General features: G+C 72.3%; 59 protein-coding genes and 1 tRNA gene (1 of these 60 cut by a window edge). 36 read left to right on the top strand and 24 right to left on the bottom strand.

Annotated features, from left to right (window positions below; genetic code table 11):
* Positions 1-401, top strand: the 3' portion of a protein-coding gene (locus AB0D66_RS25365) for a helix-turn-helix domain-containing protein (RefSeq protein WP_362307767.1). It extends 169 nt beyond the left edge of the window; the window shows 401 of its 570 coding nt (coding positions 170-570); the start codon falls outside the window, past its left edge; it ends in the stop codon at positions 399-401.
* A gap of 142 nt (positions 402-543) precedes the next feature.
* On the top strand, positions 544-1416 hold the full coding sequence (locus tag AB0D66_RS25360; RefSeq protein ID WP_362307850.1) for a phosphatidylinositol-specific phospholipase C: 873 nt from the start codon (positions 544-546) through the stop codon (positions 1414-1416).
* Here the strand turns inward: AB0D66_RS25360 and AB0D66_RS25355 are convergent.
* From AB0D66_RS25355 to AB0D66_RS25335, 5 genes are all read right to left on the bottom strand, one after another.
* A complete protein-coding gene (locus AB0D66_RS25355; protein ID WP_362307764.1) occupies positions 1396-2832 on the bottom strand; it encodes a HAMP domain-containing sensor histidine kinase in 1437 nt (478 codons plus the stop codon). The genes AB0D66_RS25360 and AB0D66_RS25355 overlap by 21 nt on opposite strands.
* Positions 2829-3563 (bottom strand): response regulator transcription factor, encoded by a 735-nt coding sequence (locus AB0D66_RS25350; protein ID WP_362307760.1) that lies wholly within the window; start codon positions 3561-3563, stop codon positions 2829-2831. Before AB0D66_RS25350 ends, AB0D66_RS25355 begins: the two co-directional genes overlap by 4 nt.
* A gap of 60 nt (positions 3564-3623) precedes the next feature.
* On the bottom strand, positions 3624-4742 hold the full coding sequence (locus AB0D66_RS25345; protein ID WP_362307757.1) for a trypsin-like peptidase domain-containing protein: 1119 nt from the start codon (positions 4740-4742) through the stop codon (positions 3624-3626).
* 147 nt (positions 4743-4889) lie between these two features.
* Positions 4890-5912, bottom strand: a complete 1023-nt coding sequence (locus AB0D66_RS25340; protein WP_362307754.1) for a LacI family DNA-binding transcriptional regulator — start codon at positions 5910-5912, stop codon at positions 4890-4892.
* A 121-nt stretch (positions 5913-6033) separates the two neighbouring features.
* The gene (locus tag AB0D66_RS25335) at positions 6034-6822 is read right to left on the bottom strand and encodes a response regulator transcription factor (protein ID WP_362307751.1); all 789 of its coding nucleotides are present in this window, start codon (positions 6820-6822) and stop codon (positions 6034-6036) included.
* Between the two features lie 499 nt (positions 6823-7321).
* Here AB0D66_RS25335 and AB0D66_RS25330 point away from each other — a divergent pair, with 499 nt between their 5' ends.
* From AB0D66_RS25330 to AB0D66_RS25270, 13 genes are all read left to right on the top strand, one after another.
* Positions 7322-7576: a MoaD/ThiS family protein gene (locus AB0D66_RS25330; protein ID WP_069921255.1), complete on the top strand. Its 255-nt coding sequence runs from the start codon at positions 7322-7324 to the stop codon at positions 7574-7576.
* Between the two features lie 103 nt (positions 7577-7679).
* Positions 7680-9179 (top strand): hypothetical protein, encoded by a 1500-nt coding sequence (locus AB0D66_RS25325; protein ID WP_362307847.1) that lies wholly within the window; start codon positions 7680-7682, stop codon positions 9177-9179.
* A 63-nt stretch (positions 9180-9242) separates the two neighbouring features.
* A complete protein-coding gene (locus AB0D66_RS25320) occupies positions 9243-9959 on the top strand; it encodes a DUF2993 domain-containing protein (protein WP_362307748.1) in 717 nt (238 codons plus the stop codon).
* 155 nt (positions 9960-10114) lie between these two features.
* A complete protein-coding gene (locus tag AB0D66_RS25315; protein ID WP_350875872.1) occupies positions 10115-10204 on the top strand; it encodes an Ms5788A family Cys-rich leader peptide in 90 nt (29 codons plus the stop codon).
* A 231-nt stretch (positions 10205-10435) separates the two neighbouring features.
* Positions 10436-11281 (top strand): sulfurtransferase, encoded by an 846-nt coding sequence (locus AB0D66_RS25310; protein ID WP_362307744.1) that lies wholly within the window; start codon positions 10436-10438, stop codon positions 11279-11281.
* A 68-nt stretch (positions 11282-11349) separates the two neighbouring features.
* The gene (locus AB0D66_RS25305; RefSeq protein WP_361759364.1) at positions 11350-11640 is read left to right on the top strand and encodes a DUF1416 domain-containing protein; all 291 of its coding nucleotides are present in this window, start codon (positions 11350-11352) and stop codon (positions 11638-11640) included.
* Between the two features lie 111 nt (positions 11641-11751).
* Positions 11752-12015: a DUF3099 domain-containing protein gene (locus AB0D66_RS25300; RefSeq protein ID WP_362307740.1), complete on the top strand. Its 264-nt coding sequence runs from the start codon at positions 11752-11754 to the stop codon at positions 12013-12015.
* Between the two features lie 112 nt (positions 12016-12127).
* Complete coding sequence (locus AB0D66_RS25295; RefSeq protein WP_362307737.1) at positions 12128-12964, top strand: hypothetical protein; 837 nt, start codon at positions 12128-12130, stop codon at positions 12962-12964.
* Positions 12961-13800, top strand: coding sequence for a hypothetical protein (locus AB0D66_RS25290; RefSeq protein WP_362307734.1), 840 nt, complete (start codon positions 12961-12963; stop codon positions 13798-13800). The genes AB0D66_RS25295 and AB0D66_RS25290 overlap by 4 nt, the downstream gene beginning before the upstream one ends.
* Complete coding sequence (locus tag AB0D66_RS25285; protein ID WP_362307731.1) at positions 13797-14705, top strand: hypothetical protein; 909 nt, start codon at positions 13797-13799, stop codon at positions 14703-14705. The genes AB0D66_RS25290 and AB0D66_RS25285 overlap by 4 nt, the downstream gene beginning before the upstream one ends.
* Positions 14706-14987: 282 nt before the next feature.
* A complete protein-coding gene (locus tag AB0D66_RS25280) occupies positions 14988-15560 on the top strand; it encodes an FABP family protein (RefSeq protein ID WP_362307728.1) in 573 nt (190 codons plus the stop codon).
* Positions 15561-15642: 82 nt separating this feature from the next.
* Positions 15643-16113 (top strand): Fur family transcriptional regulator, encoded by a 471-nt coding sequence (locus tag AB0D66_RS25275; protein ID WP_362307725.1) that lies wholly within the window; start codon positions 15643-15645, stop codon positions 16111-16113.
* A 21-nt stretch (positions 16114-16134) separates the two neighbouring features.
* Positions 16135-17103, top strand: a complete 969-nt coding sequence (locus AB0D66_RS25270; RefSeq protein WP_362307722.1) for a folate-binding protein — start codon at positions 16135-16137, stop codon at positions 17101-17103.
* Between the two features lie 42 nt (positions 17104-17145).
* Here AB0D66_RS25270 and dtd read toward each other — a convergent pair whose 3' ends face one another.
* Positions 17146-17571 (bottom strand): D-aminoacyl-tRNA deacylase, encoded by a 426-nt coding sequence (gene dtd / locus AB0D66_RS25265; protein ID WP_362307719.1) that lies wholly within the window; start codon positions 17569-17571, stop codon positions 17146-17148.
* Between the two features lie 136 nt (positions 17572-17707).
* On the opposite strand from dtd, the gene AB0D66_RS25260 reads away from it, so the two are divergent.
* From AB0D66_RS25260 to AB0D66_RS25250, 3 genes are all read left to right on the top strand, one after another.
* Complete coding sequence (locus AB0D66_RS25260; protein WP_362307716.1) at positions 17708-18301, top strand: AmfC protein; 594 nt, start codon at positions 17708-17710, stop codon at positions 18299-18301.
* A gap of 70 nt (positions 18302-18371) precedes the next feature.
* Positions 18372-19619 (top strand): GNAT family N-acetyltransferase, encoded by a 1248-nt coding sequence (locus AB0D66_RS25255; protein ID WP_362307713.1) that lies wholly within the window; start codon positions 18372-18374, stop codon positions 19617-19619.
* A gap of 57 nt (positions 19620-19676) precedes the next feature.
* Positions 19677-20429, top strand: coding sequence for a putative protein N(5)-glutamine methyltransferase (locus tag AB0D66_RS25250; RefSeq protein WP_362307844.1), 753 nt, complete (start codon positions 19677-19679; stop codon positions 20427-20429).
* Between the two features lie 10 nt (positions 20430-20439).
* Here the strand turns inward: AB0D66_RS25250 and AB0D66_RS25245 are convergent, their stop codons facing one another.
* Both AB0D66_RS25245 and AB0D66_RS25240 read right to left on the bottom strand, forming a co-directional pair.
* Positions 20440-20856, bottom strand: coding sequence for a VOC family protein (locus tag AB0D66_RS25245; RefSeq protein ID WP_362307710.1), 417 nt, complete (start codon positions 20854-20856; stop codon positions 20440-20442).
* A 67-nt stretch (positions 20857-20923) separates the two neighbouring features.
* Positions 20924-21319 (bottom strand): helix-turn-helix transcriptional regulator, encoded by a 396-nt coding sequence (locus AB0D66_RS25240; RefSeq protein ID WP_362307707.1) that lies wholly within the window; start codon positions 21317-21319, stop codon positions 20924-20926.
* A gap of 94 nt (positions 21320-21413) precedes the next feature.
* Between AB0D66_RS25240 and AB0D66_RS25235 the strand changes: the two genes are divergently transcribed.
* From AB0D66_RS25235 to AB0D66_RS25225, 3 genes are all read left to right on the top strand, one after another.
* Positions 21414-21860: a helix-turn-helix transcriptional regulator gene (locus tag AB0D66_RS25235; protein ID WP_362307704.1), complete on the top strand. Its 447-nt coding sequence runs from the start codon at positions 21414-21416 to the stop codon at positions 21858-21860.
* Positions 21861-21883: 23 nt separating this feature from the next.
* Complete coding sequence (locus tag AB0D66_RS25230) at positions 21884-22453, top strand: hypothetical protein (RefSeq protein ID WP_362307701.1); 570 nt, start codon at positions 21884-21886, stop codon at positions 22451-22453.
* 154 nt (positions 22454-22607) lie between these two features.
* Positions 22608-22946, top strand: coding sequence for a DUF2516 family protein (locus tag AB0D66_RS25225; RefSeq protein ID WP_362307698.1), 339 nt, complete (start codon positions 22608-22610; stop codon positions 22944-22946).
* An 83-nt stretch (positions 22947-23029) separates the two neighbouring features.
* Here the strand turns inward: AB0D66_RS25225 and AB0D66_RS25220 are convergent, their stop codons facing one another.
* The 3 genes from AB0D66_RS25220 to AB0D66_RS25210 all read right to left on the bottom strand — a co-directional run bounded on the left by AB0D66_RS25220 (position 23030) and on the right by AB0D66_RS25210 (position 26876).
* Positions 23030-24370, bottom strand: a complete 1341-nt coding sequence (locus AB0D66_RS25220) for a fused response regulator/phosphatase (protein WP_362307695.1) — start codon at positions 24368-24370, stop codon at positions 23030-23032.
* Positions 24371-24739: 369 nt separating this feature from the next.
* A complete protein-coding gene (locus AB0D66_RS25215; protein ID WP_362307692.1) occupies positions 24740-25789 on the bottom strand; it encodes an NlpC/P60 family protein in 1050 nt (349 codons plus the stop codon).
* Between the two features lie 265 nt (positions 25790-26054).
* Positions 26055-26876 (bottom strand): class I SAM-dependent methyltransferase, encoded by an 822-nt coding sequence (locus tag AB0D66_RS25210; protein WP_362307689.1) that lies wholly within the window; start codon positions 26874-26876, stop codon positions 26055-26057.
* Between the two features lie 306 nt (positions 26877-27182).
* Between AB0D66_RS25210 and mshA the strand changes: the two genes are divergently transcribed.
* The gene (gene mshA, locus AB0D66_RS25205) at positions 27183-28481 is read left to right on the top strand and encodes a D-inositol-3-phosphate glycosyltransferase (RefSeq protein ID WP_362307841.1); all 1299 of its coding nucleotides are present in this window, start codon (positions 27183-27185) and stop codon (positions 28479-28481) included.
* The gene (locus AB0D66_RS25200) at positions 28474-28962 is read left to right on the top strand and encodes a YbjN domain-containing protein (protein ID WP_361759421.1); all 489 of its coding nucleotides are present in this window, start codon (positions 28474-28476) and stop codon (positions 28960-28962) included. The genes mshA and AB0D66_RS25200 overlap by 8 nt, the downstream gene beginning before the upstream one ends.
* On the opposite strand, the gene AB0D66_RS25195 is transcribed toward AB0D66_RS25200, so the two are convergent.
* Positions 28934-30226, bottom strand: a complete 1293-nt coding sequence (locus AB0D66_RS25195; protein WP_362307686.1) for an MFS transporter — start codon at positions 30224-30226, stop codon at positions 28934-28936. The genes AB0D66_RS25200 and AB0D66_RS25195 overlap by 29 nt on opposite strands.
* Before the next feature lie 151 nt (positions 30227-30377).
* Between AB0D66_RS25195 and AB0D66_RS25190 the strand changes: the two genes are divergently transcribed.
* Entirely contained in the window at positions 30378-31139 is a 762-nt protein-coding gene (locus AB0D66_RS25190; RefSeq protein WP_361759427.1) for a phosphoglyceromutase, read from the top strand.
* Between the two features lie 114 nt (positions 31140-31253).
* Here the strand turns inward: AB0D66_RS25190 and AB0D66_RS25185 are convergent, their stop codons facing one another.
* Positions 31254-31613, bottom strand: coding sequence for a hypothetical protein (locus AB0D66_RS25185; RefSeq protein ID WP_362307682.1), 360 nt, complete (start codon positions 31611-31613; stop codon positions 31254-31256).
* A 498-nt stretch (positions 31614-32111) separates the two neighbouring features.
* The gene (phoU, locus tag AB0D66_RS25180; RefSeq protein WP_069921286.1) at positions 32112-32789 is read right to left on the bottom strand and encodes a phosphate signaling complex protein PhoU; all 678 of its coding nucleotides are present in this window, start codon (positions 32787-32789) and stop codon (positions 32112-32114) included.
* A 214-nt stretch (positions 32790-33003) separates the two neighbouring features.
* On the opposite strand from phoU, the gene AB0D66_RS25175 reads away from it, so the two are divergent.
* Both AB0D66_RS25175 and AB0D66_RS25170 read left to right on the top strand, forming a co-directional pair.
* Positions 33004-34242, top strand: a complete 1239-nt coding sequence (locus AB0D66_RS25175; RefSeq protein ID WP_362307678.1) for an ATP-binding protein — start codon at positions 33004-33006, stop codon at positions 34240-34242.
* Complete coding sequence (locus AB0D66_RS25170; protein ID WP_030387286.1) at positions 34239-34919, top strand: response regulator transcription factor; 681 nt, start codon at positions 34239-34241, stop codon at positions 34917-34919. Before AB0D66_RS25175 ends, AB0D66_RS25170 begins: the two co-directional genes overlap by 4 nt.
* A 269-nt stretch (positions 34920-35188) precedes the next feature.
* Here the strand turns inward: AB0D66_RS25170 and AB0D66_RS25165 are convergent, their stop codons facing one another.
* Positions 35189-35866 carry a DUF461 domain-containing protein gene (locus AB0D66_RS25165; protein WP_362307675.1) on the bottom strand — a complete coding sequence of 226 codons (678 nt, stop codon included), beginning with the start codon at positions 35864-35866 and terminating at the stop codon, positions 35189-35191.
* Between the two features lie 672 nt (positions 35867-36538).
* Here AB0D66_RS25165 and AB0D66_RS25160 point away from each other — a divergent pair.
* The 6 genes from AB0D66_RS25160 to AB0D66_RS25135 all read left to right on the top strand — a co-directional run bounded on the left by AB0D66_RS25160 (position 36539) and on the right by AB0D66_RS25135 (position 42848).
* The gene (locus AB0D66_RS25160) at positions 36539-37021 is read left to right on the top strand and encodes a CarD family transcriptional regulator (protein ID WP_003953493.1); all 483 of its coding nucleotides are present in this window, start codon (positions 36539-36541) and stop codon (positions 37019-37021) included.
* Positions 37022-37299: 278 nt separating this feature from the next.
* Positions 37300-38046, top strand: coding sequence for a 2-C-methyl-D-erythritol 4-phosphate cytidylyltransferase (ispD, locus tag AB0D66_RS25155; RefSeq protein WP_362307672.1), 747 nt, complete (start codon positions 37300-37302; stop codon positions 38044-38046).
* A complete protein-coding gene (gene ispF / locus AB0D66_RS25150; RefSeq protein ID WP_362307669.1) occupies positions 38036-38593 on the top strand; it encodes a 2-C-methyl-D-erythritol 2,4-cyclodiphosphate synthase in 558 nt (185 codons plus the stop codon). Before ispD ends, ispF begins: the two co-directional genes overlap by 11 nt.
* 94 nt (positions 38594-38687) lie before the next feature.
* A complete protein-coding gene (gene cysS, locus AB0D66_RS25145; RefSeq protein ID WP_362307666.1) occupies positions 38688-40088 on the top strand; it encodes a cysteine--tRNA ligase in 1401 nt (466 codons plus the stop codon).
* A 95-nt stretch (positions 40089-40183) separates the two neighbouring features.
* On the top strand, positions 40184-41155 hold the full coding sequence (gene rlmB / locus AB0D66_RS25140; protein ID WP_362307663.1) for a 23S rRNA (guanosine(2251)-2'-O)-methyltransferase RlmB: 972 nt from the start codon (positions 40184-40186) through the stop codon (positions 41153-41155).
* 172 nt (positions 41156-41327) lie between these two features.
* Entirely contained in the window at positions 41328-42848 is a 1521-nt protein-coding gene (locus tag AB0D66_RS25135) for a DoxX family membrane protein (RefSeq protein ID WP_362307660.1), read from the top strand.
* Between the two features lie 154 nt (positions 42849-43002).
* On the opposite strand, the gene AB0D66_RS25130 is transcribed toward AB0D66_RS25135, so the two are convergent.
* The 3 genes from AB0D66_RS25130 to ugpC all read right to left on the bottom strand — a co-directional run bounded on the left by AB0D66_RS25130 (position 43003) and on the right by ugpC (position 45505).
* Complete coding sequence (locus AB0D66_RS25130) at positions 43003-43761, bottom strand: nucleotidyltransferase family protein (protein ID WP_362307657.1); 759 nt, start codon at positions 43759-43761, stop codon at positions 43003-43005.
* A gap of 28 nt (positions 43762-43789) precedes the next feature.
* Positions 43790-44206, bottom strand: coding sequence for a hypothetical protein (locus AB0D66_RS25125; protein WP_362307654.1), 417 nt, complete (start codon positions 44204-44206; stop codon positions 43790-43792).
* A 210-nt stretch (positions 44207-44416) separates the two neighbouring features.
* Positions 44417-45505: a sn-glycerol-3-phosphate ABC transporter ATP-binding protein UgpC gene (gene ugpC / locus AB0D66_RS25120; RefSeq protein ID WP_362307651.1), complete on the bottom strand. Its 1089-nt coding sequence runs from the start codon at positions 45503-45505 to the stop codon at positions 44417-44419.
* Between the two features lie 210 nt (positions 45506-45715).
* On the opposite strand from ugpC, the gene AB0D66_RS25115 reads away from it, so the two are divergent.
* A tRNA-Thr gene (locus AB0D66_RS25115) sits at positions 45716-45790 on the top strand.
* A gap of 65 nt (positions 45791-45855) precedes the next feature.
* Here the strand turns inward: AB0D66_RS25115 and AB0D66_RS25110 are convergent.
* On the bottom strand, positions 45856-47238 hold the full coding sequence (locus tag AB0D66_RS25110; RefSeq protein ID WP_362307648.1) for an FAD-dependent oxidoreductase: 1383 nt from the start codon (positions 47236-47238) through the stop codon (positions 45856-45858).
* A 183-nt stretch (positions 47239-47421) separates the two neighbouring features.
* Between AB0D66_RS25110 and AB0D66_RS25105 the strand changes: the two genes are divergently transcribed.
* Together AB0D66_RS25105 and AB0D66_RS25100 are read left to right on the top strand one after the other, a co-directional pair.
* Positions 47422-48336 (top strand): aminoglycoside phosphotransferase family protein, encoded by a 915-nt coding sequence (locus AB0D66_RS25105; RefSeq protein WP_362307838.1) that lies wholly within the window; start codon positions 47422-47424, stop codon positions 48334-48336.
* 213 nt (positions 48337-48549) lie between these two features.
* Entirely contained in the window at positions 48550-49029 is a 480-nt protein-coding gene (locus AB0D66_RS25100; RefSeq protein ID WP_362307645.1) for a GNAT family N-acetyltransferase, read from the top strand.
* Between the two features lie 57 nt (positions 49030-49086).
* On the opposite strand, the gene AB0D66_RS25095 is transcribed toward AB0D66_RS25100, so the two are convergent.
* From AB0D66_RS25095 to AB0D66_RS25075, 5 genes are all read right to left on the bottom strand, one after another.
* On the bottom strand, positions 49087-50214 hold the full coding sequence (locus tag AB0D66_RS25095; RefSeq protein WP_362307642.1) for a methyltransferase domain-containing protein: 1128 nt from the start codon (positions 50212-50214) through the stop codon (positions 49087-49089).
* Between the two features lie 50 nt (positions 50215-50264).
* On the bottom strand, positions 50265-50411 hold the full coding sequence (locus AB0D66_RS25090) for a hypothetical protein (protein ID WP_362307639.1): 147 nt from the start codon (positions 50409-50411) through the stop codon (positions 50265-50267).
* Positions 50412-51149: 738 nt separating this feature from the next.
* Complete coding sequence (locus AB0D66_RS25085) at positions 51150-51992, bottom strand: helix-turn-helix transcriptional regulator (RefSeq protein WP_362307636.1); 843 nt, start codon at positions 51990-51992, stop codon at positions 51150-51152.
* Positions 51989-52741: a DUF6879 family protein gene (locus tag AB0D66_RS25080; protein WP_362307633.1), complete on the bottom strand. Its 753-nt coding sequence runs from the start codon at positions 52739-52741 to the stop codon at positions 51989-51991. Before AB0D66_RS25080 ends, AB0D66_RS25085 begins: the two co-directional genes overlap by 4 nt.
* Positions 52742-52894: 153 nt before the next feature.
* Complete coding sequence (locus AB0D66_RS25075; protein WP_362307835.1) at positions 52895-53887, bottom strand: zinc-binding dehydrogenase; 993 nt, start codon at positions 53885-53887, stop codon at positions 52895-52897.
* 112 nt (positions 53888-53999) lie between these two features.
* Between AB0D66_RS25075 and AB0D66_RS25070 the strand changes: the two genes are divergently transcribed.
* Positions 54000-54674 carry a pentapeptide repeat-containing protein gene (locus AB0D66_RS25070; protein WP_362307631.1) on the top strand — a complete coding sequence of 225 codons (675 nt, stop codon included), beginning with the start codon at positions 54000-54002 and terminating at the stop codon, positions 54672-54674.
* Positions 54675-54799: the final 125 nt, after the last annotated feature.

The following is a 54799-nucleotide window of genomic DNA, read 5'->3' as shown; positions in this document are numbered from 1 at the left end:
CGATGGACGAGTGGGCCGCGGGCTCCGGCCGGCTCGCCGGGCAGGGCGACACCGCCGTCGAGCGCTACGCCGACACCTGGGACCGCAAGATCCGGGACTTCGGCGACATGCGCTGGCTGTGGATCGCGAACATCGAGGCCTTCGTGCACGCGCAGTCCGCGCCCGAACTGCTCGCCACCCTCGCCGAGGGCCAGCGCAGGTCCCGGCGGATGGTGACGGCGCAGCTGCGCGGGGTGCCCGAGGACGAGGTCACCGAGCAGGACGTGCAGGCCCTGGGGTCGGTGCACATCGCGCTGCTGACCGGCGTGATGGTCCAGCACCTGACCGACTCGGAGCACACGCCCGACGGGCAGGCGATCGTCCGGGGGCTGCGCACGATGACGGAGCTGCTGGAGGACTGAAGGCCTGTCCCGGCCTGTCCCAACTCGCCTGGTTTACCAGGGGGTTGCGTGAGAGTTCGGCTCTACCGACGGGTAGTAAAGCCTGGTTCCGCACGCCATAATCCGGTCCCACCACTGGGTCGGCGAAGGGGCGGACATGGGCATGGGCACGGGACTGGACCGGCGGGCATTTCTGGCCGGAGCACTGGCTGCGGGCGCGGCCGTCGGACTCGGCGCACCACCCGCCTCGGCCGCCGCGCTCGGCACCCAGGACTGGATGGCGGGCCTCGGCGACTCCACGCCCCTCCAGCGGATGACCATCCCCGGCACGCACGACTCCGGCGCGACCAAGGGCGGCCTCTACGTCGCCTGCCAGAACACCTCGATCGCCCAGCAGCTCGACTCCGGCATCCGCTTCCTCGACGTCCGCTGCCGCGTCACGGGCGGCTCCTTCGCCATCCACCACGCGGCCTTCTTCCAGGACCTGATGTTCGGGGACGTCCTCGTGGCCTGCGCGAACTTCCTCGCCGCGCGCCCCTCCGAGACCGTGCTGATGCGCGTCAAGCAGGAGTACTCCGGAGAGAGCGACGCCACTTTCCGCGCCGTCTTCGACGACTACCTGGACAACCGCGGATGGCGCTCCCTGTTCCGGATCGCCGACACCCTGCCCGCCCTCGGACAGGCCCGCGGCAAGGTGGTGCTGCTCGCCGACAACGGCGGACTGCCCGGCCTGCGCTACGGCGACGGCAACGTCTTCGACATCCAGGACGACTACAACACCGAGCCCTTCGCCAAGCGCGGCCGGATCGAGAACCACTTCCGCAAGGCCGTGCAGCAGCCCGGCAGGCTCTTCGTGAACTACGTGAGCACCGCGGCGTACATGCCGCCCCGCTGGAACTCCGACCGCCTCAACCCGCAGGTCCACGGCTTCGTCGACGGCGGGGAGATGGCCGGCCGGACCGGGCTCGGGATCGTCCCGATGGACTTCCCGAACACCCGCTCCGGCCTGGTCGCCTCACTGATCCGGCACAACTGAGGTTCCGGGCGGCGGCGGGGACGGCGCACCCGGGATGCGGAGCACCGCTTCCGCGCCCGGTCCGCCGTCGGCCGCCGCCCGCAGTTCGGCGCTCCCGCCGGCGCGGGCCACCGTACGGGCCACGATCGACAGGCCGAGGCCGCTGCCGGGCAGGGCGCGGGCCGAGGGGGAGCGCCAGAACCGCTCGAAGACGTGCGGGAGGTCCTCGGCCGGGATGCCCGGGCCGTGGTCCCGCACGCGCAGCTCGCCCGCCCGCAGCGTCACCTCCACGGCGCCGCCCGGCGGGCTGAACTTCACCGCGTTGTCCAGGACGTTGACCACCGCCCGCTCCAGCGCGGCCGCCTCGCCCCGTACGTACCAGGGCTCCAGGGAGGAGCCGAACTCCAGCTCCGGACCGCGCAGCCGGGCCCGGGACAGCGCGGCGCCGGTGATCTCGTGCAGGGCCACCACCTCGAGCGGGCCGGGGGCCACGGCGTCGGGACGGGACAGCTCCTGGAGGTCGCCGATCAACGCGGCGAGCTCCGTCATCTGCGCCTTCACCGAGGCCAGCAGCTCCCTGCGGTCCTCGGGCGGGATGGCCCGGCCGGTGTCCTCGCTGCGGGCCAGCAGCTCGATGTTCGTCCGGAGCGAGGTCAGCGGGGTGCGCAGCTCGTGTCCGGCGTCGGCGATCAGCTGGGCCTGCCGCTCCTGGGAGGAGGCGAGCGCCGCCGTCATGGAGTTGAAGGACCGCGACAGGCGGGCGATCTCGTCGTCGCCCTCGTCGGGGATGCGGACGGTCAGGTCCTCGGTGCGGGCGATGTGCTCCACGGCTCCGGTCAGTTCGTCGACGGGCCGCAGCCCGGTCCGGGCGACCCACAGCCCGGCCGCGCCCGCGCCGACCACGCCGATCCCGGAGACCAGGAGCAGCACCCAGGCCAGCGTGGACAGCGGCTTGTCCACGTCGGCGAGCGGCTTGGCCACCGACAGCGCGGCGAACTGCCGGTTCACCAGGGCGGGCTGGGTGTAGACGCGGACCGGGACGCCGTCGGAGGTGGTCGAGTCGTACAGGGCCGGGCCGCGCCGGCGCTGGGCGACCTCCAGGTCGATGTCGGTGGCCTTCAGGGTGTTCTTGCCGTCGACCCAGCAGGTCCTGCCGTCCGGCAGCACGATCTGCACCTGCGCGCTGAGGTTGTTCGCGGGCCGTTCCGGCAGCGCCTCACCGGACACGCAGCCGCCGAAGGCGTCGAACACCTGGTTGGCCTGGGCGCCCGCGTTGGTGGCGCGCAGCGAGCTGTCGAGCTGGTCGCGGAGCTGGGTGCGCACCATCACCCAGGACACCGCGGCGACGGCCGCCACGGCCAGCGCCACCGCCACCGTGACCAGCAGGGCGAGGCGGGAGCGCAGCGGGAGCGCGCGGAATCTGGCGGCGGGGCTCACTCCGGACCGCTCTCGCCGGCGCGCAGTACGTAGCCCACCCCGCGCACGGTGTGGACCAGCCGGGGCTCGCCGCCCGCCTCGGTCTTGCGGCGCAGGTACATCACGTACACGTCCAGGGAGTTGGAACTGGGCTCGAAGTCGAAGCCCCAGACGGTCTTGAGGATCTGCTCGCGGGTGAGGACCTGGCGCGGGTGCGCGAGGAACATCTCCAGCAGCGTGAACTCGGTACGGGTCAGCTCCACCGGGCGCCCGCCCCGGGTGACCTCGCGGGTGGCCAGGTCCATGCGCAGGTCGCCGAAGGTCAGCGCGTCCTCGACGGCCTCGTCGCCCGGCTGCGGGGCGGCGTAGGAGCTGCGCCGCAGCAGCGCGCGGACGCGGGCGAACAGCTCGTCGAGCTCGAAGGGCTTGACCAGGTAGTCGTCGGCGCCCGCGTCGAGGCCGGTGACGCGGTCGCCGACGGTGTCGCGGGCGGTGAGCATCAGGATCGGGGTGACACTGCCGGCGGCGCGCAGCCGGCGGGCGGCCGTCAGGCCGTCCATCCGGGGCATCTGGATGTCCAGGACGATCAGGTCGGGGGCGTACGAGGCCGCCTTGTCGAGGGCGTCGATCCCGTCGACGGCGGTCTGGACGGCGTACCCCTCGAAGGCGAGGCTGCGGCGCAGGGCCTCGCGGACGGCCGGCTCGTCGTCGACGACGAGGATCCGGTGCTGGTCGCCTTCGGTGGCATGCACGGGTCGTCCCCCAGGGTGGTGTGCGGAGCGGGCTGGCGCCTCCCAGCCTCGCACGACGGGCTAGTACGAGGTGCCGAAGCCGTTGGCGGCGCTGTTGCCGCCGCCGCTGTTGCCGCCGGAGCCCGCGCCGCCGGGGCCGCCCTTGCGCAGGGAGTCCAGGTCGGCCTTGATGGTGTTGACCGGGATGGCGAAGCCGAGGCCGACGCTGCCGGCGTCGCCGCCGCTGTTGGGGGAGTAGATCGCCGAGGGCATGCCCACGATCTCGCCGTTCATGTTGAACAGGGCGCCGCCCGAGTTGCCGGGGTTGAGGGAGGCGTCCGTCTGGATGGCCTTGTACGAGGCCGTGTCCGAGCCGGTGTTCCCGTTGAACTCCTGACCGCCGTAGGAGAAGGGCCAGCTGCCGTCGCCCTGCTGCCGGGGGGACTGCTGCTGCGGCTTCGCGACGTTCACCTCGCGTTCGAGGGCGGAGACGATGCCGCTGGTGACGGTGCCGGTGAGGCGGTCGGGGGAGCCGATGGCGACGACCTGTTCGCCGACCTTGAGGCTGTCGGAGTCGCCGAGCTTGGCGGGCCTGAGGCCGCCGGCGCCCTGGAGCTTGATGAGGGCCAGGTCCTTGTCGGGGTCGGTGCCGACGATCTTGGCGGTGTACTTCTTGCCGTCGCTCATCGTCACCTGGATCTCGGAGGCGCCGCTGATGACGTGGTTGTTGGTGACGATCTCGCCGTCGGCGGTGATGACGATGCCGGAGCCGGTGCCCTGGCCCGAGCCGGTGCGGGTGTCGATGCGGACCACGGAGGGGCTGTTCTGCTCGGCGACGCCGGCGACGGTGCCGGTGTTGGACTGGGAGACGCTGGTGCCGTTGACGCCGCCGCCGGCGGTGCCGGCCGGGCCGCCCATCAGCTGCTGGACGGCGGCCGCGGTACCGCCCCCGACCACGGCTGCCGCGAGGGCGACGGCGGCGATGAGGGCGGCGGGCTTCTTGGCGCGGTGCCGGGCGGGGGGAGCGGTGTCGGGGAACGCTGCCGGGACGGTCTCGCCCCGGATGATCGGCGGCTCGTGGGCCTCGTGCCAGCCGGGCGCGGCGGGCGGGTACGAGGGCGGCGGCGGGTAGGCCGCCCCGGCCGGGGTCGGGCGGTGCTCTTGCGGGTACTCGCCTTCGCGGCGGAAGCTCTCGGTCATGGCCATGACTCTGTCGCCGGATGATGAGAGCTTCCTGAGCCTGGCCTGAGAAGCCCGACAGAACCGCGTATGCCCGATATAAAGCCCAGCCGGGAGAGGGCGCCCCGGGGGCCGTGCCCGGCCCCTCGGGGAAGCCGGGCCACAGCACTAGCGGCAGCCGCAGGAGCGGCGGATCACCAGGGCCGACGGGAACTGCTTCAGGCGTTCGCGGCGGGAGCCGGCCACGCGCAGGGCGTCGTCTAGGACGAGGTCCACCGCCGCGCGGGCCATCGCCGGGCGGTCCGAGGCGATCGTGGTCAGCGGCGGGTCCGTGAGGGCCGCCTCCTTCACGTCGTCGAAGCCCGCGACGGCCAGCTCCCCGGGCACGTCGATCCGCAGCTCACGAGCCGCCCGGAGCACGCCGATGGCCTGGTCGTCCGTGGCGCAGAAGATCGCCGGGGGGCGGTCCGGGCCGGCCAGGACCTCGAGGGCCACCCGGTACGCGTCGTACCGGTTGTACGGGGCCTCGAAGAGCCGGCCCTCCACCGAACGGCCGGACTCCAGCATGGCCCGGCGCCAGCCCTCGACGTGGTCGGCCACCGGGTCGCCGACCGACGGGGTGTTCTCGACCCCGCCGATGCAGGCGACGTACGCGTGGCCGTGTTCCAGCAGGTGCCGGGTCGCCATCTGGGCGCCGCCGATGTCGTCCGTGATGACCGCGACGTCGTCGATGGCCTCCGGGCGCTCGTGCAGCAGCACGACCCGCGCGTCCCACGCCTCGATCTCCGACGCGGCGCGCTCGCTCATGCCCTGGCTGACCAGGATCAGGCCCGAGACCCGCATCCCGAGGAAGGCCCTCAGGTAGTGGACCTCGCGCTCGTCGCGGTAGTCGGAGTTCCCGACGAGCACCATCTTCCCGCGCTCGGCGGCGGCCTGCTCGACCGCGTGCGCCATCTCCGCGAAGAACGGCTGGCGGGCATCGGGGACGATCATGCCTATGAGGTCGGTGCGCCGGGACGCCATCGCCTGCGCGACCCGGTCGGGGCGGTAGCCCAGCTCCTTGATCGCGGCGAGTACACGCTCGCGCGTGGCCGGGGCAACCGGCCGGGGTCCGTTGTTGATCACGTAGCTCACGACGGCGGTAGAGGTACCCGCAAGTCGCGCCACGTCATCCCGCGTCACCTTGGCCACGCGCGGAAGTCTACGCGGGGTGACCTCCCTGTGGGCAGGGCGTCCTGCGGAGTGGATACCGACGGGCTTTTCGGCCGACCGGGTGACGCCCGCGCAGGCCGGTGCGCGGGCCCGTACCCGGCTACGCGGTGGCCTGCGCTCCGGCCTGAGCGGTGGTGGCCGAGCCGGCCTGTGCGGCGGCCTGGGCCGCCGCCTGCGCCGCCGCCTGCGCCGCGGCCTCGGCGGCCGCCCGCTCGACCTTCTCCGGCGTGACGAAGCGGTAGCCGACGTTGCGGACCGTGCCGATCAGCGACTCGTGCTCGGGGCCGAGCTTCGCGCGCAGCCGCCGTACGTGGACGTCGACCGTACGGGTGCCTCCGAAGTAGTCGTAGCCCCAGACCTCCTGTAGCAGCTGCGCCCGGGTGAAGACCCGGCCCGGGTGCTGCGCGAGGTACTTGAGCAGCTCGAACTCCTTGAAGGTGAGGTCCAGGACCCGGCCCTTCAGCTTCGCCGAGTACGTCGCCTCGTCCACGGACAGGTCGCCGTTGCGGATCTCCATGGGGGAGTCGTCCGAGCCCAGCTGCTGGCGTCCGGTGGCCAGCCGCAGCCGCGCCTCGACCTCCGCGGGACCGGCGGTGTCCAGGAGCACGTCGTCGATGCCCCAGTCGGCGGTGACGGCCGCGAGGCCGCCCTCGGTCACGACCAGGATCAGCGGGCAGCCCGGCCCGGTGGAGCGGAGCAGCTGGCACAGCGACCGCACCTGCGGCAGGTCGCGGCGGCCGTCCACCAGGATGACGTCGGCGCCCGGGGTGTCCACCAGTGCCGGGCCCTCGGCCGGGGCCACCCTGACGTTGTGCAGCAGCAGGCCGAGGGCGGGCAGCACCTCGGTGGACGGCTGCAGGGCGTTGGTCAGCAGCAGAAGAGAGCTCATGCCTGACCACCTGCCCGGGTCGGGCGGTTCTGCACGGATCGCTGGTCCATCACGTCGGTTCCTCCTCGGTCCCGTCGAGGACGTGCGCGGTACTGCTTCGTACGGTGACTCGGGTGACTCTGCCGGTCTCCATGCGGGCCCCGCGCCCTGGGGCCCGGATGGATACCACTGTTCTCGGGTCGTTCAACGTCCTGAAAGCACAAAAGGACCCGGGGGCAACGTTGCCCGGATCCTCTCGCCAGCAGAATAGCCCACGGGCCCTTTCCCGGCCGAGGTCTCCACCGGGTCCGCTTCTGTGGTTCCCGCCACGCCCGTGATCCGGGGGCCCCTCCCCGGGGTAGCCGGGGAGTATGCCCCTGTTTCACCGGATCGGCCGCCCGCCGGGGGGTACGGACGGGCCCCCGGGGCGCATCCGGGGGCGCGCGGAGGCACACCCGGGCGGAGGCGCGGAGGCGTCATCATGGAGGCCGACGGTAGAGAGCCGACGATAGGAGCTGCAGTGGCAACCGGAACCATCCGCTACTGGGCGGCGGCCAAGGCCGCGGCCAAGACGGCGGAGGAGCCGTACTCGGCGCGCACGCTCGCCGAGGCGCTCGACGCCGTGCGGGAACGCCACCCCGGGGAACTGACCCGGGTCCTGCTGCGCTGCTCCTTCCTGGTGAACGATGAGCCTGTGGGCAAGCGCCCGCACGATTCCGTCCTGCTGACCGAGGGGGGCACCGTCGAGGTGCTCCCGCCGTTCGCGGGCGGGTGAGCGGGAGCCGATGAGCACGCCTGAGGAACAGCAGCGGTACGAGCAGCAGCGCTACGAGCAGCAGCAGTACGAGCAGCAGCAGTACGAGCTGCGCCGGCAGCAGCTGCAGAACCAGCAGCAGTCGCAGAACCAGCCCCAGCAGCAGTACCAGGACCCCTACGGGACGCAGACCTGGCAGTCCGACACCTGGGACACCGGGTACCAGCCGGTGCATCCGCCGCTGGGCGGGGTGCCGGGGCAGCCGGCCGCGCCCGAGGGCTGGTTCCGCGACGAGGGCCCGGCCGCCGGGCAGGGCGGGTATCCGCAGCCCGCCGCGGACGCCGCTCCTCCCGTCCCGGAGGGCTGGTTCCGTGACGAAGCCCAGGCCCAGGCTCCGGCGCCCGCCCCGGCCCAGGACTGGTCCCACCCGGCCCCGGCCGCCGAGCAGGCCGCGTATCCGCCGCCGTACCCCGGCCCCGGCGCCGGTGGCGCGCAGCAGCCGGCCGCACCGGAGGGCTGGTTCCGCGACGAGGCCGCGGCCCCCGCGCCCGCGCCCGGCTGGGCCGAGCAGGCGGCCTACCTCCCGCCCCAGGCGCAGGAGCCCCCGGCCGAGCAGACGGCCTACCTCCCGCCCGTCACGGCGGAGCCCTCCGCGGAGCAGACGGCCTACCTGCCCCCGGTCGCGGCGGAGCCCCCGGCCGAGCAGACGGCCTACCTGCCCCCGGTCGCGGCGGAGCCCCCGGCCGAGCAGACGGCCTACCTCCCGCCCGTCTCGGCGGCGGAGCCCGGGCCGCCCGGGCCCCCGGCGGCCCCCGGCGAGGAGCCCGAGTACTCGCCGCCCACCCTGGGCGGCAACACCCTGCGCGCCGTCGACCCGGCGCAGGCCCGTGCCGAGGGCCGGTCGCCGATCATCGACCCGGGTCCGCAGTCGGCCATACTGACCGCCGTCCTCGGGGTGCTGCTCGCCGCGGCCGCGGCCGTCGGCCACTACGCCCTGCTCCTGCCGCTGGTGGTCCTCCAAGGCCTCACCGCGGCCGGCTGGTTCCGCCTCAACGGCATGTGGCCCGCCCGCCAGGGCATCGCCCTGGCCTTCGCCGGAGCGCTCGTCGCCGACGCGGCGGTGCTCGCGGTGGACGAGGCGTACGGACCCGGCGCGATCATCGGCACCCTCGGAGCCTGGGTGCTGCTCACCCTCGTCCTCCAGCTGCGCAGCCACGCCGATGCCGACGAGCGGATGTACGGCCTGATGGCCTCCGTGGCCTCGGCCGCCCTCGCCATCGTCTGCGCCGGCTATCTGGCCGCGGACAACGCGGCCGTCACCGTCGGCGCCGCCGCCGTCGCGGTGGCCGTCTTCGCCCGCGCCCTGCCGCTGCCGACCGCGCCGTCCGTCGGCGTCTCGCTGGCCGCGGCCGCCGGTTCGGGCATCGCCGTCGGCCCGCTGGCCGGGGCCGGGGTGGGCGGCGGAGCGCTGCTCGGCCTCGTCGCCGGGGTGTGCGCGCTGGTCGGGCTGCGCGTGGCGGCGTACGACTACCCGTCGAAGTTCGTGCACATGACGGCCGGTGTCGCGCTGCCGCTGGCGGCCGCCGCTCCCGCCGTCTACCTGATCGGCCGGGTGGTGGGCTGATCCCTCCCCGACGGGGGGCATGGTCAACTAGAACGCACGTACCGACAAGTAGGGGGAAGGCACGTGCGATTCCTGCGCGCCATTGTGATCATCGGGGTGGTTCTGGGAGCCCTGTTCGTGGGAGCCGACCGGTGGGCGGTGAACTACGCCGAGAACCGGCTGGCCGACCGGATCCAGGCCCGGCAGGGACTGGCGGGCAGCGCGGAGGTGGAGATCGGCGGGTTCCCGTTCCTGACCCAGGCGCTGAGCCGTGATCTGGACCGGGTCGACCTGAAGCTCCGGGGCGTCGAAGTGGCCGCGGAGGGCCGCAAGACGCGGCTCTCGGAGCTCGACGCCACCTTCCGCGGCGTGAAGTTGAACGGGGACTACAGCAGCGGCACCGCCCGGCGTGCCGAGGGCACCGGACTCATCACGTACGCGGACCTGACGGCCGCCTCGCAGACCGGCGCGACGCTGTCCTACGGCGGGGCGGCGAACAAGGTGAAGGTGACCGCGACGGTGGACGTGCTCGGCAAGCCGCTGACGCGCAGCGTGGTGTCGACCATCACCCTCGAGGACGCGAAGGACGGCAAGGGCGGCAAGATCGTCCGGGTGCGCGCCGACGAGGTGCCGGGCGAGGGGATCCCCGGGGTCGAGAAGCTGGTCCGCAAGAAGACCGACTTCGAGCGCGACCTCGACGCCGGGCTGCCCGCCGGGCTGCACCTCTCCGCCCTGACCTCGGACGAGAGCGGTGTGCACCTCACGCTGGGCGGTACGGACGTGGCGCTGGCCGGATCGTGAGACGGTGCGGTCCGATCCGCAGAAGGACGGGCCGCACAGGGGCTCCGGGGAGCGGTGCGGCGGCCGCTCCTGGCGTTCCGATCCCAGTATTCGGACGATCCCGTCTCGAAATATGACACACCGGTGACAGGGCGGCCGGTTCGTCCCTACGATCCATGGCTATGAAGCATCAGCAGGCGGACCTCACGAAGCGGCGGGCAGTAGACCTGTGTCGCGTCGCCGCCATGCTCTGTCGATCCATGTGACGTGTGAGCGCATCCGCTCCACCAGCGCCGGACGACGGCCCCTTCCCGCGTGACCGAACCTGCCTCCTGATCCCCTGACGCCTCCTCGCGCCGGACCGGATCCGCGAGTGCACCTGGACGTACGCACGCCCGCACCACCCGGCAGCACCCGCAGCCGGCCGGTGCGCCGCACAGCCAGCATCGTCAGCACCCCGCACAGCCCCGCCGCACACTGCCCCGGAGGAGAACACCATGAGCCGCAGCGACGTCCTCGTAGACGCCGACTGGGTCGAGGCCCACCTGAACGACGCCGACGTCGTCATCGTCGAGGTGGACGAGGACACGTCCGCCTACGACAAGAACCACATCACCAACGCCGTCCGGATCGACTGGAAGACCGACCTCCAGGACCCGGTCCGCCGCGACTTCGTGGACCAGGAGGGCTTCGAGAAGCTCCTCTCCGCCAAGGGCATCTCCAACGACGACACCGTCGTCCTCTACGGCGGCAACAACAACTGGTTCGCGTCCTACGCCTTCTGGTACTTCAAGCTCTACGGCCACCAGGACGTCCGCCTGCTCGACGGCGGCCGCAAGAAGTGGGAGCTCGACTCCCGCGACCTGGTCGACGGCAAGGACGTCCCGAACCGCCCGGCCACCCAGTACAAGGCCAAGGCCCAGGACACCTCGATCCGCGCCTTCCGCGACGACGTCGTGGCCGCGATCGGCTCCCTGAACCTGGTCGACGTGCGGTCGCCCGACGAGTTCTCCGGCAAGCTGCTCGCCCCGGCGCACCTTCCGCAGGAGCAGTCGCAGCGTCCCGGCCACGTGCCGAGCGCCCGCAACATCCCGTGGTCGAAGAACGCCAACGACGACGGCACCTTCAAGTCGGACGAGGAGCTCAAGGCCCTCTACGAGGCCGAGGGCGTCGACCTGTCGAAGGACACCATCGCCTACTGCCGCATCGGCGAGCGCTCCGCGCTCACGTGGCTCGTGCTCCACCAGATCCTCGGTCAGAAGAACGTCAAGAACTACGACGGCTCGTGGACCGAGTACGGCTCCCTGGTCGGCGTGCCGATCGAGCTCGGCGCCAACAAGTAACCCTGCCGGGCATGCAGGGCCTCGTAGGCCCCCAGTCGTCAGAACCTCTCTAGGACAGGACAGAGAACATGTGTGGAGCACAGATCGGCGGGCCCGACCTCGCGACGCTCAAGCCCGGTGAGACCGCGATCCAGGGTCAGATCACCAAGGGCGGTGAGCCGGTGTCCGGCTACGTCCGCCTGCTGGACTCGACCGGCGAGTTCACCGCCGAGGTCCCGACCTCGGCGACCGGCCAGTTCCGCTTCTACGCGGCCGAGGGCTCCTGGACGCTGCGCGCGCTCGTCCCGGGCGGCACGGCGGACCGCAAGGTCGTCGTCGCCGAGGCCGGCGGCGTGACGGACGTGGCGATCGCGGTCTGAGCACCGCACATGTGATCGCCTGATTGATCGGCCGAAGGGCCGCACCCCAGGGGTTGGACGCCACTGGAACGGGGTGCGGCCCTTCGTGCCGTCTGCTCCTACCCTGGAGACATGTACGCCCGGCGCCGACGCGTCTACTTCCTGCTCATGGGCGGATGCCTGGTCCTGTTCGTCTCCGCCTGGTCCTTCGTGCGCCTGTGGTCGGTGGAGGCCGCCGTGGCGATGTGCGTGGTCGCCATGGTCATCCCGCCGGTCGCCGCGATGATCGCGAACCGGCGCGGCCCGGACGACCGCTGGTGGGACGACCCCTCGGGGGATCCGAAGTCCGACGAGTGGTGGGACGAACTGGACGGAAAGCGGCGGCACGAGGAGTGAAACGCAGCGAGATAAGAATGTAATAAGCATTCATACAACTGCTCTCCTCCGGCACGGGTCATGGGTACGCGCGGGTAATCGACCGGCGCCTCCTGTCCTGTGGGGGGACTCCTTGGAACACGAACAGACCAGTCCTGAGCAGCGGAAAGGGGAGGAGACCGGCCCGGAGTCGGACACTGCGTCCGCAGCCGCCGAGCCGGCCACGCCGACCGGCTCCGCCGAGCCCGCCGCCGCACCGCGCCGCCGCCGCGGCCGCACCACCCTCCTGATCGCAGGCGCGGCCGCCCTCGGCGTCCTCGCCGGCACGGTCACCGGCTACGCGGTCCAGTACCACCGCGAGCCCACCGCGCTGCCGCCGCTGGCGCAGCAGAAGGTGGCCATGCCGCCGCCCGTCGCGCCGAACGACGCGACCTCCCGTCGCTCGGTCAACGCCAGCCGGTGGGACAAGGCGGAGGAGGACCTCGCCAAGAAGCTGCTGGAGGCCCCGGGCGGCGCGAAGGACGGCTACTCCGGTTACGAGTCGCTGGACATGTTCGCGGCGGATTACTACGAGTCCCCCGACCGCGGTTTCGACGCCATCGCCCAGGATGTGCGGCGGATTGCGACGGCGGGCTGGCGGCAGGGCGAGCACGACTTCATCGAGATCCGGCTGCTCCAGTTCCAGGATCAGCACTCGGCCCAGAAATACCAGGAGGGCCAGGCGTCGTACCAGGACCACGCGGACCGCGCGGGCAACGACGGTTTCGCGCTGCCCGGTGTACCCGACGACTACGGCCGCGCTTGGCTCTACAAGCCGAAGACGAAGGCGGGGTACCACCCACTGCGCCTGGCCCGGGCCATCCTCCGGCGCGGGGACATCGTCATGGACGTCGAGCTGACGAACAACCGGGGTGACGTCTCCCAGGGCGAGATCACCGACCTGGCCAAGCGACAGATGGAGCGGCTGTGACCGAGCAGCAGAACGACGCCGTAACCGGTCCGGCGCCGGAGCAGAACGCACCGGTCCCCGCGCGCCCGCCGCGCAGGGTGAACCGCAGGACGCTGGCCCTGATCGCGGGCGGGCTCGGCCTGGCCGTCCTCGCGGGCGGCGGCTTCTGGGCCGCCGGCAGGATCGACCAGGCCGACCGGACCTCCCCGACGCGCTACTGGGTACCGGACGGCCCCCGGCCGACCGCCTCGCCGGCCCCGGTGCCGACCGTGCCGCCCAACGAGCTCACGGGCAAGCTGCTGCCGGTCCCCGCGAGCTACGAGCTGGGTCCCGACCTGGAGGACGAGGGCAACGACTTCTACGTGTCGGGCGAGCGCGCGGTCCAGGCCGTGAAGGACTCCCGGACGGGGCTGTCCGCCGCCGAGCGCGCCGAGCGGGACAAGGCCGTGGCCGAGCTGAAGCTCAAGGGCGTGGCCGGTCGCAGCTACACCCTCACGTACGCGGGCCCGATCATCGAGATCGAACTCACGCAGGCGGACCCGCAGGCACTCGTGAAGTTCGTGGACCTCAACAAGAAGCTCCTCGACGTCGCCGTGGCGCTGGGTGAGAAGAAGAAGGAGGCGCCCACCGTCGAAGGGTTCCCGCAGGCCAAGTGCGTCCTGCTGGACATCGTCGAGGAACGGCCCGACTCGCAGAAGCCCGAGACGATCGAATCCCTCGACTGCGTGGCCGTCGAGGGCGACGTGCTGGTGACCTTCCGTTCGTACGGTCCCCGGCCCCGGTTCGACGTGAAGACGGCCGTCGATCTGTTCACGAAGCAGCTGAACCACCTGAAGTCCCCCGGGGAGTCCGTGTGACCGAGCAGAGCACCACCGACGCCGCACCCGCCGAGGGACCGGACCTCGTGGCCGAGCCGGTGGCCGAGCCGGTGGCCGAACCGGTGACCGAGCCGGTGCCGGCCGCGCCGAAGGACCGCCGGAAGCTCTTCGCCGCGCTGCGGTGGACCGCCGCCGTTCTCGTCTTCGCCGCCGTCGGCGCGGGCACCGCCTACGGGGTCGTCCAGCCGGAGCGGACCAAGATCCCCGGGCTGTCCACGCTGCCCGACGGCCGGTGGACCTACCCGGAGCTGGCCAAGCCCGAGCTGCCGGCCGGAGCCCCGCTGCCCGGCGCCACGGACAACCCGGACGGCACGCACTACGCCGCCCTGAGCGGCCTGCTGCTCCCCGCCCCCGAGGGGTCCCGGCCCGACGACACCGTCAAGGCGGACAAGGACCGGAAGGTGGAGCCGGACGCCTTCCTGGAGGAGTACGCCCCCGAGGACCGGCCGAAGCTCAAGGAGTCCTTCGAGTGGGAGGGGCTGCGTCAGATCACCGGCCGGTCCTGGACCATGCCCGATGGCACGCGGACCCGCGTCTACCTGCTGCGCTTCCACTCCTCCGGCTTCGTGGACACCTTCCGCGGCTGCGGCATCAACACCCGGCTGACCGGCGCCGACTCGCTCTCGGTCGACTTGTCGTGGAGCAAGGCCAAGACGGAGCAGTACAGCGCCGTCGCCAGCAGCGGCTTCGTCGGGTCGGGAACCCTCAGCTCCAGCGAGTTCAGCCTCTATGAGGAGGCCAAGCCCTTCGGGGACGAGCAGGTCCGCTTTGGCTGCCTGCAGATGGGTGACGTCCAGGGAGTGGTCGTCCAGTCCCGCAAGGGTGGGCTGCCGACCATTCCCTTCCACCAGACGGTGATCCTCCAGAGCCAGCTGCTGAGCTGAGGTCCGTCCTGGCGACCTCGCAGAGTGCGCCGGTCCCCGGGCCAGTAGGCTTGGGGACCGGCCGTACCCTCCTCGGACTCCGTCCGGGGGGACCCCCAAACGAATCCTCCGAGGAGCACCCCGTGCTTGAGGCAGTCTTCACCTCCCTGCTGGTCCTGGTCTGCGTCGGCGTCCTCGCCTTCACCGTCCTGGCCGTCAAGAAGCTGTACCAGGGTCAGCGCTGAGCGTCCGCCCAGCCGACCGCCCCGGAACCCCTCCCACAGATCGCCTGAGCAGCCATCCATGATCCAGATCCCGTCCGACCTGAACCCGGGACTCGTCCCCCTCGCCTTCCTCCTCGGCAACTGGGAGGGTGCGGGAGTCTTCGACTTCCCGGGTGAGGAAAAGTGCAACTTCGGCCAGGAGGTCGTCTTCAGCCACGACGGCCGGGACTTCCTGGAGTACACCTCCCACAGCTGGGTCCTCGACGCCGAGGGCAACAAGGTGCGGCCGCTGGAGTCCGAATCGGGTTACTGGCGCATCGACGCGGACCGCAAGGTCGAGGTCGTCATGGTCCGCGACCAGGGCGTCGTCGAGGTCTGGTACGGCGAGCTCGCCGACCAGAAGCCCCAGATCGACCTCGCCACCGACGCCGTCGCGCGCACCGCGGCCTCCGGCCCGTACAGCGGTGGCAAGCGCCTCTACGGCTACGTGAAGAGCGACCTGATGTGGGTCGGCGAGAAGGCCACTCCGGACGTGGAGCTGCGCCCGTACATGTCGGCCCAGCTGAAGAAGGTCGTCACCCCCGAGGAGGTCGCCGAGATGGCGCGCAACCTCCCGGACATGCCGGACGACGGCATCGCCTTCTTCCGCTGACGCGCCACGGGCTCGTGGACGACGGGAAGGGGACCGCGGGGAAGCCCTGCGGTCCCCTTCCCGCGCTTACACTGGCCGGGTGGTGAGCACCGAGAGGGCCGACAGCACCGGGAGCGCCGAAGGCGTCGACTGGAAGACCGACCTGCGGCAGCGCGGATACCGTCTGACACCGCAGCGCCAGCTCGTGCTGGAGGCGGTCGACGCCCTGGAGCACGCCAGCCCGGACGCGATCCTCGCCGAGGTGCGCAAGACCGCCTCCGGCGTGAACATCTCCACCGTCTACCGCACGCTGGAGCTGCTGGAGGAGCTGAAGCTCGTCTCGCACGCCCACCTCGGCCACGGCGCGCCCACCTACCACCTCGCCGACCGGCACCACCACATCCACCTGGTCTGCCGCGACTGCAGCGAGGTCATCGAGGCGGATGTGGACATCGCCGCCGAGTTCACGGCCAAGCTCCGCGAGACCTTCGGCTTCGAGACCGACATGAAGCACTTCGCGATCTTCGGGCTGTGCCGGAAGTGCGCCGCGAAACACCGTGCCGGGCACGCGTAGCCGAGTCGTACGCTTGGTCCCATGACCAGCAGCCCCTTGCTCCATCTCCCCGGCGCCGTGCAGGCCGAAGGCCGCGACGAGGGCGTCGCCGCCCACTACGGCGAGCTGTACGGCGAACAGCGAGCCCTCGCGGACGGCCGCGGCTTCGTCGACCTCTCGCACCGCGGAGTCGTCACCGTCACCGGACCGGAGCGGCTGAGCTGGCTGCACCTGCTGCTCACCCAGCACCTCACCGAGCTGCCGGCGGGGCAGGCCACCGAGGCGCTGATCCTCTCCGCCAACGGCCACATCGAGCACGCGCTCTACCTCGTCGACGACGGCGAGACCACGTGGGCGCACGTGGAGCCGGGCACCCAGGGCGAGCTGATCGCCTACCTGGAGTCCATGAAGTTCTTCTACCGCGTCGAAGTCGCCGACCGCACCGCGGAGTTCGCGGTGGTGCACCTGCCGGCCGGCTCCATCGCCGAGGTCGCCAAGGAGCACGTCGTACGGGAGGCCGCGCACGGCCGGGACGTCTTCCTGCCGCGGGCCGAGCTGGAGGCCTTCGCCGCCGCGCACGGCCCCGCCGCCGGGCTCCTCGCCTATGAGGCGCTGCGCGTCGAGGCGCACCGGCCGCGGCTCGGCCTGGAGACCGACCACCGCACGATCCCGCACGAGCTCGGCTGGATCGGCACCGCCGTCCACCTCCAGAAGGGCTGCTACCGCGGCCAGGAGACGGTGGCCCGCGTCCACAACCTGGGGAAGCCGCCGCGGCGGCTGGTCTTCCTGCACCTGGACGGCTCCGAGGTGCTGCTCCCGGCGCACGGCGCGCCGGTCCGGCTCGCCGCGGACGGCTCCGAGGGCCGTCAGCTGGGCTTCGTGACCACCGCCGTACGCCACCACGAGCTGGGCCCGATCGCGCTCGCGCTGGTCAAGCGGAACGTCCCGGTGGACGCGCCGCTGCTGGTCGGGGACACGGCCGCCGCGCAGGAGGTCGTCGTAGCGCCCTGACCCGGGGGTCCCGACCCGGGTCGGCCCCGCGCCGCGGTGGCGCTAGACGTCGATGACGAGGGTGAACGGGCCGTGGTTGGTCAGCGAGACCCGCATGTCCGCGCCGAAGCGGCCCGTCGCCACCGTCGCCCCCAGGGCCCGCAGCTGCGCCACGACCTCGTCGACCAGCGGCTCGGCCACCGGTCCGGGCGCGGCCGCGTTCCAGGTGGGCCGGCGGCCCTTGCGGGCGTCTCCGTACAGCGTGAACTGGGAGATCACCAGCAGCGGCGCGTCGATGTCGCTACAGGACTTCTCCGCCTCCAGGATCCGCACCGACCACAGCTTGCGGGCCAGCAGAGCCGCCTTCTCCGGCGTGTCGTCGTGGGTGACCCCCACCAGCGCGCACAGCCCCTCGCCGACGATCTCGCCCACGGTCTCGCCGCCCACGACGACGCTCGCGCCGTCCACCCTCTGCACCACAGCTCGCATAACACCTGTGTACCAGGGTTGCACCCGTCCGGGGCCGATCGGGTGGAGTAGGACTGCGTGGGGGCCACGGAGAGTGGCACGATGCACGCAGGCGGTGCGGGTGCGCCGCACCGGCCGAGGGGACGGATTCGTTCGCATGAATACTTCTGGTACCTCCGTACCTGCATCACCCGGGGCCACGTCGTCCGCGCCTGCTGTCGCCGCCGCGGTCCGACCGCCCGCCCAGCGCACCGCCGACGGCCCCGCCCCGGCCGGCGCGCCGACCAGCGCCCTCGGACTGCCGGAACTGCGCACGCTGCGCCGCGACGCGCAGCGCGACGAGGCGGATCTGAGCTACGTGCGCCGCCTGCTCCAGGGCCGCATCGACATCCTGCGGGCCGAGCTGGCCCGGCGCACCGACCCGGAGGCGCCGGTCGTGGACCGGCTCTCCGAGATCCTCGCCGACGCGCCGTCCAGCCGCAGCGCCTCCGCCCGGCACGTCACGCTCGGCACCCCGCACAGCGAGGAGTACCGGCTGCTGGCGGCGGAGATGCTGGCCGACGTGGAGCTGTCGGACCTGGCCGCGCGCACGGACGGCGAGCTCTACGACGGCATGGGCAAGCTGGTGCGCTACGAGCAGCAGGTCTCGCGGCGCCGCCAGCAGCTCCAGCGCACCGTGGACGACTGCAGTGCGGAGATCACCCGCCGGTACCGGGAGGGCGAGGCGCAGGTGGACGACCTGCTGGCCTGAGCCGCACCCCGCACGGGGCCGCCGGAAATCCGGGCGACGCGGGCCGGTCGGGCCGTTAGCGTGGCCTGTCATGAGTGCTGATGTGCGGCCGATCGCCGCGTCCGAACTCGCCGAGTGGCTGCGGACCCTGAACACGGGGTTCCTGACCCCGGCGCGGGTGACGGAGTCGGACGTCGCCCTGCGCGCCAAGTACAGCGACCTCGCCCGGCTCCTGGGCGCCTTCGACGCCGGCACCGGCCGCTGCGTGGCGACCTTCCGCTCCTTCGGCCAGCGGCTGACGGTCCCGGGCGGGGCGGCCGTCCCCGCGAGCGCGATCTCGAACGTGGCCGTCCTCCCCACGCACCGCCGCCAGGGCCTGCTGACCCGGATGATGGCCGCCGAACTCGCCGCCGCCCGGGCGCGCGGCGACGTGCTGTCCACGCTGATCGCCGCCGAGTACCCGATCTACGGCCGGTACGGCTTCGGGCCCGCCGCCTCGCTCTCGGAATGGGAGATCGACGTACCGCGCACCGGACTGGACCGGCACCGGTCGGGGCGGCCGGCGGACGGCGGGCGGATCGACCTGGTGGACGCGGCCGAGGTCCGGGAGGTGGGGCCGGAGCTGCACGAGCGGCTGCGCGCGGCCACGCCCGGCGCGGTGGACCGGGACGAACGCTGGTGGAATCTGGCGACCGGCCTGGAGGAGCTGTCGTACCGGCCGTACAAGGAGAAGCTCCACGCCGTGTACCGGACGGCGGCCGGGGAGGTGGCCGGGCTGGCCGTCTACACCGCCGACGACCACTGGACGGACGCGAAGGTCCCGCTGAACACCGTGCAGGTGCAGGACCTGATCGCGGTCACACCGGACGCGGAGCGGGCCCTGTGGCACTTCCTGTGCTCCGTCGACTGGGTGATGAAGGTCCGCACCGGCGGCCGCGCCCCCGACGACCTGGTCACGCGCTTCCTGCCCGACCCGCGCTCCGCCCGGCCGCTGACCTCGGCGGACTTCCTGTGGGTGCGGCTGCTGGACGTCGTACGGGCGCTGGGGGCGCGGACGTACGCTGTGCCCGGGGTGCTGGTGCTCGAGGTCGAGGACGCGGCGGGGCTCGCGGACGGCCGCTACCGGCTGGACGCGGGGACCGGCACGTGCGAGCGCAGCGAGGAGCCGGCGGACCTGCGGCTGGAGGTGTCCGCGCTGAGCTCGCTGTACCTGGGCGACGAGTCCGCGGTGCGGCTGGGCGCCCTGGGGCGGGTGGCCGAACTGCGGCCGGGCGCGCTGGCGCTGGCCGACGCGGTGTTCCGGACGGCGCGCCGTCCGTGGTGCCCCGACGTGTTCTAGGGCGGTGCCCGTTCTGGACCGAGGACCGAGGACCGAGGACTGAGGTATTTGACGACCCTGGTGGAACGACTGCGTGCGGCCGGCTGCGTCTTCGCGGAGGAGGAGGCGGACCTGCTGCGCGCCGCCGCGCGGGACGACGGCCACCTGGCGGAGCTGCTGGCCCGCCGGGTCGGCGGTGAACCGCTGGAACACGTGGTGGGCTGGGCGGAGTTCTGCGGGCTGCGCGTGGAAGTCGGCGCGGGGGCCTTCGTACCGCGCAGGCGCAGCGAGTTCCTGGTGGCGCGGGCCGTGGCGCTGGCCCGGCCCGGCGCCGTGGTGCTGGACCTTTGCTGCGGGGTCGGGGCCCTGGGCGCGGCGGTCGCGGCGCGGGTGCCGGGCGGGGTGGAGCTGCACGCGGCGGACATCGACCCGGCGGCGCTGGCCTACGCGCGGCGCAACGTGGCCCCGTACGGCGGCAGCGTGTGGGAGGGCGACCTGTACGGCCCGCTCCCGGCATCGCTGCGGGGGCGGGTGGACGTGCTGGTGGTCAACGCCCCGTACGTGCCCACGGAGGAGATCGGCTTCATGCCCTCCGAGGCCCGGGACCACGAGCCCCTGGTCTCGCTGGACGGCGGTACGGACGGGCTGGACGTCCACCGCCGGATCGCGGCGGACGCCCTGCCCTGGCTGGCCCCGGGCGGCCACCTGCTGATCGAGACGAGCGCCCGCCAGTGCCCGGTGACGGCTGCGGCCCTGGCCGCGGCGGGGCTGAGGACCCGCGTGGCCGTCTCGGAGGAGCTGTACGCGACGGTGGTGATCGCCGCGCGCTGAGCCCGCGGCCCTACTGCTCGCGGGGCTGGGTGATGCGGAGCATGTTGCCGGAGGGGTCGCGGAAGGCGCAGTCGCGGACGCCGTAGGGCTGGTCGACGGGCTCCTGCAGGACCTCGCCACCGGCCGCCCGGACCCGCTCGAAGGTGGCGTCGCAGTCCTCGGTGGAGAAGATCACGCCGCGCAGCATGCCCTTGGCCAGCAGCTCCGCCATGGTCTGGCGGTCGGCCGGCGAGGCGCCCGGGTCGGCCAGCGGCGGCTCGAGGACGATCTCCACGTCCGGCTGCGACGGGGAGCCGACGGTCACCCAGCGCATCCCCTCGAAGGCGACGTCGTTGCGCACCTCCAGGCCGAGGGCGTCGCGGTAGAAGGCGAGGGCCTTGTCGTGGTCGTCGACGGCGATGAAGCACTGCGAGAGCTTGATGTCCATGTCCCGACGCTACGAGACGGCGGCGGATCGCGCCGCTTTGAAGCCGATCCTGCTGCGCGCTGCCGGTTCACCGGTTCCTGACGGGCCGGGTGAGCACCTTGGCGACGCAGGCCGGAACCGGGGCGCCCGCCTCGTGGCGGCGGGCCCGGTAGGCGCTCGGGGTCTCGCCGACCAGCTCGGTGAAGCGCGAGCTGAACGACCCGAGCGAGGTGCATCCGACCGCGAAGCAGACGTCGGTGACGCTCAGGTCCCCGCGCCGCAGCAGGGCCTTCGCCCGCTCGACGCGGCGGGTCATCAGGTAGGTGTACGGGGTCTCGCCGAAGGCGGCGCGGAAGCTGCGCGAGAAGTGCCCGGACGACATGAGGGCGACCTTGGCCAGCGCCGGGACGTCCAGCGGCAGCGCGTAGTCGCGGTCCATCACGTCCCGGGCGCGGCGCAGCCGTACCAGATCCTCCAAGGTCACTTCCTCAGCATCGCACGGCCTTGTGACGGTCACGGGTGGGAGATGCTGCAAGCAGCTGCTTGCAATAGTTAGCAGGGTCGGGCAGGATACGGGCATGGCATCGCTCAACGTCGGAAACCTCGGCGAGTACCTCCGTGAGCAGCGCCGGCAGGCCCAGCTTTCGCTGCGGCAGCTGGCCGAGGCGGCGGGGGTGTCGAATCCGTACCTGAGCCAGATCGAGCGCGGGCTGCGCAAGCCGAGCGCGGACATCCTCCAGCAGCTGGCCAAGGCGCTGCGGATCTCCGCGGAGACGCTGTACGTGCAGGCCGGGATCCTGGATGAGCGGGACCGGGACGAGGTGGAGACGAGGGCCGTCATCCTCGCCGACCCGTCCATCAACGAGCGGCAGAAGCAGGTGCTGCTCCAGATCTACGAGTCGTTCCGCAAGGAGAACGCGCTCGACGCGCCCCAGATATCGGACGTACCCGACGTACCCGACGTACTCGATGTATCCGATGCATCCGACGCGCCCGCCGGCGAGATGCCGCCGAAGACGAACTGAACCTGATCCGGGAGGACCCGCACATGGCCATCGCCGATGACCTGAAGAAGACCCTCACCGACCCCACCCCCCTCTACTTCGCCGCCGGTACGGCCGACCTGGCCGTGCAGCAGGCCAGGAAGGTGCCGGGGCTCATCGAGCAGCTGCGGGCCGAGGCCCCGGCGCGCATCGAGGCCGTGAAGAACACCGACCCCAAGGTCGTGCAGGAGAAGGCCGCGGCGGCGGCCAAGGAGGCGCAGGAGGCGGTCTCCGCCAAGGTCGCCGAGGTGTTCGGCTCGATCGACCCGAAGAAGATCGGGGAGACCGCCCAGGACCTGGCGCTGCGCGGCGTCGGCGTGGCCGCGGAGTACGCGGTCCGTGCCAAGGAGACCTACGACAAGGTCGCAGAGCACGGCGAGCAGGCCGTCCGTGCCTGGCGCGGCGAGGTCTCCGAGGAGATCGTCGAGATCGCCGTGGCCGTGGAGCCGGAGGCCGAGCCGGCCGCCGCGTCCGCGTCCGCGTCCGAGTCCGAGGACAGGCCCGGGTCGAGGAAGACCACCGCGCGCAAGAACCCGGCCAAGAAGGCCACCGTCACGGCGGGCGACGAGAGCTGAGCGCGAGAGCCACGCGCATGGGCGGCGACGGGGCCGGGCACCTTGAGGGTGTCCGGCCCGTTGTCATTCGTGAGGGCGGCCGTGCCGGTAGCGTGGAACCGGGCGGCATTCCGTCGGGAGTGCGAAGCGAGAGCGTGAGAAGGCGGTCGAAGCGATGTTGATGGACGGGTTCGATCAAGGCGTGATCCCCATGCTGGGTCTCGCCATGCTGGTGCTCGCCGTCGTGGCCTTCGTGTTCGCGCTGCTGGCGCGCGAGGACGCGTACCGGGCCGCCGACAAGCAGTCCAAGACGTTCTGGCTGGTCATCCTCGGCATCACCGTCCTCGTGGACTTCTTCCTGGGGATGCTGTTCCTGCAGATCGCCGGCCTGGTCGCCACCATCGTGTTCTTCGTCGACGTGCGCCCCGCGCTCAAGCAGGTCTCGGGCGGCGGGCGGCGCAGCGGCGGCAGCAGCAGCGACGGGCCGTACGGGCCGTACAACGGCGGAAGGTAGCCCGCTCGCCGGCGCGGGGTCCGGGCGCCGGTCCGGTCCGGTCCGGTCCAGTCCGGTCCCGGTGTCCCTCGTCCCCGCCGCCGTCAGGACGCGCCGCGGGAGAGCAGGACCACGGCCACGTCGTCCGTGAGCTCGCCGCCGTTGAGGCGGCGGGCCTCCGTGACGGAGGCCTCGAGCAGGTTCTCGCCGCGCAGCCCCTCGTCCAGGTGGCGGTTGATCATCTCGACCATGCCGTCCTGCCCCAGCCGTTCCCTGCCCTCGCCGATCCGGCCCTCGATCAGCCCGTCGGTGTAGAGCATCAGGTTCCAGGTACCGCCGAGCTCGACCTGGCGTCGGGGCCAGCGGGCCTTGGGCAGCAGTCCGAGCGCCGGGCCGCTGTTCTCGTACGGGAGCAGGCGCGCGGGGCGGCCCGGCCTGGAGATCAGCGGTGCCGGGTGGCCGGCCAGGCACAGTCCGGCGCGGCGGCCGTCGGGGGAGATGTCCACCGTGCACAGCGTCGCGAAGATCTCCTCGCAGGGGCGCTCCACCTCCAAGACCTGCTGGAGGGTGGCCAGCAGGTCGTCTCCGCACAGGCCGGCCAGGGTCAGGGCGCGCCAGGCGATGCGGAGCTCGACGCCGAGGGCCGCTTCGTCGGGGCCGTGCCCGCAGACGTCGCCGATCATGGCGTGGACGGTGCCGTCGGGGGTGCGGACGGTGTCGTAGAAGTCGCCGCCGAGCAGGGCCCGGCTGCGGCCGGGGCGGTAGCGGGCGGCGAAGCGGAGGTCCGAGCCCTCCAGGAGGGGGTTGGGAAGCAGGCCGCGTTCGAGGCGGGCGTTCTCCTGGGCGCGCAGTTTCGATTCTGCAAGCTTGTACTGGGCGATGTCGGCCCGTTTTCTCTCCACCGCGTACCGGATGGCACGGCTCAGCAGCCGGCCGTCGAGCTCGTCCCGGAACAGGAAGTCCTGGGCGCCGACCCGGACCGCCTCGGCGGCGCGCTCGGCGTCCTCCTCGGCGGTGAGGACGAGGACGGCGTGGCGGGGGGCGAGGCGGAGCACTTGGCGGAGGTTGGCCAGCTGGTCCACGTCGGTGGCGGTGGCCGTGCCGGGGGCCGTGCCGGAGGCCGCCGTGCGGGGGCCCGTGTCCGGGAGGGCCAGGTCGAGCAGGATGCAGTGCACGTCGGGCGTGAGCAGCCGGGCGGCCTCGGTGAGGTTGCGGGCGGTGCGGAGGCGGATGCGGTGGCCGTCGATGTCGAGGATCTCGGGGACGGTGAGGCCGCCGGCGGGGTCGTCCTCGATGACCAGGAGGGTCAGCGGGGTCGTATGGCTGGTCGCCTGCGAGGCCGCTTGCGGCGTCGCCTGCGCCGGGGGCGGGGCGGCGGCGGTCAGAACGGCCTGACCGTTCTCCGGGGCCGGGGTGTCCCTCTGCCGCGGTACGGGTACGGGCATCGTCTCCGGTTCCTTCCCTCCCCCCGAGGGTGCGCTCGTGCGCCGACCCTAGCGGCCCGGCCCGGCGGGCGGAATGCCGGTCTGGGCCGGGGCCTCCGTCATATGCCGTTATCGCGGGGGAAAATCGGCCTCACTGGATGACAAAGGTCACGGCGGGGCCGTGTTCCGTCCCGCCTACCGAGACGTCAACCGCCCCCCTTTGGTTGCCTCCGCCACCGCCCCCCAAACCCCGCCCACCCCGCCGGCGGCCGACCCGCCACCCCCCGCCGACGCCTTGGCCCGCGTATCCGGGGCGACGGCCGCCGGGGCGGGCCGGGGTGGCCTGGGAGGGGGCGGGGTTGTGGGGGCGGTGGCGGAGGCCCGCAGGGGTTACGCGTCGGGGCGGACCACCGCCTTGATCGGCATGGAGCCCGCGCCCGCCATCGTCACGTTGCGGCCCGGGCGCGGGGCGTGGACCATCGCGCCGTCGCCGACGTACATCCCGACGTGGCTCGCGTCGTCGAAGTAGATGATCAGGTCGCCCGGCCGCATGTCCTTCAGCGCGACCTTCGGCAGCAGCCGCAGCTGCTCCTGCGAGGTGCGCGGGATCGACTTGCCCGCCGCCAGCCAGGCCTGCGAGGTCAGGCCGGAGCAGTCGAACGCGGCCGGGCCCTCGGCTCCCCAGACGTACGGCTTGCCCATCTGGGCGGTGGCGTACTGCACGGCCCGCTTGCCGGCGTCCGTCGCCACGCCGTTGACGTCCTTCATCGCGCCCGTCGACAGCCAGGCCGTCTGCGCCTTGTACTGCGCTTCCTGCTCCAGCTGGATCAGCCGGGCCTTCTCCTCGGCCTCCAGCTTGTTCTCCAGCTCCTCGGCCGCCTTGATCTTCGCCTCGATCTGCTTCTTCGAGTTCTCCTGCTTGATCCGGTTGGCCTCCAGCAGCGCCCACTGCGCGCTCGCGTCCTCCGCGTAGCGCTTCAAGTCGGCCTGGGTGCGGTCCAGTTCGGTCAGCATGTCCGAGGCGGCCTTCTCGCCCTGGCGCAGCCGGTTCGCCCCGTCGAGGAACTGGTTCGGGTCCTCGCTCAGCGCCAGCTTCGCGCCGGGCGGCAGCCCGCCCGAGCGGTACTGGGCGCGGGCGGCGGCGCCCGCACGGCCCTTGAGGGTCGAGATCCGCTCCTGGCCGGCCACGATCAGGTTGGCGATCTCGACGATCTTGTCGGACTGGGCCTTGGCCTCGGCCTCCGCCTGGTTGTAGGCGTCCGTGGCGGTGCCCGCCTGCCGGTACAGCTCCTCGATCTCCTTGCGGACCTCTTCGAGGGACTTCGCGCCCGGCTGCGGGGCAGGAGCCGCGGGAGCCCCGGGAGTTGCCGGCGCCACGGGCGCGGCCGGCGCCGCATACGCCATGCCCGTCGCCAGGCCCGGCGCCGTCAGTATCGCCATCGCACACAGCAGCACGAGCCCGCTCGCGCCCCGCCGTCGCCGTTCGGCCCCCATGGTCCCCCCAGGCACCCGGAGTCAGATCCCGCAGCATCCTGCATCGGATCTGACTATTCATCAGTAACTTGTCTCTGCCATCGGGATGGTGCCACGAGCCGGTGAAATCCGACACCCTTGTGGATACCCGGTTGATCTTGTCCGCCCCAACGGACCCCACCCCCACGGCTCAACGGGCGATCCGCACCACCGGTTCCCCCGCACGCCACATTCACCCCTGCGGGCGCAACGCCTCCCAGCGCACCGTGAGTTCCCCCTGCCGCCACCGCCCCGGCCCGTCCGCCAGCGGCCAGTCGCCGGACAGCGCCCGCGCCGTCCGGATCCAGCGCTGCCGCGCCCCGTACGAGGCGTAGGGGGCCGCCGCCGCCCACGCCCGGTCGAAATCGCGCAGGAACGCGTGCACCGGCTCGCCCGGCACGTTGCGGTGGATCAGCGCCTTCGGAAGCCGCTCCGCCAGGTCGGAGGGGCGCTCCAGGGAGCCCAGCCGGGTCGCGAAGGTCACCGTGCGCGCTCCCTCGGGCCCCAGGGCCACCCACACGTGCCGCCGCCCGATCTCGTCGCAGGTCCCCTCCACCAGCAGCCCGTCCGGGGCCAGCCGCGCGCACAGCCGCTCCCACACCGCCGCGACCTGCTCCTCGTCGTACTGGCGCAGGACGTTCGCCGCCCGGATCAGCGCCGGGCGGGCCCCGTCCTCCAGCGGTACCTCGAACCCGCCGTGCCGGAAGCTGAGCCCCTCCCGCTCGTACGGCTTCGCCCCGGCCACCCGCGCGGGCTCGATCTCGATGCCGACCACCCGCACCCGCGGAGCCGCCTCGCGCAGCCGCGCCAGCAGCTCGACCGCCGTCCAGGGCGCTGCCCCGTAGCCGAGGTCCACCGCGACCGGCGCCTGCGCGCGCCGCAGCGCGGCCCCGTGCGCGGCGGCGATCCAGCGGTCCATCCGGCGCAACCGGTTCGGATTCGTCGTCCCGCGCGTCACCGATCCCACGGGACGGCCGGGGGCGCGGCTCGGGGTCGCAGGGGTGCGGGAGGCCATGAGCCGAGGGTAAGCGGAGGGCCCGTACCGGATGAAAACCGCGGGCCGACCGAGAAAAAGACAGGGAAATCCGGCCACCCCGGAATGCGCGGGACGGCCATCCGGGTTGCACTCCATGCAGGGCGCCCGGCGCGCCCCTGTCGGCATGCCCGGCAGCCGTCCGAGCGGCGTCCCCGCGGCGTCCCGTCCCCGTGTCGTCGAGCGAGAGGAACTGCTCCCTTGAGCCAGTACGTGTCCCGCCTCGGCGGCAGCCTCACCGGCCGCCTCGCCGCCGCCCGCGTCGTCACCCGGCACGAGCCGCCGCGACTGCGCCTGCCGGCCGTCGGCCACCACCGCAAGCCGCGCCGCGTGGCCATGCTCAGCGTCCACACCTCGCCGCTGCACCAGCCCGGTACGGGCGATGCCGGCGGGATGAACGTCTACATCGTGGAGCTGGCCAAACGCCTCGCCGCGATCAACATCGAGGTCGAGATCTTCACCCGCGCCACCGCCGGCGGCCTGCCGCCCGTGGTGGAACTGGCCCCCGGCGTCCTCGTACGGCACGTGGACGCGGGCCCGTACGAGGGGCTCGCCAAGGAGGAGCTGCCCGCCCAGCTGTGCGCCTTCACCCACGGCGTGATGCAGGCCTGGGCCGGCCACCGCCCCGGCTACTACGACCTCGTCCACTCCCACTACTGGCTCTCCGGCCACGTCGGCTGGCTCGCCGCCGAGCGCTGGGGCGTCCCGCTCGTGCACGCCATGCACACCATGGCCAAGGTCAAGAACGCCTCGCTGGCCGAGGGCGACACGCCCGAGCCTGCCGCCCGCGTCATCGGCGAGACCCAGATCGTGTCCGCCGCGGACCGGCTCATCGCGAACACCGCCGAGGAAGCCGACGAACTCGTCCGCCACTACGAGGCCGACCCGGGCAAGGTCGCCGTCGTCCACCCCGGCGTGAACCTCGACCGCTTCACCGTCGGCGACGGCCGGGCCGCCGCCCGCGCCCGCCTCGGCCTGCCGCAGGACGCCGTCATCCCGCTCTTCGCCGGGCGGATCCAGCCGCTGAAGGCCCCCGACATCCTGCTGCGCGCCGTCGCCGAGCTCGTCGACCGGGACCCCTCGCTGCGCGGCCGCCTCTTCGTCCCCGTGGTCGGCGGACCCAGCGGCAGCGGCCTGGCCAAGCCCGAGGGCCTGCAGAAGCTCGCCGCGAGGCTGGGCATCGCCGATCTGGTGCACTTCCACCCGCCGGTCGGGCAGGACAGCCTCGCCGACTGGTTCCGCGCCGCGTCCGTGCTGGTCATGCCCTCGTACAGCGAGTCCTTCGGACTGGTCGCCATAGAGGCGCAGGCCAGCGGCACGCCGGTGCTCGCCGCCGCGGTCGGCGGACTGCCCGTCGCCGTCAACGACGGGGTCACCGGCATCCTCGTACCCGGCCACGACCCGGTGGACTACGCGCGTGAGCTGCGGCGCTTCGTGGACGACCCGTGGCTCGCGGACCGGATGGGCGCCGAGGCCGCGCGGCACGCGCAGTTCTTCGGCTGGGACACGGCGGCCGGCGGCACGGCGGACGTGTACACCGCGGCGATGCATGATCACCGCCGTCGCGTACGCTCCCACCATGGCTGACACCGCCGAGATCATCGAGGCCACGCTCGCCGGCGCCGAGCTGAGCTGGGAGAGCCCCGAACCGGGCTCGTACGTCGTCCAGCTCCCCGGCACCCGCAAGCTGAGCACCACCTGCTCGCTCCGGGTCGGCCGGCATTCGCTGTCGGTCAACGCCTTCGTGATCCGCCACCCCGACGAGAACGAGGCCGGCGTCCACCGCTGGCTGCTGGAGCGCAACCTCAAGCTGTACGGGCTGGGCTACGCGGTGGACCGCCTCGGCGACATCTACCTGACCGGCCGCCTACCGCTCTCCGTGGTCACCCCGGAGGAGCTGGACCGGCTGCTCGGCACGGTCCTCGAGGCGGCGGACGGCGCCTTCAACACCCTCCTGGAGCTCGGCTTCGCCGGGGCGATCCGCCGGGAGTACGAGTGGCGCGTCTCCCGCGGCGAACCGACCCACAACCTGGACGCGTTCAAACACCTGACGCAGCCGTCGGCCTGACCCCGGAGCCCTCCCCGGCCGGTGCGGCCTCCACGGCCGGCACGGCTCCGGCCCCCGCCACCGGCGGGAGGTTGCGCATCAGCAGCCAGTACCCGAGCGCGGCGACGGTCCCCAGGACCGCCGTCGACCCCCACAGCCAGCCCGCTCCGAACCGGTCGATCACCCCGCCCGCCAGCAGCGGCGCGATCAGCGAGGCCACCGCCCAGGACATCGTGTACATCCCCTGGTAGCGGCCGCGCCCGTGCAGCGGGGAGAGCCGCGCGACCAGGCCCATCTGGGTCGGCGAGTTGATGATCTCGCCCAGCGTCCACACGCACACGGTCAGCGCCAGCGCCCCGATCGAGCCGCCGAACGCCGTCAGCCCGAACCCGTACCCGGCCAGCAGCGCCGACACCACCAGTAGCTTCTGCGGGTCGCGGTGCTCGATGAACCGGGTCACCGGGATCTGCAGCACCACGATCATCACGCCGTTCACGGCGGCGACCAGCCCGTAGTCGCCGGTGGAGAACCCCGCGGTCCCCATCGCCAGCGGCAGCCCGAACGACCCCTGCATGAAGATCAGCGAGATCAGGAACGACAGCCCGACCACCGCCATGAACCGCCCGTCGCCCAGCACCGTGCCGAGCCCGATCTCCGGCTCGTCCGCCGCCGTGCCCGCCCCGCCCTTCTCCGGCCGCGACTCGGGCAGCTTCACGAAGACGAGCACCGCGCACACCAGCGTCAGCGCCGCCTCGCCCAGGAACCCGGCCAGGTAGCTGTACTCGGCGATGAAGCCGGCGACCGTGGCGGAGATCGCGAAGCCGAGGTTGATGGCCCAGTAGTTCAGCGCGAAGGCCCGTACCCGGTCCTCGGGGCGGACGATGTCGGCCAGCATCGCCTGCACCGCGGGCCGCGAGGCGTTGGACGCCATGCCGACCAGCAGCGCGACGGCCGCGATCGCCGCCGGGTGCTCCATGAAGCCGAGCAGCGCCACCGACAGCGCGGTCGCGACGTTCGCGGCCATCAGCGTGGGCCGCCGCCCGAGCCGGTCGGTCATCACCCCCGCGCCGAGGGAGGAGAGCACACCGCCGAGCCCGTGCAGAGCGACCACAAGTCCCGCGAAGGAGGCCGAGTAGCCCCGGTCCAGGGTCAGGTACAAGGTCATGAATGTCGCGACGAAGGCCCCGAGCCGGTTCACCAGGGTGCTCGTCCACAGCCACCAGAACGCGGGCGGCAGACCCGACACGCTCTCCCGGGCGGCCCGTCTCAAACTGGCAGCGGACATAAGGGATCCCCCCGGCGATGTAAGCGTCTCTTCGGTGCTCCGCAGGTTACGAGCGGGGGTCTGCCGACGCCACTCAATTGACGTGGGGCGTCAATCGGACGCCGTGGACACCGCGCGCGAGCGCCTCGGGCCGTCCATTAGGCTCGTACGCATGGCCGACGCACCGTACAAGCTGATCCTCCTCCGCCACGGCGAGAGCGAGTGGAACGCGAAGAACCTGTTCACCGGCTGGGTGGACGTCAATCTCAACGAGAAGGGCGAGAAGGAGGCGGTCCGCGGCGGTGAGCTGCTCAAGGACGCCGGCCTGCTCCCCGACGTGGTCCACACGTCCCTCCAGAAGCGCGCCATCCGCACGGCGCAGCTCGCCCTGGAGTCCGCCGACCGCCACTGGATCCCCGTCCACCGCTCGTGGCGCCTGAACGAGCGCCACTACGGCGCCCTCCAGGGCAAGGACAAGGCCCAGACCCTCGCCGAGTTCGGCGAGGAGCAGTTCATGCTGTGGCGCCGCTCGTACGACACCCCGCCGCCGGCCCTCGAGGACGGCACCGAGTTCTCCCAGTCCGAGGACCCGCGCTACGCGACGATCCCGCCGGAGCTGCGCCCCAAGACGGAGTGCCTCAAGGACGTCGTCGTCCGCATGCTGCCGTACTGGTACGACGGCATCGTCCCGGACCTGCTCGCCGGCCGCACGGTCCTGGTCGCCGCGCACGGCAACTCGCTGCGCGCCCTGGTCAAGCACCTGGACGGCATCTCCGACGCGGACATCGCGGGCCTGAACATCCCGACCGGCATCCCGCTCGCCTACGAGCTCGACGCCGACTTCAAGCCCCTCAAGCCGGGCGGCACCTACCTCGACCCGGACGCGGCCGCGGCCGCCATCGAGGCGGTCAAGAACCAGGGCAAGAAGAAGTAGCCATAGCGATCATGCCCCCGACCTGCGCACACGGCGCAGATCGGGGGCATTCGTCTGCCCTGGGCCCACGGGTCCGTCAGGCAACGTTCGTCCCCTCTTGACGGGGGTGGACTGCTACCGCACGCAGGAGCCATCCGGCGTCATGTCCGGGGAACCCATCCCGAAGGAGTACAGGAGGGTCAGCACGCAGGCCGCCACGAAGAGGGCCACCCATTTGACCTCGGGTCCGGTCCGATCCGGCAGCACCGCGACCAAGACGGTCTGGAAAAGCCCCAGCAGGAGGGTCATGCCGATCCAGGCGAACGGCATGACCATCACAAATCCGGCCTGGGTCGGCGCGTCCATGCCGTGCGCACAGTCCGCCCACCTCTGCGATGCCAGAGCGGCTCCCAGCACAGTGCCCACCACGGCGAGCAGCGGCCCCGTCACGAACCACCCGAAGCCGGGCTCCTTGCCCTCCCCCAATGCCGTCATGTGTGCCTGACCTCTCCTTTTCGATCTCACGTACCGGAGCACACACGCCCCGGAACCCCCGCCCGGTTCCCTCGCCGAGAACGCTGACCTGCCCGCCGCTGGTGGCCTGGGTGGCGGTCACGTGGAGCGCGACGGCGGTGACCCCGGCGGGGCGGGTCGCCGGCCGCGCGCACGAGGGCCCCGTCCCGCCTGGCCGGCGTGGACGGGGCCCTCGGCGTACGGGCGGCGGGGATCAGCCGCCGCACTGGCACGGCGCGCCGGACTGGCATCCGCAGCCGCAGCCCGAGCCGCAGCCGCACGCTGCGAGCAGCGGGAGGCGCAGCGGCTCCGGTCGGGGCGGCTGCTCCTGTTCCGGTGTGATGGGGACGGGGGAATCGGGCATGGTTCCTCCTCGCGCAGGCGGCGTACGGGCCGCCGTACGACGGACCGCCTCGCCTCATTCATGCCCAGCCGCACCGGCGCGTCAACGGCGCATTGGGGCTCGCGCCCGGCCCGTGCTCAGACGCCGTCGACCTGGGTCGGCGGCTGGAGCTCGTCCGCGTGCTCGCCCGTCACCAGGTAGACGACGCGCTTGGCCACCGACACCGCGTGGTCCGCGAAGCGCTCGTAGTAGCGGCCCAGCAGTGTCACGTCCACCGCCGTCTCGATGCCGTGCTTCCAGCGGTCGTCCATCAGGTGCTGGAACAGCGTGCGGTGCAGCTGGTCCATCTCGTCGTCGTCCTGCTCCAGCTGGAGCGCCAGGTCGACGTCTTTGGTGATGATGACCTCGGCGGCCTTCGCCATCAGGCGCTGCGCCAGCTGCCCCATCTCCAGGATGGTGGCGTGCAGGTCCCGCGGCACCGCCGTGTCCGGGAAGCGCAGCCGGGCGAGCTTCGCCACGTGCTGGGCGAGGTCGCCGCTGCGCTCCAGGTCCGCGCTCATCCGCAGCGAGGTCACGACGATCCGCAGGTCGGTGGCGACCGGCTGCTGCCGGGCCAGCAGGGCGATCGCGCGCGCCTCCAGGTCGTGCTGGAGGTCGTCGACCTTCTGGTCGGCGGCGATGACACTCTCGGCGAGCTTCAGGTCGGCGTCGAGCATGGACGTCGTGGCCCGCCCGATCGCGGAACCGACCAGCCGGGCCATCTCGACCAGGCCCTCTCCGATCGAGTCCAGTTCCTCGTGGTACGCGTCACGCATGTCTGGTGTCCCTCTCTTGACCTACAGCACTACTGCCCGGGGGCCGGCCGGGGCGGCCGCTGGCCCCACGTTGACACGGTGAGCCGCAAACGCGTCCGACTCCGGCACCACAAATGAATCAACCCCGTCGCCAGGGTGAACTCTGGGCGACGAGTGTTCGAGGTGGCACCCGAACGGCTGTGGAAGTGTCGTCGTGCCTGCTTAACCTGGATGCATGGACGTGAACGCGGCGGTCGCCGCAGCTGCAGCGATCGCCGGTCTTTGCACCGGTGTGATCGCGATGCTGGCGTTCCGCTGGAGCGAGCGCGACCAAGCCCGCCCCACCCGGAGCTCCATGCGCCCCGACATCAACGCGGTGCTCCCGCCCGGCGTGGACACCGTCCTCTCCGTGCTCCGCTCCTCCGCCGTCGTGCTCGACGAGGGCGACGCGGTGGTCAAGGCCAGCTCGGCGGCGTACGCCCTCGGACTGGTCCGCGGCGGCAAGCTCGCCGTCGAGCCCATGCTCCACATGGCCCGCGACACCCGCCGCGACGGGGAGATACGCCAGGTCGAGCTGGACCTGCCCCGGCGCGGTACCGGCCGCGGCGAGGCCCTCGCCGTCTCGGCGCGCGTCGCCCCGCTCGGCTCCCGCCTGGTGCTCCTCCTGGTCGAGGACCTCACCGAGGCCCGCCGCATCGAGGCCGTACGCCGCGACTTCGTCGCCAACGTGTCCCACGAGCTGAAGACCCCGGTCGGAGCGATCTCCCTGCTCTCCGAGGCCGTCATGGACGCCGCGGACGACCCCGAGGCGGTCAGCCGCTTCGCCGGCCGCATGCAGATCGAGGCCACCCGCCTGATCAACCTCGTGCAGGAGCTCATCGACCTCTCCCGGGTACAGAACGACGACCCGCTGGAGGACGCCGAGCCCGTCCGCGTGGACACCCTGGTGGCGGAGGCGATCGACCGCTGCCGCCACACCGCCTCCTCCAAGCAGATCACCATGGCCGCGGGCGGCACCGCCGACCTGCGCGTCTGGGGCAACCGCGGACAGCTCGCGGCAGCCCTCGGAAACCTGGTCGAGAACGCCGTCAACTACAGCCCCGCCCGCACCCGCGTCGGCATAGCCGGGCGCAGGGTCGCGGCTCCCGGGGGAGACTTGATCGAGATCGCCGTGACCGACCAGGGCATCGGCATCCCGGAAAAGGACCGCGAGCGCATCTTCGAGCGCTTCTACCGCGTGGACCCGGCCCGCTCCCGCGCCACGGGAGGCACCGGCCTCGGCCTTGCGATCGTGAAGCACGTGGCCGCCTCGCACGGTGGGGAGGTGTCGGTGTGGAGCTCGGAGGGCCAGGGTTCCACGTTCACGCTGCGACTCCCCGAAGCGGCCGCGCCGGCCCCGGCGACGCCCACCGCACCCGCCCCACCCCTGACTGAACCAGCAACAGCCATTCCTGCCCCGGAGGTCCTTCCGTGACCCGAGTGCTCGTCGTCGAGGATGAGGAATCATTCAGCGACGCCCTGTCCTACATGCTCCGCAAGGAGGGCTTCGAGGTCGCCATCGCCGCGACCGGGCCCGACGGGCTGGACGAGTTCGAGCGCAACGGCGCCGACCTCGTGCTCCTCGACCTGATGCTCCCCGGTCTGCCCGGCACGGAGGTCTGCCGGCAGCTGCGCGGCCGCTCCAACGTCCCCGTGATCATGGTGACCGCCAAGGACAGCGAGATCGACAAGGTCGTCGGGCTGGAGATAGGAGCCGATGACTACGTCACGAAGCCCTTCTCCTCGCGGGAGCTGGTCGCCCGCATCCGCGCGGTCCTGCGCCGCCGCGGCGAGCCGGAGGAGGTCACCCCGGCGGCCCTGGAGGCGGGCCCCGTACGGATGGACGTCGACCGCCACGTGGTCACCGTCGCGGGTGGGAAGGTGGACCTCCCGCTGAAGGAGTTCGACCTGCTGGAGATGCTGCTGCGCAACGCGGGCCGCGTACTGACCCGCATGCAGCTGATCGACCGGGTCTGGGGCGCGGACTACGTCGGTGACACCAAGACCCTGGACGTCCACGTCAAGCGCCTGCGCGCCAAGATCGAGCCGGACCCGGGCGCGCCGCGCTACCTGGTCACGGTGCGCGGCCTCGGCTACAAGTTCGAGCCGTAAGCCGACGGCGTCGGCGTGGTTCGACGGTCGGCCGGAGGCCGGCGCAGCGGGCCGAAGCCGGTGAGGCCCCCCGGGGCGTCACCGCGCGAGGGGCGCACGCGGGGTGGGGTTCGAGCCGGATCCGGGCGCGCCGCGCTACCTGGTCACGGTGCGCGGCCTCGGCTACAAGTTCGAGCCGTATGCCGTAGCCGCGCGAGGCAGGGATGGGGGAAGGGCCCCGGTCGCATCTGCGACCGGGGCCCTTCCCCTGCGTGCGGTGCGCTGCCTGCTCAGTGGCCGGCGCTGTGCGAGGCGGAACCCGACGGGGTGCCCGACGGCGTGCCCGAAGGGGCGCCGGCCGGGGAGCCCGAGGAGGCGCCGGACGGGCTGCCCGACGGCGTGCCGGACGGGGTGCCCGAGGGGCTGCCCGACGGGGTGGGGCCCGCGGCCGGGGGCGCGGTCGGGCCGTAGCCCGCGTACATGCCGGTGGCCGGGACCACGAAGGCCTCCAGCTCGACGTCGCCGGTGCTGCTCAGCTGGAAGACGACCTTCTGGACGTCGCCGTCCTTGGCCGCCTCGGCGCCGTTCTCGATCATGGCGGAGGCGTTGCCCTTGCCGCCCAGGACCACGGAGCCGCCGGCCGGCACGACGATCTTGCCGGTGCCCGTGGCCGCCTTCAGTGCGACCTTGCCCTTGCCACCCGGGAGGGTGATGCCGTCAAGCGTCTGCTCCTTGGTGCCCGAGTTGAAGACCGTCGCGGAAACGGCGGCCGGGCCCTTCTTGTCCTTCGCGCCCTGGCTGATCACCAGTGCGTTCTGGACCATGATCTCGCCCTTGGTGACGGCGGCGTTGTCCGGCTTGATGCGGAGGGTCTCCGCGTCGTTGCCCGCTGCGCATGCGGCCAGCGAGGCGATCGAGAACACGACGGCGGTGGCGGCGAGGGCGCCGCGTCGAAGGCTGCGGCTCACGGCGGCGGCAACTCCTTGGACGTACGGAACGGGAGGGTGGGCTCCCTTGGGAACGGCCGAGGTAAAGCCGCTCTAAGGGTGTGTCAGCGGGCCTTAGGTTACCGAGCCGCCGCCCTGCCCCCGCACCCGACCCTCCGCAGCACGGCGGCCACCCTGCCGGGGTCCGCGCCCACTGCCCGCGATCTTGCATTCCGCAGCACGGTCCCCACGCCGTTCACGCGGTGGCGGCGCGCCGATCACGCGCCGATCCCGCAGCGATCCCGCGCCGATCCCGCGGCGATCATCCGAACGCCCGCATATCGCTCGGCGGGCCGCCGGTGATCAATTTCCGGATTCCCTCGAACGCCGCCGCGTGATCAATTCGGGATTGGGCCGGAACCGCCGCGCGCGGCGCGGCCGCCAGTCGAACGGAGTAGTTCGGTTTCTCGACACCGAAACCGGCAAAACGGGATGTACCTCACACTGGCGGGGGTGCCGGATCGGTGTAGCGTGACCCTTTCGCCCGGTCCGCACAGCGCCCCCGACCTGCGAATACCCCCTTCCGGAAGCCCTCCGCAGCACGTTCCTGTCGCTGTTGTCAAGCCCTGAGATGTGCTCTGACCTGCGAAAACGCCATTCATAACACTCAGTTCTCGTGTTACCCTGGATAGCCACGGAAGGGGTACCTGTCACATGACGTTCAAGGTTGGCGACACCGTGGTCTATCCCCATCACGGGGCCGCGCTGATCGAGGCCATTGAGACTCGTCAGATCAAAGGCGTGGACAAGACCTACTTGGTGCTCAAGGTCGCCCAGGGCGACCTGACGGTTCGTGTGCCTGCGGACAATGCGGAGTTCGTCGGCGTTCGCGACGTAGTCGGCCAGGACGGGCTGGACCGGGTCTTCGAGGTGCTTCGCGCACCGTACGCAGAAGAGCCGACGAACTGGTCCCGGCGCTACAAGGCAAATCTGGAGAAGCTCGCTTCTGGCGATGTCATCAAGGTCGCCGAAGTGGTGCGTGACCTGTGGCGTCGTGAGCGTGAGCGCGGGCTTTCCGCGGGTGAGAAGCGCATGCTCGCCAAGGCGCGCCAGATTCTGGTGAGCGAACTCGCGCTCGCCGAGAACACGAACGAGGACAAGGCCGAGGCCCTCCTCGACGAGGTGCTCGCGTCCTGACGTGAGACCCCGTACAGCAAACAGTGTTCATCAGAACAATGTGTACACAGTTGTGCCGCGGTGCCCGCTGACAAGGCTCCTCCTCCACGAGGGGCCTGTTGCCGGGCGCTGCGGCATGTCTGCACCCGTACCTCTTCGATCCATCCCACTGGCGTGCCGGGTCCGGGCAGCCTGCTCGACCGGTCGTCACGGAAGGGGCGAGGGGCGTCGCACCCGGCACCCTTCAGGCCATACCCATGTCGGCCGAAGTCACAAACCTGGCTCGGAGCTACCTACTGATGTCTGACGAAACGCGCCCCCACCGCACCGCCGCGGTGATCCCGGCCGCCGGCCGCGGGGTACGCCTCGGCCCCGGCGCCCCCAAGGCCCTGCGCGCCCTCGGCGGGATCCCGATGCTCGTCCACGCCGTCCGCGCGATGGCCCGCTCCCGCGCGGTCTCCCTCGTGGTCGTCGTCGCCCCGCCCGACGGAGCCGACGGCGTACGGCTCCTGCTGGACGAGCACGCGCTGCCCGACCGCACCGAGATCGTGGTCGTGCCCGGCGGGGAGACCCGCCAGGAGTCCGTGCGCGCCGGACTCGACGCGCTGCCGCAGGACGTCACCTCCGTACTCATCCACGACGCGGCCCGCCCGCTGGTCCCCGTCGACACGGTGGACTCCGTGGTCGAGGCCGTGCGCGACGGGGCCCCCGCCGTGGTGCCCGCGCTGCCCCTGGCCGACACCGTCAAGGAAGTCGAGCCCGGCCGGCCCGGCGAGCCCGAGCCCGTCGTCGCCACCCCCGAGCGGGCCCGGCTGCGCGCCGTACAGACCCCGCAGGGCTTCGACCGCGCCACCCTCGTCCGCGCGCACGAGGAGATCGCCGTGGCCGGCGAGGGAGCCACCGACGACGCGGGCATGGTCGAGCGGCTCGGCACCACCGTCGTCGTGGTCCCCGGCCACGAAGAGGCCTTCAAGGTCACCCGTCCCCTCGACCTGGTCCTCGCCGAGGCCGTACTCGCCCGCAGGAGGGCCACCGATGCGTACTAGCCCCGCAGGTCCGGCGGAGCACGGCGCGGGCTCCGCCGCCGGAGCCCCCGCCGGGCCCCAGGCCCCGCTCATCCCGCTCGTCGGCATCGGCACCGACGTGCACGCCTTCGAGGCCGGCCGCGAGCTGTGGTGCGCCGGGCTGCTGTGGGAGGGCGAGGACGGCCTCGCCGGGCACTCCGACGGCGACGTGGCCGCGCACGCCGCCTGCGACGCCCTGTTCTCCGCCGCCGGCGCCGGCGACCTCGGCGCGCACTTCGGCACCTCCCGTCCCGAGTGGTCCGGAGCCGCGGGCGTCACCCTCCTGGCGGAGGCCGCCCGCATCGTCCGCGCCGAGGGCTTCGAGATCGGCAACATCGCCATCCAGGTGATCGGCGTACGCCCGAAGATCGGCAAGCGGCGCGAAGAGGCACAGAAGGCGCTCGTCGCCGCGGCGGGCGCCCCCGTCTCGGTGTCCGGCACCACCACCGACGGACTGGGCCTCACCGGCCGCGCCGAAGGGCTCGCCGCCATCGCGACAGCCCTCGTGTACCGGACGAATCCCGCGTAGTGCGACGTACGGAGACACTTCTTCCGCAACAAAGAGGCCCCCGCGTCCCCAAAGGGTCGCGGGGCACTGCTACAGGCGCACTACCCTGGATGCCGTGACTATTCGCCTGTACGACACCAGCGCCCGGCAGATCCGTGACTTCACCCCGCTCACCGCGGGCTGCGTCTCGATCTACCTCTGTGGCGCCACGGTGCAGGCGGCCCCGCACATCGGGCACATCCGGTCGGGCCTCAACTTCGACATGATGCGCCGCTGGTTCGAGTACCGGGGCTACGAGGTCACCTTCATCCGCAACGTCACGGACATCGACGACAAGATCATCGCGAAGTCCGCCGAGCAGCGCCGCCCCTGGTGGTCCATCGGCTACGAGAACGAGCGTGCCTTCAACGACGGCTACGCCGCCCTCGGCTGCCTCCCGCCCACCTACGAGCCCCGCGCCACCGGCCACGTCACCGAGATGGTCGAGATGATGCGCGGCCTCATCGAGCGCGGCCACGCCTACGAGTCCGAGGGCAACGTCTACTTCGACGTGAAGTCGTACCCCGGCTACCTCTCGCTGTCCCGCCAGGAGCTCGACAACATCCGCCAGCCGGAGTCCACCGGCGAGACCGGCAAGCGCGACCCCCGCGACTTCGCCATGTGGAAGTCCGTCAAGCCCGGCGAGCCCTCCTGGGAGACCCCGTGGGGCCGCGGCCGCCCCGGCTGGCACCTGGAGTGCTCCGCCATGGCGCACAAGTACCTGGGCGAGGCCTTCGACATCCACGGCGGCGGCCTGGACCTGATCTTCCCGCACCACGAGAACGAGATCGCCCAGGCCAAGGCCTTCGGCGACGAGTTCGCGCACTACTGGGTCCACAACGCCTGGGTGACCATGTCCGGCGAGAAGATGTCCAAGTCCCTCGGGAACTCGGTCCTCGTCTCCGAGATGGTCAAGCAGTGGCGCCCGATCGTCCTGCGCTACTACCTCGGCACCCCGCACTACCGGTCGATGATCGAGTACAGCGAGGAGGCGCTGCGCGAGGCCGAGTCCGCCTTCGCGCGGATCGAGGGCTTCTACCAGCGCGTCATCGAGAAGGCCGGCAAGCCCGTCGAGCCCGCCCCCGAGGTCCCGCCCGCGTTCGCCGAGGCCATGGACGACGACCTCGGCGTCCCGCAGGCGCTCGCCATCGTCCACACCACCGTCCGCCAGGGCAACAGCGCACTCGCCGCCGACGACAAGGACGCGGCCATCGCGCGGCTGTCGGAGGTGCGCGCCATGCTGGGCGTCCTCGGCCTGGACCCGCTCGATCCGCACTGGGCGGGCGAGGCCGACCGCGGCGAGGACCTCCACGGCGCCGTGGACACCCTCGTACGCCTCGTCCTGGAGCAGCGCGAGTCCGCCCGGGCCCGCAAGGACTGGGCGACCGCCGACGCCATCCGCGACCAGCTCCAGCAGTCCGGACTGGTGATCGAGGACAGTCCGACGGGCCCGCGCTGGACGCTCGGCCCGCGCTGAGCCCGGGCAGCTGAGCTTGGTGTGCCGCCCGGCGTCCCGGGCGGCACACTCTTCATACGTACATACCGCAGCATCAACGAAAACAGGTAGAAGTCATGGCCGGGAACAGCCAGCGCAGGAACCGCCGCACGTCCAACAAGAAGGGCGCGACGGTCGGCAGCGGTGGCCAGCGGCGCAAGGGCCTGGAAGGCAAGGGCCCCACGCCCAAGGCCGAGGACCGCAAGAAGCACAAGGCGAACCGCATCAGCAACGCCATGGCCCGGCAGGCCGCCAAGCGCCGCCCCGCCCCGCGCCGCGGCGGCCCCAAGGGCACCAGCGAGATGGTCGTCGGCCGCAACTCGGTCTTCGAGGCGCTGCGCGACGGCGTCCCCGCCACCACCCTGTACGTCCAGCAGTTCATCGACAACGACGAGCGCGTCCGCGAGGCCCTCCAGCTCGCCGGCGAGCGCGGCAACATCAACCTGATGGAAGCGCCGCGCCCCGAGCTCGACCGCATGACCAACGGGCTCAACCACCAGGGCCTGGTCCTCCAGGTCCCGCCGTACGAGTACGCGCACCCCGAGGACCTCACCGCCGCCGCGTACGACAACGGCGAGGACCCGCTGATCGTCGCCCTCGACGGGGTCACCGACCCGCGCAACCTCGGCGCGATCGTCCGCTCCGTCTCCGCCTTCGGCGGCCACGGCGTGGTCATCCCCGAGCGCCGCGCCGCCGGCATGACCGCCGGCGCCTGGAAGACCTCGGCCGGCACCGCCGCCCGTACCCCGGTCTCCCGCGTCACCAACCTCACCCGCGCCCTGCAGGAGTACAAGAAGGCGGGCATCGCGATCGTCGGCCTCGCCGCCGAGGGCGAGCACACGGTCAACGACCTGGAGGCGCTGGCCGGCCCCGTCGTCATCGTGGTCGGCTCCGAGGGCAAGGGCCTCGGCCGCCTCGTGGGCGAGAACTGCGACTACCTCGTCCGCATCCCGATGCCGGGCGGCGCCGAGTCCCTCAACGCCGGTGTCGCGGCCGGTGTGGTGCTCTACGAGGCGGCCCGCCGCCGCGCGGTCCGCGGCCGCGTCTGATCCGGGCGTCGGCCGGATCCGTCCGGCCGATCCGCTTGATCCACTTGGCTCACGGAAAGTGACACGTGAGGCTGTCACCCCGCCCGTTTCGGGCGGGGTGGCTTGATCTTGACGGGTCTCGGACAGATCCCTGGTGTCAAGGCAGTGTCCTAAACACTGATCACTCGGTTAGATGAGTGTGGACACCAGAACGTCAGGGTTCGACGACCAGCCCGCGCTGAGCATGGTCAAGGTGCCGTGCGACCCCGCACAGGTCATCGTCAACCACGCCAGCTTCCGCGTGCGGCTCGCACCGAGCCCGAGCGCGCGTTCCAAGCCCGCGAACGCCCCCGGCCGCGCCCCCGTCCTCGGCGGTGCCGTGGTCGCCGCGGCCGGAGCCACCCGCCGCAGAGCCCCCGTCGTCTGGAGCGGCAAGGCCGCCCCCGGCGACGGAGCGGCCATGGGCGGGCTCCTCCAGGCCGTGCGCGAGGCCGGCCGCGGCAACGACGAGTACGACGGCGGCGCCACCCAGGTCATCCCGCGCATCGACCTGGCCCACGACCTCGCCGACGACACCCTCGCGACCCCCACCGTCATCGGCCAGCGCACCTACGGCGACCCCGACGAGACCCGGCCCCTGGCCGCCGTGCGGGACCTGCCCCACGAGCGCGCCCACGGGGGCGCAGCGCCCGACCCCGGCGGCGACGCGCGGCGCGGCGCCGCCGACTCCCGCGGACAGGCCTCCTACTACCCCGGCCGCCGCATGAACCTCGGCGTCGTGCTGCTCCCGCTGCGCGTCTTCCTCGGCTTCATCTCCATCTACGCCGGCATGGGCAAGCTGTGCGACCCCGTCTACTTCGACGGCGGCGAACGCGGCTCCATGGTCACCTGGCTGCACACCCTCCACCCCTGGGCCCTCGCCGAACCCCTGCGCGACTTCGCCCTCGCGCACCCCGTCGGCGCCGGCCTCAGCGTGGCCTTCCTCCAGGTCATCGTCGGCGTGCTGACCGTCTTCGGGCTCTGGCAGCGGTTCGCCGCCTGCTTCGGGGCGCTGCTCTCCGCCGCCCTCCTGATGACCGTCAGTTGGAAGACCGTCCCCGCCTACGACGCGCCCGACATCATCTACCTCGCCGCCTGGAGCCCGCTGATCATCGCCGGCGCCCCGGTCTACTCCCTCGACGGACGCCTCGCCGGCGAGGCCTGGCGCACCCTCGGACCGCGCTCCGAGATCTGGCGGCTGCGCCGGCGCGTCCTGCGCCGCGGGGCCCTCATGGCCAGTGTCATCTGCGGTCTCACCCTGCTCGTCGGCTCCCTGCTCGGCGGGGCCGTCCGCTCCACCACCGTCGTCACCGTCCCCGGCCCCGGCCAGGCCCCCAGCAACTACCTGCCCGGCCGCCCGCTCCCGCAGGAGCCGGCCCGTCAGCCGCAGCAGCAGTCCCCGCAGCAGCCGGCCAAGCCCGCGCAGCCCTCTGCCAGTGCCTCCGAACCCGCCGCGAAGTCCGGCAAGGGGGCGTCCGGCGGCCCCGCCCGCGAGACCGCCGGTACGGGCTCCCAGTCGCCCAGCGCCACCAAGGGCGCCACCGGCCGGCAGACCCCCCGCAGCACCCCCCGCCAGTCCGCCCCGCAGAAGCCGCCGGCCTCCTCCGGGAGCACCACCGGCGGGAGCAGCACCCCGACCAAGCAGCCCGGTCTGGTCGGAGGCCTCCTCGGCTGATCCCGGCCGTCCGGAACCGACCGGCACCGACAGCACCGGGGCCCGGCACGCACTGCGTGCCGGGCCCCTCCGCGCGTCCCGAGCGCGCGAAGCATCGTAAAGGCGTGTGAGGGAGGGGCAGCCGAGCGAAAGGCGGGCAAGCGTGCGAAAAGGCTCAGGAGGCCGTCTGCGACGCCAACTCCCTTGCCGCCTCGGTCAGGTCCTTCGCCGTGTCGATCGCCCGCCAGTAGGCCCCCTGGGGCAGCGGAAAGCCCGCCAGCCGCCGCTCCCGGGCCAGCCGCGGGAAGGTCGTCCGCTCGTGGTCGCCCAAGTCCGGCAGCAGCGCCGCGAATTCGGGCCCGAAGACGTACACGCCGGCATTGACCGGGTACGGCGACGGCGGAGCCTCGATGAAGTCCAGCACCTGCCCGAACTCGTTCGTCTCCACCACCCCCCACGGAATCCGCGGACGGGCCAGCGCCAGCGTCGCCACCGCACCGCGTTCCGCGTGGAAGGCGGCCATCTCCCGCAGCGAGAACCGCGTCCAGATGTCGCCGTTCGTCGCGTACCAGGACCGGTCGGGGTGCGGCAGATGGCGCGCCGCGTACTTCAGGCCCCCGCCCCGCCCCAGCGGCTCCTCCTCCACCACCGTCGTCACCCGCAGCGGCAACTCGGCCTGCTCCAGCCATTCCTGGAGCACGCCCGCCAGGTGCCCGCACGAGACCACGGCGTCCGTGACCCCCTCCGACGCCAGCCAGGCCAGCTGGTGCCCGATGATCGGCACCCCCGTGCCCGGGATCTCCACCATCGGCTTGGGGCGGTCGTCCGTATACGGGCGCAGCCGCGAACCCTGGCCGCCCGCCAGGACGACTGCCTGGGCGGGGGCGGCGGGGAACGCGGCTGCGGGAGGGGCGGATCGGGGAGTGTCGGTCATGCGGGCCAGACTAGGGACGCGGCGCGCCTCAGCCCATGGAGGCGACGCCGGAGGCGTACGAGGTGTCGCAGACGGGGCGGGCGAAGGACTGCGCCTTCGTCGGGCCGTAGGCGTCGACCGCGGCCCGGCCCAGCGCCCGGGCGATGCCCACGCAGTGCGCCGCGAGCGACGGCCGCTTGTCCACCTCCTGCTGGAGGTGGGTGAGCACGTCACCCGGCTCCTTGCCCTGCTGGATCTCGCCGACGAGCGTGTCGCGCAGCACGTCGTGCGGCGCGGGGCGCGGCTTGGCGGGGACGGAGACGTCCTCGGCGGAGGCGGTCAGGATCTGGGACGAAGAGGTGTCCGCCCAGGGGACCATGGTGACCGCGAGTGTCCCGGACAGGACCAGGACGACGGGCAGGACCAGGGCGAGGGAACGGCCGATACGGCGGGCAGTGTGGGTCACGAGGGCGAGAGTAGCGCTCGGTGAAGATTTGGCGACATTTAGTCACCCTGTCGGGGGATGGTTCGACGTGGCTTTTCGAATTATGGGTTGACGGTTGGGGCTGAATGGGCCGGTCTGCCGGGGTTTCCCGAGCCGCGGGCGGCGCGGGCTCGGGCACGGGAAAGGGGCGCCCCCGGCGGGGACGCCCCTCCAACACCCTGCGGCGGCCCGCTAGTCGGAGAGCCGCGCACCGGAGGAGGTCGAGAACACGTGGATCTCGCCGCCCCGGGGCACCACGTGCAGGCTCGAGCCCTTCTCGGGCACCTGGCGGCCGTTGACGCGGACCACGAGGTCCTGCGCTCCGGCGGCCTTGTCGGTGGAGCCGTAGACGTAGCCGTCGGCACCCAGTTCCTCGACCACGTTCACGGTGATCGTCAGGCCGCCGCTCTCGGCGATGTCGAAGTGCTCGGGGCGCACGCCCACCGTGACGGTGCGGTCGCCCGCGTTGGCCGCGGCCGACAGCGCCTCGCGCGACACCGGCACCACGCTGTCGCCGAACTTCACGCCGCCGTCGGTGATCGGGACCTCGACCAGGTTCATGGCCGGGGAGCCGATGAAGCCCGCGACGAACAGGTTCGCCGGGCGGTCGTACATGTTGCGCGGGGTGTCGACCTGCTGCAGCAGGCCGTCCTTCAGCACGGCCACCCGGTCGCCCATGGTCATGGCCTCGACCTGGTCGTGGGTGACGTAGACGGTGGTGATGCCGAGGTCGCGCTGGAGCGCCGCGATCTGGGTGCGGGTCGACACGCGGAGCTTGGCGTCGAGGTTCGACAGCGGCTCGTCCATGAGGAACACCTGCGGCTTGCGCACGATGGCCCGGCCCATGGCGACGCGCTGGCGCTGGCCGCCGGAGAGCGCCTTCGGCTTGCGGTCGAGGTACTGGGTCAGGTCCAGCATCTTCGCCGCGTCCTCCACCTTGCGGCGGATGGTGGCCTTGTCCTCGCCGGCGATCTTGAGCGCGAAGCCCATGTTGTCGGCGACGGACATGTGCGGGTAGAGCGCGTAGTTCTGGAACACCATCGCGATGTCCCGGTCCTTGGGCGGCAGGTGCGTGACGTCGCGGTCCCCGATGCGGATGGCACCGCCGTTGACGTCCTCCAGACCGGCGAGCATGCGCAGCGAGGTGGACTTGCCGCAGCCGGAGGGCCCGACGAGGACGAGGAACTCGCCGTCCTCGATCTCCAGCTCCAGCTGGTCGACGGCGGGCTTGTCGCCGCCGGGGTACAGGCGGGTCGCCTTGTCGAAAGTGACAGAAGCCATGGGTGATGAATCCCTTCTACCGGCAGGAACGTGCCGGACGATCCGAGTGGAAGGTCTAGTCCAGTGGCCCGGACTCCGCTCGACGCTACCCGCCCGCCCGCCTCCTGTCAGCACCGGGACGGCATCGATTCACCACGTGATGGCTTCGGGATTGGCCCGCTGTGTAGAGTGAAGCCGCTCCGTGCCCGGCAAGTCGGGCACGCGACGCGCGCCTCCTTAGCTCAGTCCGGCCAGAGCAACGCACTTGTAATGCGTAGGTCGTCGGTTCGAATCCGACAGGGGGCCCCGCGAAAGGCCAGGTCACACGGTGTGTGGCCTGGCCTTCGTGCGTGGGGCGGGGGTGGCGGGGCTCAGTGGCGGCCCGAGATGCGGTTGGCCAGGCGGGCCAGGGGGGTCGTCGTCGGGGTGTGGGTGGCCGTCTCGTGGCGGTCCGCCTGGCGGTAGGCGGCGTACAGGGCCTGGACGCCGAGCCAGCGGAAGGGTTCCGGCTCCCAGCGGCGTACGCGGTGGTTGACCCAGGGCAGGGTGGTGAGCTCCGTGGTGTCGCCGAGGACCAGGTCGCGCAGGGTGCGGCCCGCGAGGTTGGCGGTGGCCACGCCGGAGCCGACGTAGCCGCCCGCCCAGCCCAGGCCGGTGGCGGTGTCCAGGGTGACGGTGGCGCACCAGTCGCGCGGTACGCCCAGCACGCCCGACCAGGCGTGGGTGATCTCGGTGCCGGTGAGCAGGGGGAAGAAGGAGAAGAGCAGGTCGCGCAGGGAGTCGACGGTGGCCGGCTGGGTGCGGCCGTCGTTGTCGGTGCGCGAGCCGAAGCGGTACGGGACCCCGCGCCCGCCGATCGCGATGCGGCCGTCGGCGGTGCGCTGGGCGTACATGTAGGCGTGGGCCATGTCTCCCAGGAGCGTCGAGTCCGACCAGGCCAGCTGCTGCCAGGTCGACTCCGGGATCGGGGCCGTCACGATCATCGAGGAGTTCATCGGGAGCCACGCGCGCCGGTGGCCCTTGAGGGCGGCGGTGAAGCCCTCCGTGCAGCGCAGGACGTGCGGGGCGCGGACGGTGCCGTAGGGGGTGACGGCCTTGCGCGGGGCGATCTCGGTGACCGGGGTGGACTCGTGGATGACGACGCCGAGGCGTTCGCAGGCCGCGGCCAGGCCCCTGGCCAGCTTCAGGGGGTGGATGCGGGCGCCGTGCGGGCTCCAGCTGGAGCCGACGGCGTCGGCGATGTCGATGCGGGCGCGGGTGGCGGCGGCGTCGTGGAGCTCGCGGTCGGTCTCGCCGAAGGCGAGTTCGGCGGCGTGGAAGGCCTTCAGCCGGGTGAGCTGGGCGGGGGTGCGGGCGACTTCGAGGACGCCGCCGCGGTGGATGTCGGCGTCGATGCCCTCCTTGGCCGCGACGTCGATGACCTCGGTGACCGTGCCGTTCATGGCCTGTTGGAGGCGCTGGGCGGCCTGGTGGCCGTGCAGGGCGGCGTAGCGGTCGCGGCCGGCGATGCCGTTGTAGAGCCAGCCGCCGTTGCGGCCGGAGGCCCCGTAGCCGCAGAACTTCTGCTCCAGGACGGTGACGCGCAGGTCGGGGGCGGCGGTCTTGAGGTAGTAGGCGGTCCACAGGCCGGTGTAGCCGCCGCCCACGATGACGACGTCGGCCGTGGCGTCGGCGGTGAGGGGCGCGCGCGGTGGGGTGGTGGGGTCGGTGCGGTCGGTCGCGTACCAGAAGGAAATGCCGCCGTTGATCGTCATGGGGGAGTTGGTACACCCCGTTCCGGTAGCGCGTCCAGGGACTGGTTGTCGGGCTTCGGGGAGGGATTCCAGGCCGGGTGGTCGATGTGGGAGGGGTGCCGGGAGCCGTAGGGTGGGGAGGATTTGTCTGGTTTTCGGTGAGAGGTGCGGTTCGGGGGGCCGTAGGGTCGGGCCGTGGTGGAGATCTCGGAGATTCCGGACGGGCTGGTCGAGGCGCAGATCAGGTGGAACGGCGAGGCGGGGCGGGAGTTCGTCGCCGGTCTGCCCGCGCGGGCGGCACGGTTCCTTCAGCAGTGGGAGCTGCGGCGTACGGGGCCGCTGATGCACGGGATGACGGCGCTGGTGCTGCCGGTGGTGCGGGCCGACGGGAGCGCGGCGGCGCTGAAGCTGCAGCGGGTGGACGAGGAGAGCGCCGGGGAGCCCGACGCGCTGCGCGCCTGGGGCGGGCAGGGCGCCGTGCGGCTGCTGGAGCACGACGGGGAGACGGGCACGCTGCTGCTGGAGCGGCTGGACGAGCGGCGGCACCTGTCGGCGGTCGCCGAGCGGGATGCGCGCGAGGCGGTCCGGGTGATCGGTGAGCTGTTGGCGCGGCTGACGGCGGTCCCGGCGCCGGCGGGGCTGCGCGGGCTCGGCGGGATGGCCGCCGGGATGCTGGACGAACTACCGCGGGCGCTCGGGCGGTTGGCGGACGCGGGGGAGCGGCGGCTGCTCGGGGACTGCGCGGCGGCGCTGGCGGAGGTCGCGGGGGAGCCGGGGGACCGGCTGCTGCACTGGGACCTGCACTACGACAACGTGCTGGCCGGCCGCCGGGAGCCGTGGCTGGCGATCGACCCGAAGCCGCTGTCCGGGGATCCGGGGTTCGAGCTGCTGCCGGCCATCGTGAACAACTTCCGGGTGCGGGAGGTGAGGTGGCGCTTCGACCTGCTGACGGAGGCGGCGGGGCTGGACGGGGACCGGGACCGGGCGCGGGCGTGGACGCTGGGGCGGGTGCTGCAGAACTGCCTGTGGGACGTGGAGGACGGGGAGGCCGGGGAGGAGCGGCTGGGGGAGGAGCAGGTGGCGGTGGCGCGGGAACTGCTGGGCCGGCCGGCCCCCTGATCCAGGACGGGTACGGCCCTGGATCGACCGTGGCGTGCCGGGTCCGTCCGCGGGAGGGCGGGTGGGCCGGGCGTAGGCGCGCCACGGTCCGCACGCCGCTCCCGGCGGCTCCGTCCGGTGGGCGGCCGCGCGGGCCGGTGCCTTCCGTCCGGGGCGGGTGAGGGGGCGCCGGGCCCGGGGAGCCCGCTCGGGGCGCCCCTTTAGGGTGCGGGGATGATCCGGAATGCTGAAATCACCGATGTCCCCGTCATCCAGGCGATGATCCGCGAGCTCGCGGAGTACGAGAAGGTGCCGCACGAGGCGAGGGCCACCGAAGAGCAGCTGCGGGAGGCGCTGTTCGGGGAGCGGCCGGCGGCGTTCGCGCACATCGCGGAGTCGGCGGAGGGCGAGGTCGTCGGGTTCTCGGTGTGGTTCCTCAACTTCTCCACGTGGCGCGGGGTGCACGGCATCTACCTGGAGGACCTGTACGTCCGGCCCGGCGCCCGCGGCGGCGGTTACGGCAAGGCGCTGCTGCGGGAGTTGGCGCGGATCTGCGTGGAGCGCGGGTACGGGCGGCTGGAGTGGTCGGTCCTCGACTGGAACGTGCCGGCCATCGACTTCTACCGGTCGCTGGGAGCGGTGCCCATGGACGAGTGGACCGTGCACCGGCTGACGGACGACGCGCTGCGCGAGCTGGGCAGCGGGGCGGAGTAGCCGCCGTGGCCCGCCCGGAGCCGCGGGAAGGCGGTACCGGGCGGGTGCGGTCTCCGCCTACCCGACGGCGGGGACCGGGTGCTCCGGGGAGTCGAGCCAGGCCCAGGTGGTGCCGTCGGGGTGCACAGTGAGTCCGAACCGCTCGAATTCCGGTCGGTCCTGGTCGCCCCACCAGGCGTGGGCGGCGGTGACTTCGCCCCAGAGCTCCCGGGGCCCGGACTGGTAGACCTCGAACTTCTCCGCGCCGGGTACGAAGTCGATCGACGCCCAGGAAGTGACCTGGGTGTCCCGGAGCCAGAGCGTGTAGCGGCCGCCGTCGAGCTTCTCCGGGTAGGGGAACAACCCCTGGGTCTGGAGTCCGACGGCGAACATGGGGAGCCAGTCGGCCACGTCCTCCGGGGACAGGGAAGTGGTCGTCCGCCGGCCATCGGCCGGCCACGGCTTCCCGCCCAGGTACCTCTTCACGTGCGTCCGGTAGGCGCGTTGCTGCCGCAGACGCATGAAGGCGGAGGAGCCGACGAACGGGCCAGACGCGCTTCCATCGTCGTGCACGGTCAGGCGGACCACGGCCTCCCCGCCGTACTCCGTGGCGTACGGGGAGACGATGATCCCGCCGGGCCGGGTCTGCCGGATGATGTCCGCCGGGATCTCCCGGAGGGACGCCGTGATCAGCACACGGTCGTACGGGGCGCTCCCGGGCCAGCCCTGTGAGCCGTCTCCGACGATGGCCACCGGGTTGTAGCCGGTGGCGTCCAGGCGGGCTCGGGCCGTTGATGCGTTCTCCGGGTCGAACTCGATGGTGGTGACGTTCTCCGAGCCGACCCGTTCGGACAGCAGAGCCGCGTTCCAGCCGGTTCCCGTGCCTACTTCCAGGACCCTGACGCCAGGCCGGACGTCCAACGCCGCCAGCATGGAGAACACCATGGCGGGCTGGGAGTTGCTGCACGTCGGGATGTTTCCCCGGTCGGGTCCTGTGTGGTTGCCGTCGTCCCACTGCGTGGTCAGGGAGGTATCCGAGTAGACCGCGCGGAACCATCCCTCCGGGTCGGTCTGGCGGTCGATGGCCGCCACCGGTCCGCCGTCGGCCGGTCCGACGCCGGGCCAGATCACATCTGGGACGAACGACTCCCGGAGCACGGCTTGGTAGGCGGGGAGCCAGTCGGGGGTGAGAGCCCCGGAGTCCATGAGTCGGGAGGCCAACCCCCGGGGGTCGGCCTCCGTCCTGGTGCGTTCGGTCATTTGGTGCCGCTGCCCTTCGTGTCGCTGTGGCCGGAGTCCTGGCCCTCCGAGCCGCCGCCGCCGTGCCCGGCGCCCGACTGGCCGTCGTCCTGCTGGCTTCCGCCCTGGCCCGGGCCGCTGCCTCCGCCGTGCTGTCCGCCCATGAACGTGCTCCTACTCGTGAGGGATGAGTGGTGCTGTGGGTCGCCCCGGCTGAGCGGTGTGCCGGTCACCGGAGCGGAGTTTGTGAGGGTGAGGGCCAACCCGCCCCGCGATGCGACCTGCATCTGTTGCTCTCCGGCCGCTGCCAGGAACTCCAGGAAGGGGCTCCCAGGGGTCAGGTGGTGCGAAAGCTGGGCGGCCGCTTCGCGGAGTTCCCGTAGGTCATGGAGCTGGGCCGCTATGTCGTCCCAGGACTCTGAGGGCGGTTCCGGTGGGGTGCTCACTGCGCGGTCCCCCGACTCCGCCGGTTCGCTTCGGTCAGCCTGGCGTTCGTCGCTGGGTGCTGCCGTGGCCGGGCGGTACTCAGGGCAGACCGGCTGTCCGCACTCGCACAGACGCCATTTCAAGGCGTTGCCGGGGCTCAGGTCCGGGCCCTCGAACCGGACCCAGCCGGGTTCCGTACGGCTCTCTTGTCGGTCGAGAGTGGTCATGAGTGCCCCCGCATCACGACCTGCGCCAGCCTCATGGCGACGTCGGGGCGGACACTGCCCAGTCTCACCAGCCCCGGGTCGTCCAGCGGCCATCAGCGATTCGCGCAGCGACTCCACGACCGTGCTCGGGGTCACTGTCTCCAGTTCATGCGAGCTGTCCATGGGAGGGAGGCTAGGGCTGGTTGCCGGGCCCTGTGGGGGCTGATTCGCCGGGATTCTCGGGTTGGTCCGTGATCTTCCGGGGGATTCTCAGGCGGTGTCGAGAGCCCGTCGGGCGCGGGCGATCACGCGGTGGGCGTCCGCGCCGTAGACCGCGGAATCGGAGAGCGCCTGCCAGACCTTCCGGTACACGTCCACGCTGTCCGCGTCGTCCAGCCAGAGTTCCGCGTGCCAGTCCTCCGCGATCACCAGGCGGTCGTCGTAGAGCCAGAAGCCGTTGGCCGGCGGGATCTTCAGGGAGGCGCCGAACGGGACGATGCCCAGGGAGACGGTGTCCAGCCCGAGGACGCCCGCCAGACGGTCGAGCTGGGCGGCCAGTACGGGAGGAGGGCACACGAGCGCCCGGAGTGCGGCCTCCCACATCACGATGTGGAACGTGCGCCCCGGCTCGTACAACATCCCCTGGCGTTTCACGCGGGCCCGTACGGCCTCCTCGGTGTCCCGGACGGACTGGTGGAGGTCGGCGTAGCGGGTGAAGACGTGGCGGGCGTACTCGGCGGTCTGGAGCATGCCCACGACCGTGGAACCCTGCCAGACGTGGAACGTCCTCGTGCGTTCGTACTCGGCCGTGAGCGTGTCCTGGACCGGCTTGTGGCCCGCGGCGAGTTGTCTGCGCCACGCGCGGGACCGGGACTCCAGGCTGCGGAGCCTGGTGATCAGCTCCTCCGCCGCCTCCGGATGGCCGGTGGCGTCCGCCCACGCCAGTAGGTCGTCCGTCGTGGCGGTCTGGCGGCCGGTTTCCAATTTGCTGATCTTGGACTGGGTCCAGCCGAGCAGGACCGCCAACTGGCGACCGGTGAGCCGCCGATCGGTGCGCAGCTCGCGCAGCCGCGCACCGAGGGCAACTCTTGCTTGTTGGAAGTCGGTGCTCACTCGGCGGACGGCACTTGTTCCGCGAAGGTCCCGTACGGGACGGCGTGGTGCCACGCGGCATCCCGGACCTGGCAGGCTCGGGCCACTTCCACGGGGTCCGTGACCAGCTCGACGCCGGTCATCACGTCGTCGTCATCGAAGTGGAGCCGGGCGATGACCCGGGAGTCGAAGAGCCAGAAGTCCTCGTCGGGGAGTTGTAGGGCTTCGGCTTCGGAGCGCCACAGATTGCGGATGTCCTCGCCGACCGCGCTGTTGCGGCGGGCGTTGTCGAGCAGGTACCGCTGACCGGGGGTGGGCGGGTTGTGGACGATCCGCACCCGCTCAAATCGCTTGCCCAGGGCGGACTGTTCACGCCGGGAGACGCACCAGGGGTCGTCCAGGTCCCAGCCGGCGTCCTCACCCCGAACGAACCGCTGGTACGTCTCGGTCTCCTCGTCCGACTGGTAGCGACGCCGGGTCTCAAGGCGCCAAGCCGTGTGCGAGAAGGTCCGGAACATCCCGGCGAACTCCTCGAGGTCGATCAGCACGGGCGTCCTCTCCACGTCCCTGGGAGCGAAGTCGGCCAGGAGCACGCGCGGGACGACCACGAACCCCTCCCCGTCTTTGACGTTCCGGAGCTGCGCCACGTCGTGGGGGTCGGTCACGGCGTCGCCCTGGACCAGAACCTCCCCGGTGCTCAGGTCCTCGTACAGGGTCGGGCATCCGTCGTTGCCGGAGTTGGTACCGATGAACCGGAGTCGTCGTGCCATTGCCGTTCCCCTCCCACCAGCGGACAAGTCCCGACCAGGATGGGACGGGCGCGCCCTCCCTGTCCTGCATGATTCGCAATGATTCTCGGGACCGACGCAAAAAGACGCCCTGCTACCCGGCACATGCCGAGGAGGGGGTCGGCGGGGGCCCCGTCAGGGTTCCAGGACGACCTTGCCCGTCGTGGCGCGGGACTCCAGGGCGTGGTGGGCGGCAGCGGCTTCGGCGAGCGGATGGCGCTGGAGGGCGGGGCGCAGGCGGCCGGCGGCGGCTTCGGCGAGGGCGCGGGCCTCCAGGACGCGGAGCGGGTCGGGGGCGCCGACGGCCTGGAGCATCGCGGGGCCCAGGACGTTGCGGGTGGTGATGGAGCGGGCGGTGAGGCCGGCGCGTTCGGCATCGGTGAGCGTGAGGGGGCCGGCGGACCAGCCGAAGACGAGGTGGAGCGCGCCGGGGGCGAGCAGGCCGAGGGCGGTGCGGGCGGTGTCGCCGCCGACGGAGTCGAAGAGGACGGTGGCGCCGGCCGGGTGTGCGGCGCGTACGGCGTCGGCCCAGCCGGGCGCGGTGTAGTCGAGGGCGAGGTGGGCGCCGTTGGCGGCGGCGAGGGCGGTCTTGGCGGGGCCGCCGGCGAGGGCGACGACGGTGGCGCCGGCGTTCCTGGCGTACTGGACGAGCAGGGTGCCGATGCCGCCCGCGGCGGCGGGGACCAGGGCCACGGAGCCGGGTCCGAGGTCGGCGAACTGGAGGATCCCGAGCGTGGTCCGGCCGGTGCCGATCATGGCGACGGCCTGGGCGGGGTCGAGGCCGGCGGGTACGGCGTGCAGGCGCGCGGCATCGGCGACGGCGTACTCGGCGTAGCCGCCGGGGGCGAAGCCGAGGTGGGTGACGACGGTCCTGCCGAGCCAGGCGGGGTCGGTGCCGGGGCCGAGGGCGTCGACGGTGCCGGCGACCTCGCGGCCGGGGATCGTCGGCAGGTCGGGGAGGACGGGGGCGGGGCCCTGGACGCCCTGGCGCAGGGCGGTGTCGAGGAGGTGCACACCGGCGGCGGCGACGGCGATGCGGACCTGGCCGGGGGCCGGTACGGGGGCCGGGACGGTCTCGTACGTGAGGTTCTCGGCGGGGCCGAAGGCGTGCAGGCGGACGGCGTTCATGTGCGTGGGTGCGGGCGTATGCCGGGTTGTCTGCGTGGTCATGGGGTCAGCCTCGGACCTCGAGCGGGCTTGAGGTCAAGGGGTTGTCGGTGGTGTGGGCCACGATGGGGAGATGGCGCGCAAAGGGCAGCAGGAGACGGTGAAGGCGGCACGGCGGCCGGAGGTACGGCTGCCGGGGCTGACGGTGTGGGAGGACGGTGAGCTGGAGCCGGACGGGGACTACGACGGGCTGGAGTTCGCTGATCTGGACCTGGCGGGTCAGGAGGGGGTGGGGGCCCGCTTCATGGACTGCGCACTGCGGCGCTGCGCGCTGGACGAGGCGGGGCTGGGGAAGGCGCGGTTCCTGGACTCGCTGCTGGACGGGGTCCGGGGGGTCGGGACCGACCTGGCGGGGGCGTCGCTGCGGGACGTGGAGCTGGTGGACGCCCGGCTGGGCGGCGTGCAGATGCACGGGGCCGTGCTGGAGCGGGTGGTGGTGCGCGGGGGCAAGATCGACTATCTGAACCTGCGGGAGGCGCGGCTGCGGGACGTGGTCTTCGAGGGGTGCGTGCTGGTGGAGCCGGACTTCGCGGGGGCGGTGCTGGAGCGGGTGGAGTTCCGGGACTGCGTGGTCCGCGGGGCGGACTTCGGTCAGGTGCGGATGTCCGACGTGGACCTGCGGGGCGTGGCGGAGCTGACGCTGGCCCGGGGGCTCGAGGGCCTGGCGGGGGCGGTGATCAGCCCGGCGCAGCTGCTGGACCTGGCTCCGGCGATGGCTGCGCAGCTGGGCGTGCGGGTGCTGGCGTAGCCGGGTGCGGCTCAGGGACCCGGGGCTCCGCCCCGGGGCCCCGCGCCTCAAACGCCGGCGGGCGCGCAGTCTTCGGCGCTCTTTCGGTGCGGGCAGGCCCTCGACGCGTTGTGTCATGCCACACT

The organism is Streptomyces sp. NPDC048270 (genome assembly GCF_040652335.1).
Lineage (GTDB): Bacteria > Actinomycetota > Actinomycetes > Streptomycetales > Streptomycetaceae > Streptomyces.
This window is presented reverse-complemented; position numbering and strand designations above follow the sequence as displayed.

Excerpts from the sequence above, each read along its gene's own strand:
- AB0D66_RS25305 (WP_361759364.1), top strand. The coding sequence starts at position 11,350 with ATGTGTGGAGCACAGATCGGCGGGCCCGACCTCGCGACGCTCAAGCCC.
- AB0D66_RS25210 (WP_362307689.1), bottom strand. The coding sequence starts at position 26,876 with ATGGCCTCCCGCACCCCTGCGACCCCGAGCCGCGCCCCCGGCCGTCCC.
- ispF (WP_362307669.1), top strand. The coding sequence starts at position 38,036 with ATGCGTACTAGCCCCGCAGGTCCGGCGGAGCACGGCGCGGGCTCCGCC.
- AB0D66_RS25245 (WP_362307710.1), bottom strand. The coding sequence starts at position 20,856 with ATGGACATCAAGCTCTCGCAGTGCTTCATCGCCGTCGACGACCACGAC.
- rlmB (WP_362307663.1), top strand. The coding sequence starts at position 40,184 with ATGGCCGGGAACAGCCAGCGCAGGAACCGCCGCACGTCCAACAAGAAG.
- AB0D66_RS25135 (WP_362307660.1), top strand. The coding sequence starts at position 41,328 with ATGAGTGTGGACACCAGAACGTCAGGGTTCGACGACCAGCCCGCGCTG.
- AB0D66_RS25185 (WP_362307682.1), bottom strand. The coding sequence starts at position 31,613 with ATGACGGCATTGGGGGAGGGCAAGGAGCCCGGCTTCGGGTGGTTCGTG.
- AB0D66_RS25255 (WP_362307713.1), top strand. The coding sequence starts at position 18,372 with ATGAGTGCTGATGTGCGGCCGATCGCCGCGTCCGAACTCGCCGAGTGG.
- AB0D66_RS25280 (WP_362307728.1), top strand. The coding sequence starts at position 14,988 with ATGATCCAGATCCCGTCCGACCTGAACCCGGGACTCGTCCCCCTCGCC.
- AB0D66_RS25310 (WP_362307744.1), top strand. The coding sequence starts at position 10,436 with ATGAGCCGCAGCGACGTCCTCGTAGACGCCGACTGGGTCGAGGCCCAC.
- AB0D66_RS25160 (WP_003953493.1), top strand. The coding sequence starts at position 36,539 with ATGACGTTCAAGGTTGGCGACACCGTGGTCTATCCCCATCACGGGGCC.
- AB0D66_RS25235 (WP_362307704.1), top strand. The coding sequence starts at position 21,414 with ATGGCATCGCTCAACGTCGGAAACCTCGGCGAGTACCTCCGTGAGCAG.
- phoU (WP_069921286.1), bottom strand. The coding sequence starts at position 32,789 with ATGCGTGACGCGTACCACGAGGAACTGGACTCGATCGGAGAGGGCCTG.
- AB0D66_RS25095 (WP_362307642.1), bottom strand. The coding sequence starts at position 50,214 with ATGGACTCCGGGGCTCTCACCCCCGACTGGCTCCCCGCCTACCAAGCC.
- AB0D66_RS25360 (WP_362307850.1), top strand. The coding sequence starts at position 544 with ATGGGCACGGGACTGGACCGGCGGGCATTTCTGGCCGGAGCACTGGCT.
- AB0D66_RS25270 (WP_362307722.1), top strand. The coding sequence starts at position 16,135 with ATGACCAGCAGCCCCTTGCTCCATCTCCCCGGCGCCGTGCAGGCCGAA.
- AB0D66_RS25335 (WP_362307751.1), bottom strand. The coding sequence starts at position 6,822 with ATGAGCTCTCTTCTGCTGCTGACCAACGCCCTGCAGCCGTCCACCGAG.
- AB0D66_RS25130 (WP_362307657.1), bottom strand. The coding sequence starts at position 43,761 with ATGACCGACACTCCCCGATCCGCCCCTCCCGCAGCCGCGTTCCCCGCC.
- AB0D66_RS25110 (WP_362307648.1), bottom strand. The coding sequence starts at position 47,238 with ATGACGATCAACGGCGGCATTTCCTTCTGGTACGCGACCGACCGCACC.
- AB0D66_RS25200 (WP_361759421.1), top strand. The coding sequence starts at position 28,474 with ATGGCTGACACCGCCGAGATCATCGAGGCCACGCTCGCCGGCGCCGAG.
- AB0D66_RS25190 (WP_361759427.1), top strand. The coding sequence starts at position 30,378 with ATGGCCGACGCACCGTACAAGCTGATCCTCCTCCGCCACGGCGAGAGC.
- AB0D66_RS25100 (WP_362307645.1), top strand. The coding sequence starts at position 48,550 with ATGATCCGGAATGCTGAAATCACCGATGTCCCCGTCATCCAGGCGATG.
- AB0D66_RS25230 (WP_362307701.1), top strand. The coding sequence starts at position 21,884 with ATGGCCATCGCCGATGACCTGAAGAAGACCCTCACCGACCCCACCCCC.
- AB0D66_RS25300 (WP_362307740.1), top strand. The coding sequence starts at position 11,752 with ATGTACGCCCGGCGCCGACGCGTCTACTTCCTGCTCATGGGCGGATGC.
- AB0D66_RS25080 (WP_362307633.1), bottom strand. The coding sequence starts at position 52,741 with ATGGCACGACGACTCCGGTTCATCGGTACCAACTCCGGCAACGACGGA.
- AB0D66_RS25260 (WP_362307716.1), top strand. The coding sequence starts at position 17,708 with ATGAATACTTCTGGTACCTCCGTACCTGCATCACCCGGGGCCACGTCG.
- ugpC (WP_362307651.1), bottom strand. The coding sequence starts at position 45,505 with ATGGCTTCTGTCACTTTCGACAAGGCGACCCGCCTGTACCCCGGCGGC.
- AB0D66_RS25075 (WP_362307835.1), bottom strand. The coding sequence starts at position 53,887 with ATGAACGCCGTCCGCCTGCACGCCTTCGGCCCCGCCGAGAACCTCACG.
- ispD (WP_362307672.1), top strand. The coding sequence starts at position 37,300 with ATGTCTGACGAAACGCGCCCCCACCGCACCGCCGCGGTGATCCCGGCC.
- AB0D66_RS25315 (WP_350875872.1), top strand. The coding sequence starts at position 10,115 with ATGGCTATGAAGCATCAGCAGGCGGACCTCACGAAGCGGCGGGCAGTA.
- dtd (WP_362307719.1), bottom strand. The coding sequence starts at position 17,571 with ATGCGAGCTGTGGTGCAGAGGGTGGACGGCGCGAGCGTCGTCGTGGGC.
- AB0D66_RS25090 (WP_362307639.1), bottom strand. The coding sequence starts at position 50,411 with ATGGGCGGACAGCACGGCGGAGGCAGCGGCCCGGGCCAGGGCGGAAGC.
- AB0D66_RS25220 (WP_362307695.1), bottom strand. The coding sequence starts at position 24,370 with ATGCCCGTACCCGTACCGCGGCAGAGGGACACCCCGGCCCCGGAGAAC.
- AB0D66_RS25195 (WP_362307686.1), bottom strand. The coding sequence starts at position 30,226 with ATGTCCGCTGCCAGTTTGAGACGGGCCGCCCGGGAGAGCGTGTCGGGT.
- AB0D66_RS25215 (WP_362307692.1), bottom strand. The coding sequence starts at position 25,789 with ATGGCGATACTGACGGCGCCGGGCCTGGCGACGGGCATGGCGTATGCG.
- AB0D66_RS25345 (WP_362307757.1), bottom strand. The coding sequence starts at position 4,742 with ATGACCGAGAGCTTCCGCCGCGAAGGCGAGTACCCGCAAGAGCACCGC.
- AB0D66_RS25070 (WP_362307631.1), top strand. The coding sequence starts at position 54,000 with ATGGCGCGCAAAGGGCAGCAGGAGACGGTGAAGGCGGCACGGCGGCCG.
- AB0D66_RS25225 (WP_362307698.1), top strand. The coding sequence starts at position 22,608 with ATGTTGATGGACGGGTTCGATCAAGGCGTGATCCCCATGCTGGGTCTC.
- AB0D66_RS25175 (WP_362307678.1), top strand. The coding sequence starts at position 33,004 with ATGGACGTGAACGCGGCGGTCGCCGCAGCTGCAGCGATCGCCGGTCTT.